Below are 55,373 nucleotides of genomic sequence, written 5' to 3'. Positions count from 1 at the left end.
GCCTGACCTTGTTCATCGCGATCACGGTCGTGGCCCTGGTCCTGGCGGCCGCCTCCGCCGTGTGGCTGTCGCTCACCATCAGCCGCGGCCTCAGCCGCGCCGGCTCGGCCGTGCGCAGCGTGGCCGAGGGCGACCTGACGAAAACCGCCGAGATCACCACTCAGGACGAGATCGGCGACCTGCTGGGTCACGTGAACACGATGATCGAGCGCCTGCGCAGCGTGGTCGGCGACGCGGTCTCGGCCTCGGAACAGGTGGCCGCCGGGAGCCAGGAACTGGCCTCCGCCGCCGATCAGGTGAGCCAGGGCGCCACCGAGCAGGCCGCCTCGGCCGAAGAGGCCTCGGCCTCGATGGAAGAGATGGCTTCGAACATCAAGCAGAACGCCGACAACGCCTCGCAGACCGAGCAGATCGCTCGTCAGTCAGCGAAGGATGCGGAAGCTTCCGGCGCTGCGGTGAACCGCGCGGTCGACGCGATGCAGACCATCGCCGAGAAGATCACCATCGTGCAGGAGATCGCCCGTCAGACCGACCTGCTGGCCCTGAACGCGGCGGTCGAGGCCGCCCGCGCCGGCGAGCACGGCAAGGGATTCGCGGTGGTCGCCTCGGAGGTCCGCAAGCTGGCCGAGCGCAGCCAGACCGCCGCCACCGAGATCGGCGCCGTGTCCGGCGAGACGGTCAAGGCGGCCCAGTCGGCCGGCGAGATGCTGAGCCGCCTGGTGCCCGACATCCGTCGCACGGCCGAACTGGTCACCGAGATCAGCGCGGCCTGCCGAGAGCAGGACATTGGCGCCAGCCAGATCAACGAGGCCATCCAGCAGCTCGACAAGGTCACTCAGATGAACTCGAGCGCCTCGGAACAGATGTCCTCGACGTCCGAGGAACTCGCCGCCCAGGCCGAGGAACTGCAGGCGTCGATCGCGTTCTTCCGCACGGGCGCCACCGCGAGTGCCCGCCCTGCGTCGGCGCAAGTCCGCCGGGCTCCGGCCAAGCTCGCATCGGCTCCGCGTCCCGCCGCGCGTCCGGTGGGCAAGGGCGTGAAGGCCCAGCAGGCCGCGGCCAAGGGCTTCGCCCTCGACCTCGCCCAGGGTGGTCCCGACGACCACGACGACGCCTTCCGCGAATACGCCTGACCTAACGAGGTCCGCGGCGGTCCGAACCCGCCGCGGGCGCCCCCTTTGCCGGGACCTGACGTCCCTGGAGTCCGACGATGCGTTTCACCATCAAGCTCAAGCTGGCCCTGGCCTTCGCCGCCATCATCGTCCTGATGATCGGCGCCACCACGTTCGGCATCATGAAGCTGGGCAAGATCAACGCGGACCAGACCGCCATGATCGCCGGCCCGGCCACCCGCCTGGAGAACGCCCAGTCGCTGAGTATCGCCCTGCTTCAGGTGGGGCGCGCCCAGAAGAACATGGCCTTGGCCAGCGACGCCAACGAACGCGCCAGCCAGAACCAGAAGGCCGACGTCTACAAGAAGCGGTTCGAGGATGTGCTCACCGCCTCGGAGGCCATCGCCTCGGCCGAAGGCAAGCCGAGGTGGACGGCGCTGCGCACCGACTGGGAAAAGTTCGTCGTGGTCGACGGTCAGATCCGCCAGCACATCGTGGGCGGCCGCATCGACGAGGCGACCCGCCTGATGCAGACGGACCTGCGCGTCGCCAACGACGGCGTCACCCAGAAGGCTGATGAGCTGGTGGAGCTGTCCAAGCAGCAGCTCGCCGCCGCCGACGCCCAGGGCAATGCCGACTATGTCCTGGCGCGCAACACCATGATCGGTCTGCTGGTGGTCTGCTTCCTGATCGCCGCCGGCGCGGCCGCGTGGCTGTCCATGACGATCAGCCAGGGCCTGAAGAAGATCTCCGACCTCACCGAGGCCGTGGCCATCGGCGACCTGCACCAGACCATCACGGTGACCACCAACGACGAGATCAAGGACCTCGTCGAGAACGTCAACCGCATGACGGCCAACCTGCGCGCAACCGCCGCCCTGGCCGACTCCGTCGCTGACGGCGATCTGACGGTCCAGCCCAAGCCGTTGTCGGACAAGGACACCCTGGGCCTGGCGTTGCAGCGCATGGTCGAACGGCTGCGCGGCGTGGTGGCCAACGCCCTTTCGGCGTCGGATCAGGTCTCGTCGGGCAGCCAGGAGCTGTCGGCCGCCGCCGAACAGGTGAGCCAGGGCGCGACCGAACAGGCCGCCTCGGTCGAGGAGGCCTCGGCCTCGATGGAGCAGATGGCGTCGAACATCCGCCAGAACGCCGACAACGCCTCGCAGACCGAGCAGATTGCCCGCCAGTCGGCCAAGGACGCGGAAGTCTCGGGTGCGGCGGTGAGCCGTGCGGTCGACGCGATGCAGACCATCGCCGAGAAGATCACCATCGTGCAGGAGATCGCCCGCCAGACCGACCTGCTCGCGCTGAACGCAGCCGTCGAGGCCGCCCGCGCCGGCGAGCACGGCAAGGGTTTCGCCGTGGTCGCCTCGGAAGTCCGCAAGCTGGCCGAACGCAGCCAGACCGCCGCCACCGAGATCGGCTCGGTGTCGTCGGAGACGGTCCGGGCCGCCCAGTCGGCCGGTGAGATGCTGACCAAGCTGGTGCCGGACATCCGCCGCACCTCGGAACTGGTGTCCGAGATCAGCGCGGCCTGCCGCGAGCAGGACATCGGCGCCAGCCAGGTGAATGAAGCGCTCCAGCAACTCGACAAGATCACCCAGGCCAACTCCAGCGCCTCCGAGCAGATGGCGTCCACCTCCGAGGAACTGGCCGCGCAGGCCGAGGAACTGCAGGTGTCGATCGCCTTCTTCCGCACCGACGCCACGGGCAGGACCGCCGCGCCGGCCGCCGTCGCGGTTCGTCCGGTCGCGCAACCCCGTCCAGCTCCGGCGCGCGCCCGCACCGCCGGCAAGGGCGTGAAGGCTCAGCAGGCCGCGGCCAAGGGCTTCGCCCTCGACCTCGCCCAGGGCGGTCCCGACGACCAGGACCAGGCCTTCCGGGAGTACGCCTGACATGGCTGCTGACGCGCAGTACGTCACCCTGGGCCTCGGCGCCGAGGTCTTCGCGGTCCCGGTCGAATACGTCCGCGAGATCCTCGACTACCGACAGCCTTTCGCGATCCCCGAGGGACCGGCCTATCTGCTGGGCCTGACCGACGTGCGCGGCCGCGGCACGGCGACCATCGACCTGCGGGCCAAGCTGGGCCTGCCGACGGTTCCGCCGGGCCCGAGCACCCGCATCCTCGTGCTGGACATCCCGCTGGACGGACGGGTGCTGTCGCTGGGCCTGGTCGCCGACCGGGTCATCGAGGTCGTCTCGGTGGCCGCCGACCAGATCGAGCCGGCGCCCGACATCGGCGTGCCCTGGCGCTCGGACTACATCGCCGGCGTCGTGCGCCGCGAAGCCGGCTTCGTGGTGCTGTTCGAGCTGGCCCGCCTGCTCACCAGCCAGGAAGCCGCCGCCCTGCCGGCCGTCGCCGAAGCGGCGGCCTGAGACCCCTTCTCCAGAACGGATGACCACCTTGTCGGCCGAGCTCGCCTACAATCTCGACGTCAACGACACGCTGAGCACGGCCGACTTCAAGCGGCTGTCCGAGTTCATTCATGGCTACAGCGGCATCAAGATGCCGCCGACCAAGAAGACCATGCTGGAAGGCCGGCTGCGTCGCCGCCTGCGCGAGCACCACATGGCCAGCTTCGGTGATTACTGCACCTACCTGTTCCAGGATGGCGGCATCGAGGCCGAGGCCATCCACCTGATCGACGTGGTCACCACCAACAAGACCGACTTCTTCCGTGAGCCCGCGCACTTCGATTTCCTGGTCAACAGGGCCCTGCCGGGGTTCGTGAAGGAGAAGCGTTCGCAGGTCCGGATCTGGAGCTCCGCCTGCTCGATCGGCGCCGAGCCCTATACGATCGCCATGCTGCTCGACGACTTCTGCCGCGAGCATCGTGGCCTCGACTACTCGATCCTGTGCACCGACCTCTGCACCCAAGTGCTGGCCGAGGCGCACATGGGCATCTTCGCCGCGTCGATGATCCAGCCGGTGCCGATCGCCATGCGCCAGCGCCACGTGCGCGTCGCCCGCGACAAGGCCAGCAACAAGGTCCGCATGGCGCCGCACCTGCGCTCCAAGATGTCGTTCGCGCGCCAGAACCTGATGGACGAGAAGTACGCGGCGCCCCGCGACCTCGACATGATCTTCTGCCGTAACCTGCTGATCTATTTCGACAAGCAGACCCAGGCCGCGGTGCTCAAGCGCCTCTGCTCGCACCTTCGCCCCGGCGGATACCTTTTCCTGGGGCACTCCGAGACCATCGTGGGCGTTGACCTGCCGGTGCGCACCGTCTCCGGCACCGTGTTCCAGAAGGTCTGACGCCATGGGGAGGAAGGTCCGCGTCCTCGTCGTCGACGACTCGGCCAGCGTCCGCCAGACCCTGACCGCCATCCTCGAGGAGGATCCGGACATCGAGGTGATCGGCGCCGCGTCCGACCCCTTCTCGGCCGCCCGTTACATCGCCAAGGAAATCCCCGACGTCATCACCCTCGACGTCGAGATGCCGCGCATGGACGGCATCACCTTCCTGCGCAAGCTGATGGCCCAGCACCCCGTGCCGGTCGTCATGTGCTCGTCGCTGACGGAGGAGGGGTCCGCCACCCTCATGCAGGCCCTGGAGGCCGGCGCGGTGGATGTGATCCTGAAGCCTAAGATCGGCGTCGCCGACCATCTCAACGAGTCCCGCGACCGCATCCGGGAAGCGGTGAAGGGCGCCGCCGAGGCTCGTCTCGGCAATCGCCCGCGCCCCCAGGCTTTCGCCCGCACGGTGGAGAAGAAGCTGACCGCCGACGCGATGCTTCCGCCCCCCAAACCCGGTTCGGGCGCCATGGCCCGGACGACCGAGACCGTGATCTGCATCGGCGCTTCCACGGGCGGCACCGAGTCCCTGCGCGAGGTGCTGCAGGCGCTGCCGTCCAACGCCCCCGGCATCGTCATCGTCCAGCACATGCCCGAGAAGTTCACCGCGGCCTTCGCGCGCCGGCTGAACGACCTGTGCGAGGTGGAGGTCAAGGAGGCGGCCGACGGCGACGCCGTCCTCCGTGGCCGGGTGCTCATCGCGCCCGGCAACCATCACACGCTGCTGGAGCGGTCCGGCGCGCGCTATCACGTCTCGGTCAAGAACGGTCCGCTGGTCTCGCGACATCGGCCTTCGGTGGACGTCCTCTTCCGATCGGCGGCCCGCTCGGCGGCGTCCAACGCCGTCGGCGTGATCATGACCGGCATGGGCGACGATGGGGCGCGTGGGCTCGACGAGATGAAGCAGGCCGGCGCCTACACCCTCGCCCAGGACGAGGCCACCTCGGTGGTGTTCGGCATGCCCAAGGAAGCCATCGCGCGCGGCGCGGCCATGAAGGTCCTGCCCCTCGGCCGCATCGCCGCCGAGATCCTGCGCCTGGGGGCCATGGCGTCGTAACGCCAGCGCGCCGCGACCGCTCTCAGGCGGGCGCGTAGACCGCGTGGACCTGGCGTTCGCGGGCCATGGTGTAGAGCTTGCCGATCTGGCCCATGACATCGGCGAGCGCCGCCGTTTCCGCCTCGTTCAGCGCGTCCGGCGCCGGGGTTGCGGCGGGGCGCAGGCCGTCGGCGGCGACGGTCAACACGCCGGTCACCTCGGCTTGGAAGTTCAGCCGCCCGGTGGCGCGCTGCAGGACCTGCACCACGGCGTCGCCCTGCGCCGCCATCTCGGCCAGCTCGGAGCCGACCTTGCTCTCGGCCTCGCGGATGGGCGCCGCGGCGGTTTCCAGGAGCGCGCCGACCGCGGCCGACCCGCCTCCGACCTCGGCGCCACCGCCGCCCTCGCCTTCGAATTGCGTGAGGATCGTCTCAGCCTGGCCGGCCGTCTCGCCCAGGACATCGGCGTACTGGCGCAGCTCGACGGCCACCACGCTCAGCGGCCGTCCGGCGTCGCCCAGGCGCACGCATTTCAGGTGCGCGTTCAGAGCCATCGAATGGATGCTGGCCTTGATGCCCCGGATCGCGTCGATCCGTTGGGCGAGACCCGCGGCGGTGGTTTCGGCCGATTGGCCGACATCGAGGGCGGCGGCCTCGGCGGCGCCCATCTCGCGGACCAGGGACATGGCCTCGCCCAGGCTGGCCTCGAGCCGGGCCAGGTCGCCTGTCTTGTCGCTACGCCCGCCCGAGCCGCGGGCCGCTTCGCGCAGCTGCAGCAGCTTGTAGGCGTCGCTCGCCACGCCGGTCAGGCTGTGGGCGATCTTCTCCACCTCGCGGTCGAAGCTCTCGACGGTGTCGTCGAGCTGGGCGGCCAGCATGGCGCGAACGATGTCGTCGGCCGCCGGGTTGGCCTGGCCCGCCGTTCGCCGGCGTTCCAGGATCTCGAGCCCGGTCTCCACATGCTCGACCCGCTGCCGCGCGGTGTCGCCGATCTGCAGGCCGCACAGCGCCATGCCCACCTTACCTTGCAGCCCGCGGGCGATCGCGCCCACCTCGGCGGCCACCGCGGCGACCCGCTTGTGATGCTCGGCCAGGATCACCGCGTCGGCGGCCAATTGGTTCGGCACCGCCGGCAGCACCTGGGCGCAGCGGCTGTCCAGCTCGTTCTCGTGCGCGAGCGCCGTCCCGACCAGGCCGCCGAGGGCGTCCAGGTCCCGCCCGAATTCGTCGAGCTGCGTGCGGCCCTCGCCGATGGCGGCGTAGATCTCCTCGACAAAATCCTCGAACTCGACGTAGGCGCCAGGCACGGTTCCGGCCGTCACCTTGATGTTGACGGCGAAGACCTTCAGGTAGCGCAGCGCCTGCTGCATGTCGGTGATATGGACGCCCAGCCGCCGGCTGGCGCCCGCCAGTGCGTGGCAGCGCTCGCGATGGCCGGCCCGCGATCCGGCCAGGCCGCTCAATTCGGCCGCCGCCGCGGACAGCTTGTCCGTCGCGTCGTCCACGGTCTCGGAACTGAATAGGCTCGCGAGCTGGTCCAGCGAGGCGACGAGGCCGCCCACCACCTCCACCGAGGTCTCCAGCGTCTTGCCGAGGTCGAGAAACTTGCCCTCGATCACACTGCGCGCGCCAGCCAGGCGCATGGCCAGGCCGGTGGCGTGGATCGCTGTCGAAGGGGTGGGAATCTCGGACTCGGCGAACTGGACGGCTGGGGACACGGCGACCGCTTCTTTCAATGCCGTCGAAGCCTACGGTTGCAGGTCGGAATCTTCGATGAACGTGCTTGGTTTACGAGGCTTGAACTGAGTGTTCGGGGAAGGAAAACACGCCGGATCTGGCGACTTTTATTGAGCGGTGTTACTCAAATTGAGCATTCGCGTGCGCCATGAGCTGTCGATGTGTGGCGAGACGCCGCAGGCTCAGGTCGCCGTGGGGCTGAGGCCGACCTCACTCCAGGATCGCCACGGCCCGGATCCAGCCCGCCGAGGCGCCCGCGATCTTTACGGGAAAGCAGGACAGCGTGAAGCCGCTGGGCGGCAGGGTCTCCAGGTTGGTCAGCTTCTCGATCTGGTAGTACTCGCGCAGCCGGCCGGCCTTGTGGCCCTCCCAGATGATCTTCGGGTCGTGCGTCTCGGCCCACTTTCGCGCCGTGTGCGAGAACGGCGCGTCCCAGGACCAGGCGTCGGTGCCGACAACCTTCACGCCGCGCTCGGTGAGATAGAGCGTCGCCTCTTCGCCCATGCCGCAACCCTTGTGGATATAGCCGGGATCGCCATAGGCCGCGCCCGCGGCCGTGTTCACCAGTACGATGTCCAGCGGCTTCAGCTGATGACCGATGCGCGCAAGTTCCGCCTCCACGTCGGCGGCCGTGGCGACATAGCCGTCGGCGAAGCGCCGGAAGTCCAGCTTGACGCCCGGCTGGAGGAAATACTCCAGCGGGCCCTCGTCGATGGTCGGCGCCGGACGGACACCCTCGGCGGCGTCCGTGGTCGAGTGGAAATGCCACGGCGCATCCATGTGGGTGCCGTTGTGCGTCGAGAGTTTCACCTGCTCCACGGCCCAGCCTTCGCCGTCCGGTAGATCCTCCGGCGTGAGACCCGGGAAGAACGAGGCGATCTGGCCCACCGTTTCCTTGTGCCGGGAGTAGGTCACCTGCGGGCGCATCACCCCGGGGTCCGAGACGATGTCGTTCGTAATCGGGATCGACAGGTCGATCAGCCGCCGCGCCATGGGCTTCCTCCGCGCCTCAGTTTGCCGCCGTCAGCTTATTTGGGTGGCGCCGGAGGGGAAGTCCTACCCTTCGTTGTGCGGTGCAGCACTTTTTCGTTAATGGACTAGGATCGAGAGGAACCCGAGGGGTGCGTCGTCGGTTGAGCGATGTGTCGGGTGGAGCACGGAGCTGGGCTGGCATGACCGTCATCGCGCCGATCGCGCGGGCGCCCGAAGCCCCGCGTGTGGAGGCTGGCCCTGTGCGTGCAGCGACCAGCAGACGAAAGCGCGCCTTCGACATCTGCGCGGCGGGCCTGGCGCTGCTCGCCTTCCTGCCGCTGCTGCTCGTCATTGGCGTCGCCATCTGGATGGAAAGCAAGGGTCCCATCCTCTTCCGCCAGCAACGCACCGGCCTGAACGGTAAGCCGTTCCGCATCTACAAGTTCCGCACCATGCTGGTGACCGAGGACGGCCCGCAGATCCGCCAGGCTGTGCGCGGCGACTCCCGCGTCACCCCGCTCGGCGGGCTGTTGCGCAAGCTGAGCCTGGACGAGGTGCCGCAACTCCTGAACGTGCTCAAGGGCGAGATGTCGATCGTCGGCCCGCGGCCGCACGCCTTGGCCCACGACATCGTCTGGGCCGGCCGCGTCCCCGGCTACACCGATCGCTTCCGCGCCCGGCCCGGCCTGACCGGCGCGGCCCAGGTCAACGGCTATCGCGGCGAGGTCGCCAACGACGAGGGTCTGTTCGCCCGCATCGACGCCGACAACGCCTACATCGACGGCTGGAGCTTCACCGGCGACCTCACGCTGGTGGCCCGCACGATCCCGCTGCTCTTCGGCGACGCCAAGGCGTTCTAGAACACCACCGTCGCGGCCGAGACCGCCAGGGCCAGCAGAGCCAGCGACGCCAGCATGAACACCGCCCACCGCAGCATGATCACATTGGTCGTGGCCTGCACCAGGCTATGGACCACGCGCAGGCCGACATAGCTCCAGGCCAGCAGCGCGTTCAGGCCTTCCCCATGACCCGTGACCGCCAGCGTCAGCGCGACGGCGTAGAACAGCGTCGGCTGCTCCATCAGGTGGTTGTAGTTGTCGGCCTTCCATCGAACCTGCGGCGGCAGGCGCGCCGAGAGTTCCGCCGTGGTCAGCGCGGGATCCAGCGCCACCTTCGCCTTCTGCATGGCCGGAATGCGCGTGGCGTAGAGCCAGGCCCACATCACCATGGACCACAGCACCAGCGTCACCACCGGCTGCAGGATCGGACTGCCCATCGTCGAATCTCCCCGTTCTCGTTCCCCCCTGGAGTGGAGCCGCCGCCCCGCGCCTCGTAAAGGACGGATAGCTTCACCATTCCTGCCATCCGCCTTTGAACCGGCCACCTGCGGCGAACTGGGCGTTGACCCGCGGCGCGGGCTCCCCCTTAAGACCCGCCGTGTCCCAGCCGTCCGCTCTCCCGCCCGCCAACAACGTCGCGCTCGGCATCGCCTTCCGCGTGGCGGCCATGGCCTGCATGGCTTGCCTCTCGGCGATCGTGAAATGGACGGGCTCGCGCGGGATCCCGGTCTTCGAGATCATCTTCTTCCGCAACCTGTTCGCCTTCGTGCCGCTCGGCCTCTACATCGCCCGCACCACCGGGTGGGAGGTGCTCAAGACGAGGCGACCCTTCGGGCATCTGGCCCGCGCCACCGTGGGCCTGTCGGGGATGGTCTGCGGCTTCTCGGCGGTCCAGCACCTGCCGTTGACCGAGGCCACGGCGCTGCAGTTCACCTCGCCGCTCTTCATGACGGCGCTCTCTGCGCTGCTGCTCTCCGAGAAGGTCGGCCGCCACCGGTGGGGCGCCGTCATCGTGGGCTTCCTCGGCGTGCTCATCATGGCCCGCCCGCTGCCCGGGCAGATGAACACGCTCGGCGTGACCTTGGGTATCCTCAGCGCCCTGGGCGCGGCGGGCGCCATGGTGGCCATCCGCCAGATCGCCGACACCGAGCGCGGCCCCACCATCGTCTTCTATTTCACGCTCGGCGGGGTCGTGCTGGGTCTGGCGGGCTCGGCCTTCCATTGGGTGACGCCCGATCCCGTAACCCTGGCCGTGCTGATCGTCGCCGGCCTTATCGGCGGGGTGGGGCAGCTCTTCCTCACCGAGGCGCTGCGCCAGGCGCCGATCGGGGTGATCGCTCCGTTCGACTACACCCAGCTCGTCTGGGCCGCCGGTCTCGGCCTGGTGATCTGGGGCGAGCTGCCGCATCCCCTGACCCTGGTCGGCGCGGTGATCGTCGCGGCGAGCGGCGTTTACATCCTGCACCGCGAGCTGCGCCGCTTCCGCGCCGCGTGATGCCGGAAGGCTGAATTGACACAACGGCGTTACAGGCGGACGCTTCCCGCCGACTGTCCAGGTTGCGGAGCGACCCCCATGCTCAAGACCTCCAACCTCCTCGCGCTCGCCGCCGGCGCGGGCCTCCTTGCTATCCCGGCCGCCTCCCACGCTGCGGTGACGGTTCTGGGCGGCGGCATGGCCCGCCAGTGCTCGGAGGCCGCCCTCGGGGGAGAGACCGACACCAAGTACGATGACCTCTGCACCATGGCGCTGGAGTCCGAGCTCCTGAGCCTGCGGGACAGGGCCGGCACCTTCGTGAACCGGGGCGTGCTGAAGCTGCGGCGCAAGGAGTTCGGCGCGGCCAAGTCGGACTTCAACCTCGCCATCCAGGCCAAGCCCGACCTGGGCGAAGCCTATGTGAACCGCGGCGCCGCCGCCGTCGGCGCGCGCCGCTACGCCGACGGCCTGAGCGATATCAACAAGGCGCTCGAACTCGGCGTCGAGGAGCCGGAGAAGGCCTACTACAACCGCGCGCTGGCGTTCGAGGGGCTGGACGACATGAAGTCGGCCTACTTCGACTACCGCAAGGCCATCGAGCTCAAGCCAGATTGGGAACAGCCGAAACAGGAATTGACGCGCTTCACGGTGGAACGCCGCTAGGGGTGGAGCCGTTGGACGCCCATATGGTGTCGCATGCGTAAGCTCATCGCCCTCGGCGGCCTTTTCCTCGCTGTCGCGGCGCCGGCCGCGGCGCAGCCCAGCCAATTCCAGATCGACGATCTGCGCGCCCAGCAGCAGGCGGCCGAGCGGCGATCCATCGACCAGGCGAACCAGCTCCAGGCCCTGGACGCGCGGCTGCGCGCCGACCAGGCCGTGGCGGACATGACGGCCCGCAACGCTGCCGCCCGCGTCCCGGTGCTGCCTTACGGCGATCCCACCCTGGGGCCCAAGGCCTCGGCTCCCGCTCCAACCTATCCTTCGGTGCCAGACAAGATGCTCTCCGAATCCAACAAGCGCGTCCAGGACGCCGCTCGGAACCGTCGCTGACATGCGCTGGCAAGGGGGAGAGGGCGGCGGCAATATCGAAGACCGGCGCGGCATGGGCGCGGTCGGTCTCGGCGGCATGGGCGTCGGGGGCGTCGTCCTGGCGCTCGTGGGCTATTTCGTCTTCGGGATCGACCCGTCGACGACCATGGGCGTCGTGAACGGCGTGTCGCCCCAGGCGCAGCAGCAGGAGGGCGTGCGGGGCACGCCCGCCGACCAAGCGGGCCGCTTCGTCGACGTAGTGTCGACCAACGTCGACCAGGTGTGGGAGGCCCGGATGCGCGGCTACCGCCCGCCCGACGCCATCGTGCTGTACGACCAGGCCACCGGCACCGGCTGTGGCATGGGCCAGTCCGCCATGGGGCCGTTCTATTGCCCGTCCGACCGCAAGGTCTATCTGGACCTCTCGTTCTGGCAGGAGCTGGAGACCAAATTCGGCGCCGGCGGCGAGGCGGCCCGCGCCTACGTCATCGCCCACGAGATCGGCCACCATGTCCAGAACCTGACCGGCGCCAGCGACGAGGCGCGTCGCATGGGGGCCAAGGGCGCTGAGAGCGGCTCGGTGCGGCTGGAACTCCAGGCCGACTGCTACGCCGGCGTCTGGGCTGCTCATGCCGCCGAGGTTTCCAACGGCCAGGTGTCGCTCGATCCGCGGGACATCGAGGACGGTTTGCGCGCCGCCGCGGCGGTCGGCGATGACACCCTGCAGAAGAAGGCCCAGGGCCGCGTCATGCCAGACGCCTTCACCCACGGGACGTCGGAGCAGCGGATGCGCTGGTTCCGCAAGGGCTCCCAGAGCGGCGACCCCGAGGCCTGCGACACCTTCGGGGCGAGCCGGCTCTAGCCGCGAAGCGGCAAGAAGATCGAACCACGAGAGACACGAAAAACACGAAATCTGGCGCCCGGAGGCCGTCGGGCCGGGTCATCGCGCTCCGCGCCCTTTCGTGTTTTTCGTGTCTTTCGTGGTTCCGTTACGCCACCCCGTGCGGCAACGGCTCCCAGCGCAGGCACACGGCGACGCTGCGGCGCGCCAGCAGGTCGCCCGGGTCGATCAGCTCCAGCTTCACGTCCTCGTCGTCCAGCACCAGCGGCACTTCGGTGCAGCCCGCGATCAGCACCTCGGCGCCCAGCTTGCGGAGCTCCTCGGCGTAGCCCTGCATCTCGCGCTTCACGTCGTCGCCCAGGTCGCCCGCCTTGATCCGGTAGAGGGTGACCATGAACGCCTCCTGCCGCTCGGGCGGGAGGCTGACCAGGCTCATGGCTCCGGCGGCCAGATATTCGCGATAGAGCTTCAGCGCGCCCTTGGTGCCCAGCACGCCGGCGCGCATGGCGCCCGCCTCGCTCGCGGCCTCGGCGGCCAGGCCGATCATGTCGATCAGCGGAAGGCCCGAGGCGCGCTGGATGAGGTCTGCGTGCGCGTGGGCCGTGTTGCACGGCATGGCCAGAACTTGCGCGCCCGCGCCGGCCAGGGCGCCGGCCATCTCGGCGAGCACGGCCCCGGCGCCCGAGCCCGGCGTGTTGCGGTCCGGCGCCTTCGGGTTGATGTCGGCGATGACCCGGATGTGGTCCTGGTCTTTCTCTGCCGGCGTATAGGCCTGCAGCCGCGCCAGGAACTCCACCGTCGCCGCCGGCCCCATCCCGCCTAGAACGCCCAGGATCAGCGGCTCGGCCGACATCAGAGTTTGCCTTCCAGTTCGCCCTGGTAGCCGAACAGGCCCTGGGCGCCGCCGGTGTGCAGGAACACCACCGTCTCGCCGTCGAACGCGCCCTTGGCCGAAAGCGCCAGCAGGCCCTTCATCGCCTTGCCGGTGTAGACCGGGTCCAGCAGGATCGCATCGGTCCGCGCGATGGTCTTCAGCGCGTCGATCACGGCGTCGTCCACCAGGCCATAGCCCGCGCCGACATAGTCGCAGTCGGCGACGACCATGTCGCGGGTCACCCGGTCCTCGTGGCCCAACAGGGCCGCGGTCTGGCGCGCCAGGTTGTAGACATTGGTCTCCTGCGCCTCCTTCGGCGCGCGCACGCCGATGCCCAGGACGGGGATATCGGCCCCCATCACGGCCAGGCCGGCGACCAGGCCGGCGTGCGTGCCGGCGCTGCCGGTGGCGGTGACGATGCGGTCGATCTCCAGGCCCATCTCGTTCGCCTGGGCGACCAGCTCGAACGCGCATTCCACGTAGCCGAGCGCCCCGATGCTGTTCGAGCCGCCGCCCGGGATCACATAGGGCCGGCCGCCGGCCTCGGCGACCTCGGCCGCCACCTCGGCCAGCTTCTGGTTCATGTCGGTGCCGCCCGGCACGGAGCGGATCTTCGCGCCCAACAGCTGGTCCAGCAGGACGTTGCCCGAGCGGGTGTAGTCGATCGCCTTCGAGCCGGTCCGCTCTTCCAAGATGATCTCGCACTTCATGCCGAACTTCGCCGCCGCGGCCGCGGTCTGGCGCACGTGGTTCGACTGGACGGCCCCCTGGGTCACCAGGGTGTCGGCGTCGTTGGCCAGGGCGTCGCCCAGCAGGTACTCGAGCTTGCGGGTCTTGTTGCCGCCACCGGCCAGCCCTGTGCAATCGTCGCGCTTGATCCACAGCGCCGGTCCGCCGCCGCCGGGACGCACGAGATGCTCGGTCAGGCCGGGCAGCGGCTCGAACGGCGTGGGCAGGTGGGCGAAGCGGACGGGGTTGAAGCGGGCGAGATGCATGCCCGCGTGTACCGCGCCATCAGGCGAAGTGGAAACCGGTTCGCCGCCCGGATGGCGCGGAAAGCAAAGAAAAGTGAGCGTCCGCCCGGCCGACGCTCGGGCACTTGATGTTACGGCTTCAACTTCCGCGGCAGGGCGGCGGCCTCCTGCGGCGTCAGCTTGACGATCGAGGCGATGTCGCAGTGCCCGCCGCGCGCGCGCAGCACGACATCCTTCGGGCCGCAGATCCGGCCGCCGGCCAGCGGCTCGACATTGATCGGATCCGACGAGATCGCGCCCCTCAGGCAGCCATTCTGCATGGTGAACCGGTAGAGGCCCTTGCTGCGCCGGCCGGCGTCCACCAACAGCGTGTTCTTGTCGACGACCGAGTGGTTCTGCATGTCGTCGGCCTGCAGGCACTGGCCGGCGGCCAGGCCGGCGCCCGGCGGGGGTGGAGGGCCCAAGGGCGAGGGCGTGGAGGCGGCGAGCGCGAAGGTTCCGACGGCGGCTGCGCCGAGGGCCATGGCGGCGGTCACGAGCTTCATATGCGGTCTCCTGAACGTTCCACGAGAGACATGCGGACGGCCTACGGCTTCAACTTCTTGGGCAGGGCGGCCACCTGCTCGGGGGTCATCTTCACGACGTAGTCCACGATGCAGTGCGTGGCGAAACCGCCCTTCGCGATCGAGATGTCCAGGTCCAGCGGCTTGCAGATGATCGGCGAACCCGGAGGACTGCGCGTGATGATCGGATCCGACGAGATCGAGCCGGCCAGGCAGCCCTTCACGCCGATCCGATAGACGTCGTTGCGGTTCACGGCGACCAGCAGGGTGTCCCGATCGCCGATCGTGTGGTTGCGGATGTCCTGGGAGCGGAAGCACTGGCCGGACGGCAGGCCGGTTCCGGCCTCGGGCGCCGGCGGCAGCGCCGGGTTCGGCGCGGGCTTGGCGATGGCCGCGGCGGCCCCGGCGGCGGCCAGGACAGCGGCGGCTGAGACGATGGCGATCTTCATCTGTGGTCCTCCGGACGTCCCCTTAATGATGATACGCGCGACCGCGGTTCACGTCTTCGCATTTGAAGCTGGCGGCCACCTGACAACGGGCTTACTTTGCGGAAATCCTCGGGGGGCCGCGCTGGAGCGGCTGAGAGGTGGGTGAGCCCACGACCCGTCGAACCTGATCCGGGTCATGCCGGCGAAGGGAAGGGCCATCCACCCCGACTGACGCCCGTGATCCGTCCGCCTACGGAGCCACATGCGATGAACAAGCCGACCGGCAAGCTGAACGCCGCCACGATCCCCACGGGCGAACGCCCGGGTTCGAAAAAGGTCTACCAGCCCGGTGTGCTATGGCCCGACATCCGCGTGCCGTTCCGCGAGGTGGCGGTTCACCCCAGCGCGAAGGAACCCGCGCTGACGCTCTACGATCCTTCCGGCCCCTATACCGACCCGGCTGTCGGTATCGACATCGAGAAGGGGCTCTCGAAGACGCGCGAGCCCTGGGTGGTGAGCCGCGGCGACGTCGAGATCGTCGAGACGCCGCGCGCGGTGAAGCCCGAGGACAACGGCTTCGCCCAGGGCGCGCACCTGGCGCCCGAGTTCACCGCGCCGCGCCGCGTCTACCGCGCCAAGCCCGGCGCCAACGTGACTCAGCTGGAATACGCCCGTCGGGGGGTGATCACCCCCGAAATGGAATACGTTTCGATCCGCGAGAACCAGCGCCGGCAACAAGGCGACGCCTTCATCCGCGACGGCGAGGATTTCGGCGCCGAGATCCCGGACATCTGCACGCCTGAGTTCGTGCGCGACGAGATCGCCCGCGGCCGGGCCATCATCCCGGCCAACATCAACCACACCGAGCTCGAGCCGATGATCATCGGCCGCAACTTCCTGGTGAAGATCAACGCCAACATCGGCAACTCGGCCGTGCTCAGCCACGTGTCCGACGAGGTCGACAAGATGGTCTGGTCGATCCGTTGCGGCGCCGACACGGTCATGGACCTCAGCACCGGCCGCAACATCCACAACATCCGCGACTGGATCGTGCGCAACAGCCCCGTGCCGATCGGCACGGTGCCGATCTACCAGGCGCTGGAGAAGGTCAACGGCGTGGCCGAGGACCTGACCTGGGAGGTGTTCCGCGACACCCTGATCGAGCAAGCCGAGCAGGGCGTGGACTATTTCACCATCCACGCCGGCGTTCGGCTGGCCTACGTCCCGCTCACCGCCAACCGCGTCACCGGCATCGTCAGCCGCGGCGGTTCGATCATGGCCAAGTGGTGCCTGGCGCACCACAAGGAGAACTTCCTCTACGAGCACTTCGAAGACATCTGCGAGATCATGAAGGCGTACGACGTCTCGTTCTCGCTGGGCGACGGCCTGCGTCCCGGCTCGATCGCCGACGCCAACGACGCGGCCCAGTTCGGCGAGCTGGAGACCCTGGGCGAGCTCACCCAGATCGCGTGGAAGCACAATGTCCAGGTGATGATCGAGGGCCCCGGCCACGTGCCGATGCACAAGATCAAGGCCAACATGGACAAGCAGCTCAAGACCTGCGGCGAAGCTCCCTTCTACACCTTGGGCCCGCTCACGACCGACGTGGCGCCCGGCTACGACCACATCACCTCGGCCATCGGCGCGGCCATGATCGGCTGGTTCGGCACGGCGATGCTCTGCTACGTCACGCCCAAGGAACACCTGGGCCTGCCGAACCGCGAGGACGTGAAGGTCGGCGTCATGACCTACAAGCTGGCGGCCCACGCGGCCGATCTGGCCAAGGGGCACCCGGGCGCGCGCCTGTGGGACGACGCGATCAGCCGGGCGCGGTTCGAGTTCCGCTGGGAGGACCAGTTCAACCTGGGCATCGATCCCGAGACGGCGCGCGAGTACCACGACGAGAGCCTGCCGAAGGAGGCGTTCAAGACCGCCCACTTCTGCTCGATGTGCGGCCCGAAGTTCTGCTCGATGAAGATCAGCCAGGACATCCGCGACGCGGCCAGGGGGCAGAACGACCTGGGACAGAACGACGTCGAGACCGGCATGGCCGAGATGTCGAAGAAGTTCCGCGAGACGGGTGGGGAGATTCTGGTCCCGGTCGCGCCGGCGGAATAGCGCCGCTAAGCCACGGCTTCCGCCCGCCGGCGCCGCAACGCGGTTCCGGCGGCGCCGAAGCCCAGGATCAGCAAGGCCCAGGTCGCGGGTTCCGGCACGACTGCGGCGTCGAAGACCCGCACGCTCGTGATCGTGGCCCTGATATCATAGGCTTGGTCGTAGCCGCGCCCTGCGTTCTGCACCTGCCGCAGGAAACTGGCCGTGCCGTAGGCGCCGCTCGCCTGCGGGCTCCAGGCCTGGGTCATGTCGAACGGAATCAGCGTCGGCGAGGTGAACGTCGCCGTGGCGGAGTGGTAGTCGTAGGCCGTTCCCCCGACCGGCGACGGGACGTACTGGCCGCCCACCGCGCTCATGTAGAGCGAGCCGAACGGCGCGCCGGGGCTGCTGACCCGTTCGGTGTTCCCGTAGGTAGTGGCGTCGTTCTTGTAGTCCTGGAAATCCTGCCGCCCGTTGATCTCGATGAGCGCCGAGAGGATCGGCGAGGCCGCGTCGTAGCCGGCGCGGATGTAGTCGAAATAGCCGCTGCAGCAGGGATTGTAGATCGACGTCGCGCCGAGGCTGGGATCGAAGGTGTAGGTGGCGGTGTAGGTCATCCCTACCAGGTTCGCCGACCCGAACGTCATGTCGGAGACCGACTGGGTGATCACCCCCCGGAACGTCGCGACCATCAGGGCGGCTTGGGCCGATCCGGCCGCACAGGAGAGCACGGCCACGGCGACGCCGCTGGCCAGAAGACGTTTGAGACGCATCACCGAAATCCCCTCAATGCGCCGCGTCACAACGCTCGCGGCGATGCGGAAAGACTGCGGCGTGGCTCGGGATGGGGCAGCCCCCGAACGGGGGTGATATTTCGCGGCGTTTTCACGCCTCAGGCGAAGTTCGGGCGAGCGCATCGCGCCTCAGGCGATTTCGCGGAGTCTAGAGCGGTCCCTTCAGCCCGCCGCGCGGAGGGTCGCAGGCGCCCGCCATCCAGCGCAGCATCTCGCCCAGCGCCTCTTCCCGGTCGTGCCCCGTCAGCTTCCCGGCCTTGTCGAGGTCGCGATAGATGCCGCGCGCCTCGTCCCAGGTCGCGCAGGCCCGGCCGTATTGGCCACCATTGTAGTAGACGCCGCCGACGCTCTTCAGCGTGGCGGCCATGCTCCGGCGGGGGCCCGGCGCGTTGTCCGACTGCGCCACGATCTGCCGGTGCGCGACCAGCACCTCATCGGCCATGGCATAGCTCTCACCGAAGCGCTTGAGGTCCGCGAGCACCATGGCGCGCACCTCACCCACGACCGCGAACAAGCCCGTGGCGCCGCGGTCGGCGGGGTCTCGCGCGCGCATCTGGCGGGTGATCGTCACCGCGCGGTCGACTGAGGCATAGGCGTCCGCATCGCGGTCCATCGCGCTCAGCACCGCCGCCCGATACCAGAGCGAGATCGCCAGCTTTCGCAGCACCTCGGGTGAGTCGGGCTCGCGCCGGGCCAGGGCCTCGTTGATCGCCACCGCTTCGGTCACGGCGGGAAGCGCCGAGGTGTCGTCCTTGAGTTCGTGATGCGCCTCGGCCCGCAGGCGCAGGATCGCCGAATGCGCCTTCATCACCCCGGTGTCGTTCTGCAGGCGCTGCGGCAGGCCGGAGATGAACGCCTCCGCGCGGCGGAAAGGCTCCAGGCTCCTGGCGTACTCGCCGTCCCAGCCCCACGAGTCGCCTTCGGCCTGGATCGCGGTCGCGTAGATGCGCGCGGCGTCCGGGTCCGTCCGTGCGAAGGGCTGCAGCAGCCGCTGCACCTCGATGGTCTGTTTTCGCGCCAGCGCGATCTCGCTGTTGTTGTAGAGATTCACGCCCGCCTGCTCGATCAGCAGGTCGGCCATGGCGCGGCGCACCTTCGGGTCTTCCGGCGCCTCGGCGTAGGCGCGGCGCAGCACGGTCTCGGCCTTGGCCAGCAGGGTGTTGGCGTCGGCGGCTTTGCCGAGCTGGCTCTGCTGGCCGCTGCCGGTCACCTGGGCCAGCCGCACATAGCCACGGCCGGCCTCGACTCGGACGTCCAGGGGCGCGTCCGGATCGGCGGTCAAGGCGTCGAGATATTGGAGCCCCGTCTTCGCCAGCACCTGCCGCGCCGCGGTGGCCCCCTGCACCTTGCTGACCTCGTTGTAGACGTCGAACAGCATGGTGGTGGCGATGTGGCGGGTCTGCTGGAACCGCGCCTCGGCCTCGGCGCGCGCCGCTTGCGCCTGGGCGTTGGCCACCAGCGTCACCACCAGGGCGGCCACCAGCAACACGCTGGCCGCCGCCGCGCCGCCCACCGCCAGCCGGTGCCGAGCCACGAACTTGCCGAAGACGTAGCGCCGCCCGCCCTGCATCGCCGCCACGGGGAACCCCGCCATGTGCGCCGCCACGTCGTCGCGCAGGGCCTCCACCGTGGAATAGCGGCGCTCGGGATCCTCGGCCGTCGCCCGCGCCACGATCGCTGCCAGCTCGGCGTCGGTCGGATCGCCTTCGGTCAGCCAGGCCAGGACCTGCCCCAAGGAATACACGTCGGACAGCGTCGTCGAGGGCGCGCCCAAGATGCGCTCGGGCGCGGCGAAGCCCGGTGTGTGCAGGCCGCCCTTTCCGCCCTCGGCCGCCTTCGTCGCACCGGCGCCGGTCGCCGGGGAGGAGATGCCGAAGTCGATCAGTTTCGGCTGGCCTGCGGCGTCCACCAGGATGTTGGCCAGGGTGATGTCGCCGTGGACCACCAGGTTCTGGTGCGCGAACGCCACCGCCGAGGCGGCCGCCAGGAACAGCTCGAGCCGCGCCCGGCGGACGGGCGATGCTTCCTCGCGCCAGGCCCCCAACGGCCGCCCCTCGACGAACTCCATGACGATGTAGGGCCAGCCCGCCTCGGTCTCGCCGCCATCGAACAGCCGCGCGATGTGCGGGTGCGCGAGCCGCGCCAAGGTCTGGCGCTCGCGGCGGAACCGCTCGATCAGAGCGGTCGACAGCGCCCCCGGTCGGATCACCTTGATCGCCACCGTATGCTCGAAATCGCCCGCCGCCCGCTCGCCGCGGTAGACCGCGCCCATCCCGCCCTGGCCGATCAGGCCGGTGATCCGATAGGCGCCGATCTGATCGGGCGGGGCGCCGGCATCGGCCTTCGAGGCCGCGCCGCCCGTGATGAAGGCTAGCGCCGCATCGTCCGCGCCGGCCAGGAGCGCCGCGGCGCGGGCGCGCACCTCGGCCGGCGCCTTTCGCCCCGCGATCCACTGCGCCCGCCGGTCCGCGGGCTGCGCCATCGCCTGCTCCAGCAGGTCCAGGGCGCGCGCCTCGATCGACCGGCTAGCCATGCTGCGGCTGCAGCGCCTCGTAGAGCCAGAGCCGCGCGGCCTGCCACCGCCGCTTCACCGTCGATTCCGAGAGCTCGAGCACCGTGGCGATGTCGGCGATCTCCATGCCGCCGAAATACCGCATCTCGACGATCTCGGCCCGCTCGCGATCGATCTGCGCCAACCGGTCCAGCGCGTCGTTGACCTCCTCGAGATCGGCGTTCGCGACATCCGGAATGTTGGTCCTCAGCTCCACCTTGAGGTGCTGGCGCTTGTCGCGATTCTTGGCGCGCACGTGCTCGACCAGCGCGCGGCGCATCATCACCGAAGTCAGGGCCATGAAGTGGGCGCGGTCCTGCCAGTCGATCCGGTCCAGCTGTATCAGCTTGAGGATGGTCTCGTGGACGAGGTCGCCGACCGAGAGCGACACGTTGCGTTCGCCGCGCAGCATCGCCGCCGCGCTCTGGGTCAGTTCGCCGTAGAGGATGTCGAACAGCCGGTCACGGGCCGACCGGTCGCCGCGCCGCCAGGCGGCCAGCAACGCGCGCACCTGGTCGTTGCCCGCCCGCTCCAACATGCCGGCGATTGTGAGAACGCGTTACGCCGCTGGCAAGCGTGCGCGCCCCTTGAGCGAAAAATTCAGGACGCGTGACCCGTGGCGGCCACTTCCGGCGCCTTAGCCAGGTGAGCGGGGCCCGTGTCGTCCCGCTCTGGTCGGGCGCCGTGGGGCTTGAGCGGACCGTGTCTCCGCGAGGGCCTGCGGCGCCCGATATCGCCTGGACGCTAGTCTTCGGCCTTCGCCGCGACGGTCTTCGGCGGCCACACCCGGACGGCGACCGCAACGGTCACCGAGCCCATGATCGCGGCGATGGAGCCCGTCCACTGGATCGCGTTCATCCCGATCGCGGCGTAGTGGCCGGTCATGGCGCCCGACAGGAACACGAGGCTGGCCGAGCTCCAGTCGATCAGATCCTTTTTCGTGATGTCGAACGTCATGGGGTACTCCGGGGAAGGCGGTCTTGGGTGCTGATCCAAGATCACCCGGGCTGGATGCCAAAACCTTACTTCCGAGGCGATGCGACAATGTTCCGCAGGGCGGCGCCTATTCGCTTCGCAGCGCCGGCGCCGGCCGCTTCGAAAGCGCCTGGAACGAGGCCAGCAGGCCGCCCGCGCCGGCCACCAGGGCCGCCCCCGCGAGCAGGGCTGCGACGCCGGCCCAGTCCACGCTCCACTTCGCCTCGAACACCTTGACCACCACGGGCCAGGCCGCCGCATAGCCGAGGGCGACGCCCGCCGCGCCGGCGATCAGGCCGACCAGCCCGTACTCGATGACATAGGCGCTGAGCACCTGGGCCCGGCTGGCGCCCAGCACCTTCAGCGTCGCCGCCTCGCGCGTCCGCTCCTGCGCCCGCGCCGCGATGGCGCCGGCCAGCACCAGGAGGGCGGCCATCAACGCCACGGCCGCCGCGCCGCGCACGGCCAGCGCAACCCGGTCGAACATGTCGGTGGCCGCCTCCAGCTGCTCGCGCACCGAGATGATGTTCACCTCTGGAAAGTCGCGGCCCAGCGCGCGGACGATCCGCTGCTCCTCGGCACGGCTGGCTTTCGCGATGGCCACGTGCCGCGGCGTGGCGCCCTCCAGGGCGTTGGGCGTCAGCACGATGGGGAAGCCGGCGCCGAAGCTGCCGAAGTCCACGCGGCGGATGGCGGCCACCTTGGCGTCGATCTCGGCGCCCAGCACCGAGAGTTTGATCGTGTCGCCGATCTTCAGCGCGCCGCCCTCGGCGGGGTCGCGCGACACCGCCACCAGGGGCGGTCCGGCGTAGTTCGCCGGCCACCATTTGCCCTGGAACACGCCGGAGTTCGGCGGCTCGGCGTCGAGGGTCGAGATGGTGACGTCGTTGTCGTAGGCCCAGCGCGCGCCGGGCGGAATCTTGTTGATATCCACCGGAACGCCACGCACCGCGAGGATGCGGCCGGTGAAGAACGGCGCGCGCAGGTAGGTGTCCTGGCCCGGCGTGCGGCCGTAGGCCCGCGCCACTTCCGCGTCGAACGCGGTTACCCGCTCGCCGGGGATTTCGGTGAAGACCAGGGCCGGCGCGGTCTGGGGCGCCACCACCGAGATCTGCCGCAGGAGGCTCGATTGGATGAGCACCACGGCCGCCAGCAGCGCCACGCCGAGGCCGATGGCGGGGGCCGCCGTCCGCGCCGCCGACCGGGGTCCCGCGAGGTTGGCCAGGGCGATCCGCACTGCCCCGCGCGCGCCGCCGCGCATTCGCCCTGCGAGCTTCGCGGCGCCCCAGCCGAACGCCCACAGCACGAAGAACGAGGCCGCGACACCGGCGATCATGATGCTGGCCGCCAGCGGCGTGGGCGCCGTCACGATGGCCAGGGCCGCGAGGCCGCCCGCCGCCAGGATCGCGCCGATGAGTTCCGGGCCGAACCGCAGGCGCCCCGTCAGGTCGCTGCGGAACAGGCTGGCCGGCGGCGTGGTGCGCGCCCGGGCCAGGGGGGCCAGCGAGAAGGCGGCCGCCGACAGCAAGCCGAACCCGGCCGCCTTCAGCAGTGGCAGGGGATAGATCGCGAACAGCGCCGGCACGGGCAGGTCCCGCGCGAAGATCGATCCCAGGACGAGCGGGGCCACCGCGCCGACCACCAGGCCGATCGCGATGCCGGCCAGCGCCAGAAGCCCGATCTGGGCGAGGTACATGTTGCGGATCAACCCGCTGTCGGCCCCCAGCGCCTTCAGGGTGGCGATGGCGGGCTTGCGGCCGTCCACATAGGCGCTGACCGCGCCGAACACGCCCAGGCCGCCCGCGACCAGCGAGGCCAGACCGATGAAGCCCAGGAAGTATTCCAGCTGGTCGATGATCCGGCTGACGCCCGGCGCCGCGTCGTTGCGGTCGCGGATGCGGAAGCGCCCCTTCATGCTGTCGCGCACCTCCGCCTTGGCCTGCGCCAGCGGCAGGTTCGGGCGCAGTGCGATCCGCACCGTCTCGCCGAACGGCAGGCCGGGTGTCAGGAACCCGCCCTGTTCCAGCGCGCCGGTTCGCGTCAGGACCCGCGGCCCCAGCGCGAAGCCCCGCGACAGCCGGTCGGGCTCTTCCTCCAGGATCGCCGTCGCCCTCATCGGGACATTGCCCGCCAGGAAGCGGTCGCCCAGTTTCAGGTTCAGGCGCTCCAGAAGCGCCTTCTCGACGGCCGCGCCCCACACGCCGTCCCTGGGCTCCAGGGCCTGAGTCAGCGAGGCGGCGCCCGTCAGGGTCACCTGGCCCGCCAGCGGATAGGCGCCGTCCACGCCGCGCAGCTCGATCAGCCGGCGCTCCCCGTTCGGGGCCTCGGCCATGGCCTGCGACGCGGTCGCGTAGGTGGTGCGTCCCAGCTTGTCGATCCAGCCGCGTTCGACGGGCGAGAACCGTCGCTGGCTGGCCGAGACCGCCAGGTCGCCGCCCAGGATCTCGCGCGCCTCGGTGGCCAGGCCGCGCCGGAACGCTTCCGCCGTCGAGCTTGCCGCCGCAATGGCGGCCACGCCCAGCGCCAGGCAGGCCAGGAAGATGCGGAAGCCCTTGACCCCGCTCCGGAGCTCGCGCGCCGCGAACCGCAGCCAGAGCGGCATCACGCGGTCTCGACCGGCCGGCCGTCGCGCAGGGTCACGACCCGCTGCGCCCGCGCCGCCAGTTCGGGATCGTGGGTCACCATCAGCAGCGCCGCGCCGGAATGCTCCACCAGCTCGAACAGCAGATCGGCGACGTGGTGGGCGTTGGTGGAGTCCAGGTTGCCCGTCGGCTCGTCGGCGAACAGCAGGGCAGGCGAGGGGGCCAGCGCCCGGGCCAGCGCCACGCGCTGCTGCTCGCCGCCGGAAAGCTGATGCGGATAGTGCCGCGCCCGGGCCGCCAACCCCACGCGGTCCAGCCAGGTCCGCGCCTGTTCCATCGCCCCCGGCCGCCGGGCGATCTCCAGCGGAGCCGCCACGTTCTCTTCCGCGGTCATGTTGGGCAGCAGGTGGAACGACTGGAACACTAGGCTCACGCGGCCCCGGCGAAGCTTCGCCCGGCCGTCCTCGTCCAGCCGCCCCAGGTCCTGGCCGAAGAGGCGAACGGTCCCGGCGCTTGGGCGTTCAAGCCCCGCCGCCACGGCGATCAGCGACGACTTGCCCGACCCCGATGGACCGATCAGCGCCACACGTTCGCCGCCGGACAGTGTCAGCGACAGGTTGTGCAGGATCTCCACCGGCCCTGCGGCGGACGGCAACGTCAGGCCCACGTCTTCCAGGACCAGCGGCGGCGTGTCGTTCAAGCAGATCCCCAACGGTTGAGCCTTCGGCGCTCTCCCTTACATAGGACGTTCATGGCCGCGCCAAGACCCACACGCCGCACGCTCCTCGCATTGCCGCTGATCGCCGCCGCGGGACCGGCGCTGGCGGCGCCCCCGCGGGTGGTGACCGTGCTCGGTGACTCGATCACCGCCGGCTATGGCCTGCCGGCCGCCAGCGCGCTCCCGGCCCAGCTGGCCCTGGCGCTCAAGGCCCTGGGGGTCGCCAATGTCGTGGTCCGTGCCGCGGGCGTCAGCGGCGACACCAGCGCCGGCGGCCTGGCCCGGGTCGACTTCAGCGTGAAGAAGGATACCGACGTGGCCGTCGTCGCCCTGGGCGCCAACGACCTGCTGCAGGGCCAGGACCCGAAGCGCACGCGCGCCAACCTCGACGGCATCATCCGCAAGCTGAAGGCCCGCCGGATCGGCGTGGTGCTGACCGGCGTCACGGCCCCGGTGGAGATCGGCGGCGGCTACGCCCGCGACTTCAACGCGGTCTTCCCGGCCCTGGCCCGCGCCCACGGGGTGCCGCTCTACGCCAACCTGCTGGACGGCGTCGCCCGCCGGCCCAACCTGAACCAGCCCGACGGCATCCACCCCAACGCCCGCGGCGCCCGGATCATTGCCGGCAAGCTCGCACCGGTGGTGGCGAAGGCCTTGGCGGCCCGCGCGTAAGCCGTGCCACACTCTCGGCAAAACGGGAGGAACGGCATGCTCAGTTGGCGCATCGGCGACGTGACCATCACGCGCATCGTGGAGATGGAAACCGCGGGCGGCACGCGCTTCCTGTTGCCGCAAGCGACCTACGAGGCGGTCCGCGAGATCCCCTGGCTCATGCCCCACTTCGCCGAGGAGAGCGGCAAGCTGAAGATGAGCATCCACGCGCTGGTCGTCGAGGCGCCCGGCCGCCGGATCATCGTCGACACCTGCATCGGCAACGACAAGCAGCGCGAGATGGGCCCCTGGAGCAACCTCCAGACCACCTTCCTCGCCGACCTTGAAGCCGCCGGCTTCGCACCGGACAGCATCGACACGGTCCTCTGCACGCACCTGCACGTGGACCACGTCGGCTGGAACACCATGCTGGTGGACGGCGCCTGGGTCCCGACCTTCCCGAAGGCCCGCTACCTGATCGGCCGCGCCGAGTATGAGCACTGGCGGGCGGAGGAAGAGGGGGTGGCGGACGTGTCGACGTCCTACTTCCACGACAGCGTTAAGCCCGTCTGGGACGCCGGCCTCGTCGATCTGGTCGAGACGGATCACCGGGTCTGCCCCGAGGTGTCGCTGGAGCCGACGTTGGGCCACACGCCCGGCCACGTCTCGATCCGAATCCGCTCGAAGGGAGAGGATGCGCTGATCACCGGCGACTTCACCCACCACCCGTGCCAGCTCGCCCATCCGGAATGGGCGGCCGAGGTGGATTTCGACAAGGCCGCGTCCACGGCCACCCGCCGGCGCATGTACGCCGAGCTGGCCGGATCGAAGACCCTGGTGATCGGCACCCACTTCGCCGCGCCCTGCGCCGGCCACGTCGCCGCCGACGGCGAGGCGTGGAAGCTGGAGGTCTAGCCGGGCGTCACGTTCCGGACGGTGCGGCTGAGGTCGTCGATGGTCACCGGCTTTCGCAGGATCACCGCGCCCTCGATCGCGTCCAGCGCCAGCGAGTCGGCATAGCCGCTGCAGAAGACGATCGGCAGGTGGGGGTGCCGCGCCCGCATGCGGTGGGCCACCTCGGCGCCCGTCATGCCCGGCATCGCGTAGTCGAGCACCACAGCGTCGGGCGGGCTCGCGTCCACCATGGCAAGGCCCGACGCGCCGTTGGCCGCGCCGCGCACCGAGAAGCCCTCGCTGTAGAGGCCGTCGCACAGGATCTGGCGGACCTGGTCGTCGTCGTCGATCACTACCACGCTCAGTCCTTTGGGAGGCCTCCGCTCGGGGGCTGCCGCCTTGGCCGGCGCCTCGGCCGCCGGCGGCTCGATGCGCGGCAGGATGATGCGCACCGTCGTGCCTTCGCCGGGCGCGCTGGCGATCTCGCAACCGCCGCCGCACTGCTTCGCGAACGCCGCCACCTGGGCCAGGCCGAGGCCGGATCCCTGATGGGTCTTGGTGGTGAAGAAGGGCTCGGTCGCCCGCGCCAGCACCTCGGGGGCCATCCCGACGCCCTCGTCGCGCACCTCCAGCGTCACCCGTTCGGCGTCGGCCCGCGTGCGCAGGGTGATCCGCCCGCCGCCTGGCATGGCGTCGCGGGCGTTCATCAGCAGGTTCAGAACCGCCAGTTCGAGCTGCGTCGCGTCGCTCCTCGCCCAGGCCTGCCTCGCGGCGAGCTCGGTCTCCAACCGGACCTCCGCCCCCAGCGCGTGACGCAGCAGTCCGTCGCTCGACGCCAGGGTCTGGTCCACGTCCACGGGGCGAAGCAGCAGGCGCTGCGTGCGCGAGAAGGCCAGCAGGTGGGCCACCACCTTGGCCCCGCGGTGCGCCGCCTCCAGCGCCGTGTCGACGAACCGGCGGTGAGCATCCTCCTCGCCGATCGACCGCTGCAGCAGCTCCAGATACCCGATGATCGGGGTCAGCAGATTGTTGAAGTCATGGGCGACGCCGCCGGTCAGCCGGCCGATGGCCTCGATCTTCTGGGCTTGCACCAGCGCCTGCTCGGCGCGCACGCGCTCGGCCGCCTGACGGTCCACCTCCTCCAGCGCTTGTTCCAGCTCCGCGGTCCGGGCCCGCAGCCCCTTCTCAAGCCGGGCGTTCTCGCGCTGCAGCTCGCGCACTGTCAGGGCCCGCGAGATGGCCGGCAGCAGGGTCGAGAGCTTCAGAGGTTTCAGTACATAGTCCAGCGCGCCGTCGCGCATGGCCTCGACCGCCGAGGCGATGCTGCCTTCGCCGGTCATGATCACCACCGCCAGGTCCGGGTCGCGGGCCTTGAGCGCATGCATCAGCGCGAGCCCGTCCATCCCCGGCATGACCAGGTCGCTCAGCAGCAGGTCGAAGGCCTCGGGCCTGAAGGCCGCCAGCGCCGAGGCCGGGTCCGAAAAGGCCGTCACCTCATAGCCCTGGCCGCCCAGGGTCGCCTCCAGCGCCTGCAGGTTGGCGGTCTCGTCGTCGACGATCAGCAGGCGCGGCGGTCCGCCCGTCGCAGCGTCACCGCTTTCGGCCCGACTCACTCCGCGGCCCTCCGCGCTGTGCGGGCGAGCGCCGCGCGGACCTCGCGCAGCTTCGGCGGCTTGGCCAACACGAGGTCGATGTTGGGGATCCCCTCGACGCCCGACAGCATGCCCTGGCCCCAGCCGGTCAGCAGGATCACCGGCGTCTCGGGAGACTCCGACTTGATGGCGGCGGCGACCTGCCGTCCGTTGATGTAGGGCATGCCGAGGTCGGTGATCACCGCGTCGAAGGGATGGCCGTCCTGGCCGGCCACGAAGGCGTCGATGCCCGCCTGGCCGTCGTTGGCCGGGGTGATGATATGGCCGTCGTTCCCCAGCGCGTCGCTCAGCGCCTTCAGCAGCACCGGGTCGTCGTCCACCAGCAGCAGCCGCATGCGCGGGGGCGTCTCCAGGTCGGCCAGGGCCCTGGTCTTCTCCCGCGTGGCCGCCGGGAAGATCAGCGAGAACGTCGTGCCCTCGCCGGGCGTCGACTGGATGTCCACCTCGGCCCCGTGCCGCTGCGCGACGCCGTAGACCATGGCCAGGCCCAGGCCGGTGCCGCGCTCGCCCTTGGTGGTGAAGAACGGCTCCATGCAGCGCCGGCGCGCCTCCGCGTCCATGCCCACGCCGGTGTCCACGACATCCACGCGCAGCCAGCCGGGCTGGTCCGCCAGCGTTGTGCGCACGGTCAGGGTTCCGCCGTCTGGCATGGCGTCGATGGCGTTGAACACGAGGTTGGTCAGCGCCTCGCGGATCTCGCTCTCCATGCCGATCACCAGCGGCAGGCTGTCGGCGAGGTCGGCCTTCGCCTCCACCACGGCCCCGCGCTCGGCTGTCATCACCGACCAGCGGACCCGCGTCAGGTCGAGAACCTGGGCGGCCAGTTCGTTGAGCTGCACCGGCCCGCCGGCCAGCTGGGGCTCGCGCTGGCGATAGAACTCGCGCATCCGCCCGATCGTGTGGCCCACGTCCTCGACCGCGCGGCGGATCACCTCCAGCTGACCCCGCGCCGAGGGGCTCAGGCCCTTCTCGGTTTCCAGCATCGCCTCGGTGTAGAGCGCGACCGGCGACAGGGCGTTGTTGATGTCATGGGCGATCCCGCTGGCCATCTGGCCCAGCGCCCGCAGCCGCTCCTGCTGCATCACCGCCTGCTGGGATTGGCGCAGGTCGTCGTATGCCCCCTGCAGCGCGCTGTAGAGCTGCGCCTGGTGGGCCGCCAGCGCCACGTGCTCGCTGAGCTGTCGCAGGAACTCGCAGTCCGCGCTCTCGAACCCATGTGGCTTGAAGCGGCCCGCGATGAAGCAGCCGAACGTCTTGCTCTCCACCCGGAGCGGCGCGGTGACCAGCGAGTGGATGCCCGCCAACGAAAGCTGGGCGTGCAGGGAATAGTCCATCCCCGAGATGTCGGGCTCGTAGACCAGGCGTCCGTCCATCGAGTGGCCGAGCCCGTTCTCGTCGGCCGGGAACGCCATCGGCTCGGGCGCCGCCAGCGACAGGCCGAGCTCGCGCGAGTTGGCGCCCACCGAGGTGACCCGCAGCACCCGTGTGCGGTCGTCGTATTCGCACAGGCAGGCGAAATCGACCGGCAGCTGCTGCTCGACGCTGCGCACGACCACCTGGAAGATGCTCTCCAGGTCCTGCCGGTCGCCGATCGCCCGGGTGATCTGGTGCAGCAGGCTCAGGCGCTCCAGCTGGGCGATCGCCTTGGCGTCGGCGCGTTCGCGCTCGACGCTCTCGCGCCGAAGGCGGGCGTTGGTCAGCGCCAGCTCCTCGGCCAGGGCGGCCTCCGTCGCGAACCGTTCGCGCATCTCTTCCGCCGTGGTCCGGATGACCCAGAGCAGCACCACCAGATAGCCGGTGATCTTGCCCAGGTGAGCGATCATCGACTGGCTGTCGGCGGGCGCGCGGGAATAGAGCATCACCAAGTGGCCCACGAGCATCGCCGCCGCCGCCCAGGCGACGGGTTCGGCCAGGCGATGACGGTGGCGCAGGCGCCACGCCCAGACGGCCGCCGCCGCCCACAGAACCGGGACGCCGATCAAGGTCGGCCGCGTGACGCCGAGCGCAGTGGGGGTCGCATAGGGGGGCAGGGCCTGGTAGGCGATGAACAGCGCCACCCCGGCGGCCGCGACCAGCCCCATGAAGGCCGCGATCTCGCCGCGCCCAAGCTGTAGGCGCAGCAGGGCGCCGCAGATCGCGAGCGGCAGCAGATAGGCCGCCGGCGACCAGGTGGCGGGGCGCAGCCGTTGGCGGGCCTCGGCGATCCCAGCCAGCGGTCCGCTCCAGTCGATGCTGACGATCACATGGACCAGTTCGAGCCCGAAGGTGAGGCCGAACCCGACGGACAGCCAGCGGACGAACGGGCTGTCCGTATGCTGAGCCATGTCCCACAGCAGCAGCGCCAGCATCCCGCCCAACACGGCGACGCTGGCGTCGAGAACCGTGTGCAGCTCGGCGTAGTCGGAATGGGCGACCGCCAGCAACACAGCGCCGATGGCGAACGCCACCAGCACGGCCAGGGACGCGCGCGGCAACCCGTTTGCGCCAGTCAACGCGGTCATATTCGACCCTCGACGCCCACAGACGACCTGACGTGGCTTATGTGTGAAACACAATCAGGCAGTGTGAAGGGACTCCTATCTCAACGGATAAGCTGTGCAAGCGCGTTAAGGTTGCGCCCGGCGGCCGCGCTTCAAGCGGCGCGAAAGCGCACCGGCATGGCCTTCGGACCCGAGATGAAGTTCGACGGCAGCCATTCGACCGGCGCCGCCAGCTCGAAATCCTTCATTCGGGTCAGCACCTCGCGCAACATGGCGTCGATCTCGATCCGGGCGATGTGCTGGCCCAGGCAGCCGTGCGGGCCGGTGCCGAACGCGATGTGCGGGTTGTCCGTCCGGCTCAGGTCCAGCACGTCCGGACGGTCGAAGACGGCGGGGTCCCGGTTGGCCGCGCCGAAGTACATGACCACCTTGTCGCCCGCACGGATCTGCTGGCCGCCCAGCTCGGCGTCGTGTTTGGCCGTGCGCCGCATGTAGATCACCGGACTGGTCCAGCGCAGCAGTTCCTCGCGCGCCGTCGGCAGCCGGCCCTCCACGTCGGCCATCAGCCAGGCATACTGGTCGGGATGCTCCATCAGCGCCAGCAGTCCGCCCGACAGCAGGTTCCGCGTGGTGTCCCCGCCCGCGTCCACCAGCAGCAGGAAGAACAGCAGGAACTCCATGTCCTCCAGCCTGCGGCCGTCCACCTCGCAAGCCAGCAGCTTCGACGCCAGGTCGTCGCCCGGCCGCGCCCGCTTCTCGGCGATCACCTTGCCGCCATACTCGAACATCTTCATCACCGCCTGGCCGCCGGCGCCGGGCGGCAGCGCCTCGGGCGCGGTGTGGATGATCTCGGTCAGCTTGTAGAGCTCGCGCCCGTCCTCCAGCGGCAGCCCCATCAGCTCGGCGATCACGAACGACGGCATCTCGCCGGCCACCTGGTCAACGACATCGCACTCGCCGCGCTCTATGACGGCGTCGACGATCTGCTTCGCCAGCTCCTGGATCCGCGCCTGCCGCAGCCGCGCCGAAGGCTCGGTGAACTCGGACCGGATGAGCTTGCGGAACGCCGTGTGTTCCGGCGGGTCCATCATCAGCATCATCTTGTACGGCCCGAACCCGCCGGCGTCGGCCAGCGGGTCGTTGATCATGATGGTGGGCTCGGACGAATAGGTCTGGAAATCGCGGTCCACGGCCCAGACGTCGGCGTGGCGGGTCACCGCCCAGAAGCCCCGGCCACCCGGTTCTTCGTGCCAGCGCACGGGCGCGTTCTCGCGCAGCCAGTCGAACTGCCGGTGGGGTTGCCCGCCGTCGAAGCTGGCCGGCGCCAGGAGGTCGATCTTCATGGCCCCTGTGTCCTCCGTCTCGTTTTGACCAAGAGGAGGCGCCCTTCCCGCGGGTCAGGCAAGGGCCGGCCGAGCTAGAACACGATGGTCCAGCTTTCGGTGGCCGAGTAGGAACTCGCCTTGGCGGAGCAGATCAACCCGGGTCGCTCGGCGCTCGCGCCGGGTCTCTTCAGCTCCCACTTGAGCTGCTTGCACCGCCAGCCGTTCACCGGCTCTTCGCCAACGACCGTGATCACCCCGGTGGACTTGGAGCCCTTCCAGCCCAGGGCTTCGCCCATCGCCAGGCTGCCCAGCTTCTTCTCCCAGGCGTTGTATGAGCCGTCGAGCCGGATGAAGTGCTGGGCCCAGGCGTCGTAGCTGTAGCCGCCCTCGCAGTCGTTGCAGCTCACCTTGCTGAACTCGAGGAAGGCCTTCTTCTGCGCCTCCAGTTCGGCCGAGAAGGTCAGGTTTCCCGGGTACTTGACGGCTCTGGAGCCCACGTTGTTCGGCCAGGGCGCCGGGCCAGAGGTCACGGACGCCTGCTCAGCGGCGGCGTATTGCGCGGGCTGCTCGCCGCCGGCCTCGGGGCTGTCGGCGGCCGGCGCGGCCTGTTCCCGGGACGGTTGGGCGGCGTTCTGGATGGCCGCGGCGGCGGCCTGTCGCGCCAGGCTCTTCAGAAAGCCGCTCTGGGCGGCCGCGGGGGTGGCGAGCGCCAGTGAAACAGCGGCGGCGATGATGGCGGGGGACTTCGACATGCACACTCCAGTCGGGCCGGCGGATCCGGCCTCGAGCTTCACTTCAGCGGCGGGTGTCTGGACCGGCGGGGGTCCCGCGCGCCAGCGGCTTGCGGCGAACGGCGTCCTGGCGTCGACCGGCACGAAGCCGCCGACGTTCGCCGAACGTATGTTTTCAGCGGACCGCGGCCTGCCTAAGGTGCCCGAGGATGGGGAGACGCGAATGAACGCCGTGGTCTGGATCGTCGTCGCCGTCGCGGTCGCCGGCCTCTACGTCTGGTACGCTGCCGTTGTGAAGCGTCGCAACCGGGTGGCCGAGGCCCTGAGCGGCATCGACGTCCAGCTTTCGCAGCGGCACGAGCTGATCCCCAACATCCTGGCCATCGCCAAGCGCTACCTGGCGCATGAGCAGGCCTTGCTGGCCGACATCGCGCGCTTGCGCACGACCGGGCAGGAACGGCTCGGCAGCACCGATCCCACCGCCATCGCCGAGAAGTTCGCCGCCGAGAACCAGCTTACCGCAGGCCTCGGCCGCCTGTTCGCCGTGGCCGAAGGCTACCCGGAGCTGAAGAGTGACGCCCTGATGGTCAAGGCCCAGGCGACCTACCAGGAGGTCGAGACCAACGTCGCGGCCGCCCGACGCTTTTACAATGCCTCGGTCACGGCCCTGCGCAACGCCTGCCAGATCTTCCCCGGCCAACTGGTCGCCGCCCTGGCGGGCGTGGGCCGGCTTCCGCCCTTCTTCGAAGCGCCCGCCGAGCACCGCGGCCCGGTGAACGCCGCCGATCACCTGTGACCCAACCGCCCGGCCGCGCCGGCGCCGCCACGGCGCTCTTCGGCGTCCTGGCCACCGCGCTGGTGGTCTGGATGGCGATCCTTTGGTCGGCCGTGCGCCAGGATCCCGGGATGAGCGGCTGGCTTACCGGCCTGTTCGGCGGTGGGCTCCTCGCGCTGTTCGTCGCCGGGGCAGGGGCCTGGGCGGTGATGCTGTTCGTGCTGCGCCCAGCCCGCCACATCGCCGAGCAGGAACAGGCCCTCTACGCCGCCGAGGACGAGCTTGGCCGCATCCTGGGCGAGCTCGAGGTCACGCGTCTCGAAACCCGCCGCCGCATCAATGTGGCCGCCGCCTTGCGCATCCCGGTCTGCCTTGTGGTCGCCGTGGGCCTCTGGATCGTGAGCCAGGCCACCGACGACCCGGCCGACGCCGGTGACCTCCTGGCCTTCCTCGCGATGGGCGTGGTCGGAGGCTACCTCTGGGCCTCCTGGTCGCTCGGTGAAGCCTATCGCCGGACCTTCAAGGAACGCGTGCTGCCCAAGCTGGCGGCCGGGTTCGGCCCGCTGGCCTGGCGGCCGGCGCAGCCGCCGATCGAGGAGTTCCGGCGTCACCGCATCTTCGGCGACTTCGACGCCCACGAGGCCGAGGACGAGATCTACGGCGAATATCGGGGCATGCCGCTGTCCATCGTCGAGCTCCGGCTGACCAAGCGGCGGGGCAAGAATACGGTCACCGTCTTCCGCGGCCTAACCGCCGCCGTCACCCTGCCGCGCGGCCTCTCGGGCGTGACGGTGGTCGTTCCGGATCGCGGCATGTTCGGCAACCTCTCGCGCTCGCTGCGGGGCGGTTCCTGCGAACAGGTCCGCCTGGAGGACCCGGTCTTCGAGAAGGCCTACGAGGTCTATGGCTCCGACCAGGTCTCGGCGCGGGCCCTGCTGACGCCGGCCTTCATGGAGCGCTTCATGGCCCTGGCCGGCTCGGCGCGGTTCGGCGCGCCGGTGGCGCTCGTTCAGGACAACCGCCTGCTGATGGCGCTCGAGACCCTGGGCGGGCGCAATCTGTTCGAACCGCCGAGCTACCGAAAGCCGGCCGCCGGCCGCGAAGCGCTGACCCGGATGCGCGACGATATTGAAACGGTGCTGCGCGCCGCCGACGCCGTCATCGACCTCGACCAGGCTGCCCGCCTTCAGCCGAGGGCCTGAGCCCCGGGGGCTGCGACATTTTGGGACTACCCAAAATGGGGCTACGGCGCTGGATTTTACCAAAAATTCCGATCTCCAGGCGAAGGAGATCGGGAAGTTCCCAAAACTGGGAATTCGTCAGAAGAGCCCAGAGCCTCCGCGCCGATGAGCCTCGCCGATCCGACCCTCGCGAACCTAGGCTCGCGCATCGACCTGCGGAAGGCGACGATCCTGCTCGTCGAACCCAACAACCAGGCGATGGACGTGCTGAGCCAGATCTTCCTGGGCTTCGGCGCCACCCACTGCCTGCGGGCCTCCTCGTTCGAGGAAGCCCAGCAGGTCGTCCATGCGAACGTCATCGACCTGATCGCCTGCGAGGCCACGCTGCAGGCAGACGAGCCCGATGGCTACGAGTTCGTGAGCTGGCTGCGCCGTTCGGGCCTGGATCCGAACGCGTTCGCGCCCGTGCTCCTGCTGTCGTCGCACACCAGTTCGCGCAACGTCGCCCGGGCCCGCGACTGCGGCGCGCACTTCATGGTCTCGAAGCCCCTGGCGCCGGCGACCCTGTTGCAGCGGATCCTCTGGATCGCGCAGCACAACCGCACCTTCGTGCAGTGCGACGCCTATACCGGTCCCGACCGCCGCTTCCAGAACCTCGGTCCGCCCAACGGCGTCGGCCGCCGCCACAACGACCTGCCCCTCGAGGTCGGAGAATCCTCCGGCCCCAACATGGACCAGGACGAAATCGACAACCTGCTTACTCCGAAGAAGGCCGCCCGATGAGCTCGGTCAGCTATATCCGCCGTCCCAACCGCCTGGGAAAACTGATCTCCACGCCCGGCGGCCGCAAGCTCGGCGAGGCGGTGGCGACCGCCCAGGCCAATATCGAGACCCTGCGTCCCGGGATGCTGCACGAGGTCGACGAGGCGCTGGAGCGCCTGCGCCAGACGGCTGCCCGAGGCGACGCCGCCGCCCGCACCGAGGTCTATAACTGCGCCACGGCGATCGTGAGCTTCGCGGGGCTTTGCGGTATGACCCGCCTGGGCGAGGTGGCCTACAACCTCTGCGAACTGTCGGACCGCTACATCGAGTCCGGCCGCTGGAACGACGCGGCCATCGGGGCCCACATCCAGACCATGAGCGTCCTGCGGATGGCCAACCTCGCCGAGGATTCGCCGGAAGCCGAGGCCGTGATGGAAGGCCTCAAGACCCTGGTGCGCAAGGCCGAGGAGAAGGCCGCCGCCGAGGCCGCCGCCCAGAAATGATCAGACGGCCCCGCTCCGGAGAGCGGGACCACCACGACGCTTCGGCAAAATACGCATGCCGGGCGCCCCTGCCCATGTAGGGCCGCGCGCCCGACAACAAGCGGGACCTTGCGTTCAGAGACCCTTGCTTGGGTTGATCAGGTACTTCTCGCCGGTCGTCTTCTTGTTGTAGGCGGCGATGATGTTCGGCTGCAGCGCCTCGGCCAGCGAGATCTCGGCCGTGTAGTGGCTGGCGAAGGTGGTCTTCAGCTCGTCCGCCACGCGCTGGCGCAGCCGCTGGGTCCCCTCGGCGCCCAGCTTCATCAGGAACGGGGTCAACAGCCAGCCGCCCAGGGCCCACGACAGGCCGTAGTTGCGCGCCAGTTCGGACGGCCGCGGGTCCAGCGAGCCGTAGATATAGACCTGCTTGAAGACGCTGGAGCCGTAGCGGCTGTAGGCGCCGCCGCGCGCATTGGCGGCCGCCTCCATGCCCGACAGGATCTGGCTGGCCAGCTTGCCGCCGCCGATGGCGTCGAAGGCGATGGTGGCGTTGGTGGCGATCAGCGCCTGGGTGAGCTCGTCCTGGAAGTTCGGCGAGGTGGAATCGACCACGTGCTTCGCGCCGATGTCCGTCAGGATCTTCGCCTGCTCGGCGCTGCGGACGATGTTCACCAGCTCGATGCCGTCCTTCAGGCAGATCTTGTTGAGCATCTGGCCCAGGTTCGAGGCGGCCGCCGTGTGAACCAGGGCCGTATGGCCCTCGGCGCGCATGGTCTCGGTCATGCCCAGGGCGGTCAGCGGGTTGACGAAGCACGAGGCGCCGTCCGCCGCGGTCGCGCCGGTGGGGAGGGGCAGCACGTCGCCGGCCTTCACGGTGCGGTACTGGGCGTACATGGCGCCGCCCAGCAGAGCGACCGTCTTGCCCACCAGCGCCTGCGCGGCCGGGTCCGAGCCGGCCGCGATCACCACGCCCGCGCCCTCGTTGCCCACCGGCATGGACTCGTCCAGTCGCGCCTTCATGGCCTTGAGGAACTGTTCGGGCACCTTCGCGGTGGTCTTGCCGCCCGCGCTCTGCAGGGTCGACAGGTCGGCCGGACCCAAGAGCAGACCGAGGTCGGACGGGTTCAGCGGCGAGGCCTCCACCCGCACGAGCACTTCGTCGCCCGTCGGAGGCGCGATCGCCACCTCGGCCAGGCTGAGCTCCAGCTCGCCGCTGCTCTTGATGATCGACCGCAGTTGCAGCCCGTTCGCCGGAATATCGGCCACTCTCGCCTCCCTTGGCTTTACGTTGTCAGGGGACGGACATGGCCGTTCGGCCGCGCTTCGCCAAGGGCTCAAATGCAAGAAAGGCGAACCTTTCGGCCAATCCTTAAAGCAAGAAAGGCGACCCTTTCGGCCAATCCTTAAAGCAAGAAAGGCGACCCTTTCGGGTCGCCTCTGCCGCTTCTTGTGATCCGCACGAGACCCGAAGATCCCGGAAGCGCCGCGGGGGCCCCACGCCCCAGCGACCGGTAGCCGGCCGCCGTTGCCGAGTGTCTTCCCCCTAAGTGACGCGCACGGCAAGCCCCGCGAACGGTCGCGCGGCATTTCGACCGCGCCTGTGGCAGACCCGACACGCCCCGAAATGGCCCCAATCCGGACCTGCGGAGGACACAGGCCGCCCGTTTATTGGATACGTCGGCTGGCCCGCTTCCGGTCCGGATCCTGAACAGCCCCCCCAGCCCCCCTGATCGGGCGCCTGGTCAGCCGACGACCCTCCCCACAATCAGTGTCGATGCGGTCAGCGGACCGCCATCACCTCGACCTCTGCGTCGCCCACGCTCGCCGTGTCGCCCACACCCTTGCCTAGCAGCGCCCGCGCCAGCGGAGCGACGTAGCTGATGCTGCCCTTGGCCGGATCGGCCTCGTCCTCGCCGACGATGCGGAAGGTCTGGCGGCGGCCGTCGTCGCGCTCGATCTCGACGGTGCGGCCGAACTGCACCGTGTCCGCCTCCGCATCTGGCTCGGTGAGTTGGGCCGTCCCACGCCGCGCCGACCAGTAGCGCAGGTCGCGCGTCGCCCGCGCCATGGCCGTGCGGTCGGCCGCCACGCCGCCCTCGGCCTGCGCCGCCGAGTAGGCCGCTCGCGCCGCCGCCAGCTCGGCCTCGATCGCCGCCAGGCCGCTGGCCGTCACCAGGTTGGGATGCGGCGAGATCGGCCGGTCCGGCAGGTCGGCCGCCTGGGCCTCGTAGTCTTCTTCTCGGGTGAATGCGACGGCCATCCGCGGAGCCTAGGCCGCGGGCCAGTTCATCGCCAGCATCCAGATCGCCATGCCGACCATCATCAGGTTTTCGGTTAGCGACACGAAGCCCAGCGGCACATTGCTGTCGCCGCCCACGCAGGCGCACTTCAGCTCGCGTTTGTCGATGTAGACGGCCTTGAAAACCGACACCGCGCCGACGCCGCCGATGAACAGCGCCAGCAGGATCGACACCCAGGGCAGGACGCCGGCGATCATCAGCACGCCCGCCGCCAGTTCCGCGAACGGATAGACGTACCCGTACGGAACCCATTTCCGCGCCAGCAGGTCGTAGTTCAGGAACATGGACGAGAAGGCCTCAACGTCGCGCAGCTTCTGCATGGCCAGCGCGCACATGCTGAAGGCGATGAACCACTGGACCGCGCGGCCGGTGAACGGACTGCCGAACGCCGCCAGGCTGGCCGCCAGCGCCATCAGCAGCGACACGGCGAAAAGGGCGATCACCGGCGTGTAGGTCGGGGCCTTCGGATCGCGGACCGGACGGCCGAAGAAGCGCCGCAGGTCGTCGTAGCCTCCGATGCGCTCGCCGCCGATGAAGGTCTGCGGCGTCGTCTTCACGCCGTGCTCGGCCTTGAAGGCGTCGGTCTCCGCGCGCGTCGTCAGCCAGCGGTCCTCCACCTCGTATCCCTTGGCTTTCAGCAGATGCCGCGACTTCAGCCCATAGGGGCAGACGTGTTCGGGCATCACCATGCGGTGGAGGATGGCCTTGCGGTTTCCGGCGGCGGTCATGGGCGGGCTCCGTCTTGTCCACGAGCGGACCCGCCCCATATGCGCTCCGTACCATGGTACGGAGTCAAGGCATGGAAGCGACGACCATCGCGGGCCTGGCGCGGCAGGGCGGCGTAGGCGTGGAGACCGTGCGGTTCTACCAGCGCCGGGGTCTGCTCCGAACGCCCCAGCGCCCGGAAGGCTCAGGGCTGGGCGGCGGCGTGCGCCGCTACGGCCCCGAGGATGTGCGCCGACTGCGCTTCATCCGCGCGGCTCAGGCGGCAGGCTTCACCCTGGACGAAATCGCGGAACTGCTCGAGCTGGATGCCGGCGAGGACCGCGCCCGGGCCCGCGCTCTCGCCGAGACGCGGATCGCCGCCCTCGACGCCCGGATCGCCGAATTGCAGGCGGCCCGCGCTTGCCTGGATCGGCTAGCCCGCGACTGCGGCGCCGCGGGGCCGGGGCCGTGTCCGATCATCGCGGCCTTCGAGCCCCATGCAAAAGGCCCCGGCGTCGCCGCCGGGGCCCGATGCAGTCTTGCGGTGCGAAAGGCCTAGGCGGCCGTCAGCACGCTCCGGCGCCGACGGAGCATGGCGCCCGCGCCGCCGAAGCCCATGATCATCAGGGCCCAGGTGCCGGGTTCCGGCACGGCGCCGCTGAAGGTGGCGCTGAAGCCCGTCGCGGTGAAGCCGTCGAGCGCATTGTCGCCGTTCTGGTCGCCGAACCCGGGGGTGACGCCCGAGAACGAGAACGACGCGCTGTCGTCGAAGATGCCGCTCAGGTCGGTGACGCCCGACGACAGTTCCAGCGTGCCGCCGTTCAGGACCGACATGAACGAGCCGGCGTCGTCCTTGCCCGTCAGCCACGCGCCCGAGAACACGCCGCCGAGCAGCAGGTCGCCGCCGCCGCCGGAGGCGGTGCGGAACTCGAACGTGCCGGTCAGGCCGGTCTGACGGAAGGTGCCGTCGCCTTCGCTCTGCAGGGCGTCGCCGCCGGCGAGGCCCGAGAAGGTCAGGTACGCGTCCTGGCCTGAGCCGTCCGCGAACAGGTCGTTGCGGAAGTTCAGCCAGACCAGCTGGTCGGCGACCGTCAGTTCGCCGGTGCCGGCCGTGGCGCCCGGCGTCCAGACGAACGCGTTGAGGGTCTCGTTGTTGTTCGCGCTGCCGATGTTGACGATGGACGCAGCGCTCGCGGCGCCGGCCAGAGAGAGCGAGAGCGCCGCGGCGGAAGCGGCGAGGGCGAAGGTGAGTCTCTTCATAAGGGTAGCCTCCCAAGTACTCAAAAATGCAACTTCACCGAGTTGCGCGGTCAGCGAGATCGCGGACCGGGTAACGCAGGTCGTCGGGGTGGATTAACCAATCCTCTCCACCGAGAACGGCGCAAGTGGATTCGTGTCATAAGCGAGTAGACTTGAGAGACATCTTAGACAAGCGTGACTATAAATCTTTTATAAGTCGGAATGTCGACTTTACCTAAGATTTGTAAGGCAGAGCTTTTTGTGAAGTCCGATCCATTCGGAATTCACCGATTTCTCTCAAGTAGCGCTGATCTGGGATTGGGTTCGCTCCTAACGGGGAGCTGGGGTGCGATATCCGATTCGCCAGACCGACAACAGGCTTATGATCCTGTATGGTAAAGCTTATGTCGCGCTTTGGGTGGCGAACCCCTAGGTCGTTACTAACATTTGAAGCCCCTTGTGCAGTTATTCTAGCAAGTCAGAACTCAGATCTGACGTGCAGCCCGGAGCGGAAACTGCAGGGCGGCCGGCTGGTTCCGGCAAACGTGAAAAAAGTGTGGCGGCGATGTGGCGGAGCGTGGGCATGAGCAAGCCCCCGATCCGCGGGGGACCGGGGGCTCCTTTGGGCCGCTCGCGACCGCGATCGGCAGATCCACTCAGGCGTCGCGTCCGCGGCGGCTCAAGGCCGGCGCTTACTTCGACGGGCTGGTGTCGGGCGTGTTCGCCGTGGTGGCGCCGCCGTCGGCGTTGCCGGCTTGCTGTTCGACGGCGTCGGCCTGAGCGTTCAGGGCCTTTTCTTGAGCCTCGTTCGGCGTCGCGGCGGCTTGGGCTTCCAGCGAGTCGGCCTTGGCTTCGGCGGCCTTGTCGGCCGGGCTGCTGCAGGCGGCCAGGCTAGCGGCGGCGACGCCGGCGAGGGCGAGGGTCATCAGGCGCATGGGTTCTCTCTCTCCGTTGGGGTCTTCCCCGGGCAGCTTGAGCGCACGGGCGGCGATTTGGTTGCGTCAGGCCCGCAACGGTGGCGCTTTTTCATGGTCGTCGCCTTGGAGAGTTGGGGCGCTCCGCAGCTCGGGGCCCCGCCGGGCGCCGTCGAGGTCGGTGCGCGCATCCTGCAGCGCCGGCGGGATTTTCCCGCTACCCTGGAAGTTCACGGAGGATTCCCATGGCCGGCCTGAAAGACAAGCGCGGCTTCATCGACAAGGACCGCCTCGATCTCTCGGAGCGCAAGGCGGTCGAATACTGGATGAAGCGCTGGGGCGTGACCCAGGACCAGATCGTCGCGGCGCATCGCAAGGTGGGCCGCCTGACCAAGGACATCGCCGCCGAGCTGGGCAAGAAGCGCTGACAGGCGCCGGGTGACGTCGTACCAACCGTCACCGCCTTCGATTCAGCCCGGATAGTCCATGCGCGTCCTGATCGCCTCGCTCGCCGCCCTCGCGCTGTCGGCCTGCGCCACCGTCCCGCCGCCCCCCGCCACGCCGATCGTCTACACCGGCACGCCGCAAGAGAAGTGGGAGCAGGGGCAGAAGGCCTACGAGGCTTGGTCCAAGGCCCGCCCGGGCTGGATCGTCACCGCCTCGGGTCTGCAGGCCCATCGGGTGAAGGCGGCGAAGAGCTCCGCGCCGCGCCCGGTCCCGACCGACACCGTGACCATCCACTACACCGGCCGCTTCATCGACGGCCGCGTCTTCGACAGCTCCAGGGAGCGCGGCGAGCCCGCCACCTTCCCGCTGCCCCGCCTTATCAAAGGCTGGCAGGAGGGCGTGCCGATGATGCGGGTGGGCGAGACCTGGGAGTTCGTGATCCCCGGCGACATCGCCTACGGCTCGCGCGTCCGCGACCCGATCCCGCCCAACAGCACGCTCCTGTTCGAGATCGAGCTGATCGGCATCGGCGAGCAATAGCGCCTAGAAGGCCGCGGTCATCGGGTCGGGGCCGATCCGGCCGCCCGCATTGTCCAGGCCCGCCAGCCTGGCCAGGTCGTCGGCATCGAGGTTGAAGTCGAAGACGTCGACGTTCTCGCGGATGCGCGAAGGCGTCACCGACTTCGGGATCACGATCAGGCCGTTGTCCAGGTGCCAGCGGATGACGACCTGCGCGGCCGACTTGCCATGCTTGGCGGCGATGGCGGTGACCAGCGGATCGGCCAGGAGCTGTCCCTGGCCCAACGGGCTCCAGGACTCGGTGGCGATTCCCATCCGCTGATGCGCCTCGCGCAGCGCCCGCTGCTGGAAGCGCGGATGCAGCTCGACCTGGTTCACCGCCGGGGTCACGCCCGTCTCGCCGATGATCCGTTCCAGGTGCTCGGGCTGGAAGTTCGACACGCCGATCGACTTGGCCCGCCCTTCCGCCTTCAGCCGCACCAGCGCCTTCCAGCTGTCCACGTAGAGGTCCCGTTGCGGCGACGGCCAGTGGATCAGGTAGAGGTCGATCGACGAAAGCCCCAGCCGGCCCAGGCTCTTGTCGAAGGCCTGCAAGGCGGCGTCGTAGCCCTGGTTCTCATTCCACAGCTTGGTGGTGACGAAGACCCCCTGCGCGGCCTCGCCGGCGGCCTTCAGGCCTTCGCCCACCCCGGCCTCGTTGCGGTAGACCGCGGCGGTGTCGACCGCGCGATACCCGGCCTCGATCGCCGTCTTCACCACCTCGGCCGCCTGCTCGGGCGGCGTCTGCCAGACCCCCAGTCCGAATTGGGGCATCTGCGCGCCGTCGTTCAGCGCCACGGTCGGCTGTGCGGTCATCTGTTGTCCTGTGTGTGTGTCGCCTGATTTGGGGCGCACTCGGCCGCGCGGCAACCCGGCGGGTCCACAAAGCAGCCGCGCCTCAGCTGCGACCCCCAGCGGTCACCTCGAACCCTTCGTAGCCCCTGGCCGCCACCTCGGCGCACTTCTCCACATAGACCGGGAAGCCGCCGATGTAGGGCATGAACACCCGGGGTTTCCCCGGCACGTTGGCGCCCAGGTACCAGGAGTTGGCCTGCGGATAGACGGTGACCTCCGCCACCTCGTTCACGTGCGCCACCCACGCGTCCTGCGCGGCCTCGGTCGCCTCGATGGCGCCGGCCTGCCTCTGGCCCATCCAGGCGATGCAGTCGCTGATCCACTCCACGTGCTGTTCGATGGAGACCGCCATGTTGGACAGCACCGAAGGGCTGCCCGGGCCGGTGACGATGAACAGGTTGGGGAAGCCGGCCACCATCAGCCCCAGATAGCTCTTCGGCCCCTCCGCCCAGGCGTCCTTCAGCGCCACGCCATCCTTTCCGCGGATGTCGATCTTCGACAGCGCGCCGGTCATGGCGTCGAAGCCGATGGCGTAGACGATGGCGTCGAAACCCTCCTCGCCCGCGCTGGTGCGGACGCCGACGGGCGTGATCGCCTCGATCGGCGTCTCGGTCAGGTCCACGAGGCTGACGTTCGGCCGGTTGAAGGTGGCGTAGTAGCCGGTGTCCACGCAGATCCGCTTCGACCCGATCGGGTAGGTCTTGGGGATCAGCTTTTCGGCGGTCGCCGGGTCCCGCACGATCCGGCGGATCTTGTCGGCGACGAACTGCACGGCCGTGTCGTTGGCCTCCTTCGAGAAGATCAGGTCGCCATAGGCGCCCAGTAGGCTGAAGCCGCCGCGGGCCCAGCGCTCCTCGAACGCCGCCGCCCGCTGCTCCGGCGGGGTCTCCAGGGCCAGGTCTTCACGCTGCTGCACCGCGCGGATCGCGAAGCCGGCCTCGCGTGCCTCCTTGCGGTACTGCGCGCGGTTCGCCGCCCAGTCGTCGGCGACGGCCGGGTCGGTCGGCCCGTTGTGCGCCGGCACGCTGAAGTTCGGCGTGCGCTGATAGACGGTGACGTGCGCCGCCTGGGCCGCGATCTGCGGGATCGCCTGGATCGCTGAGGAACCGGTGCCGATGACCGCGACCCGCTGGCCGCGGAAATCCACGCCGCCTTCCGGCCAACGGTGGGTGTGATAGCTCGCGCCCGCGAAGCTCTCCGCGCCCGGCATGTCGGGCTCCTTCGCCACCGACAGGCAGCCGGTGGCCATCACCACGTGCCGCGCCGAGACCCGTTCGCCGCGGTCGGTCGTCAAGGTCCAGCGCCGGGCCGCCTCGTCGTAGTGCGCCGCCGCGACCCGCGTCTCCAGCTGGATGTCCGGCCGCAGGCCGAAGCGGTCGGCCACGTGGTTGAGGTACCGCAGCAGTTCCGGCTGGGCGGCGTAGCGCTCGCTCCACGCCCATTCGGCGTCGAGCTCAGGCGAGAACGAGTAGCAGTATTCCTGGCTCTCGATGTCCACCCGCGCGCCCGGATAGCGGTTCCAGTACCAGGTGCCGCCCACGCTGGGGCCCGCCTCATACACGCGCGCCGAGACCCCCAGCGTCCGCAGCCGGTGCAGCATGTAGAGCCCGGAAAAACCTGCGCCCACGATCGCCACGTCCAACGACGGGCCGCCAACGCCACCGGCCATCACATTCCTCCCGCAGTCGTCTTCTTTTGCGAACGACGATAGCCGACTTCCGTCCGGTGAGGGCCAACGAAAAAGGGCGCGACCCTGCGGTCGCGCCCTCGTTCTTCCATCTAGCTTTCGCCTACTGCGTCGGCGGGGTCGCGCTGGTCGGCGCTTCCGTCGGCGGGGTCGGTTCCGGCGTCGCGGTGGGCGGCGTCTGCGGAATGGCGGCCGGCGCTGCGGTCGTAGGAGCCGGCGGCAAGGTCACCAGCGGCGGGTTCACCTGCGTCGGCGCCGTCGTGGTGTCCGCCGAGTACGGTTGAGGACCATCGGGAAGGGGCGCCGTCGTGCTGGCGTTCGCGCTGGCCTGGGCCGCGCTCGGAGCCGATTCCGCGGGCCGCGCGCGCGCCGTGTTGCGGGCGGTGCGCGTCGGAGCGGGGTTCGAAGCGCGGGTCGGCTCGGCGGCCGCGGGCGTCGCCGGCGGAGGAACCGCGGCGTTGGCGGCCATCTGACCGGGCGTTTCGGTCGTCGCCATCGGCGGATTGGCGAGCGGCGCGCTGGCGACTTCGCTGGTCGTCGAGCCCGGCGTCAGCTCGGGCACGCCGCCGTTGTCGCGGCTCATGTACCAACCCGTGGCGCCCAGGGCGCCCAGGGCCACCACGCCCGCGGCGATCGCGGCGGGGGCGACGCTGTTCGACTTCGCCGAGCGGGTGGTGCGCGTCGAACGGCTCATGCCGATCGGCGCCACCAGGCCGGCGTCGGTCTCCCTCTCGGCCGCCAGGGTCGAGTTGGTGACCGTCGAGCGGGGCGCGGCGGGGTTCATCGCGGCGTATTCCGTGCGCGGGTAGTCACGCACCGGAGTGCTGGCGATGGGCCGCTCCATCGGACGCTCGATCGGTGTGTCGAGCACCATCGGCTCCTCGTCGCGCTCGGCGGCGAAGCTCCGGGGTTCCGGCGCCACGGACGTCGGTGTCGCGGCGCTTGGCGCGCGGCCGCGGCCGAAGCCCTTCTTCTTGCGATTGCGTTCCCACACCGGCTGGGCGGCGAACATCACGCCTTCCTGGTCGGTGATCGGTTTGTCGGACTCACGTCCGTCGAAGTCCATCGACATTTTGTCCCTCCAAGGATGTGTCGAGGAGAACAAACGGCGTTACTCAGTTCAGGTTCCCGATCCGTCGCCTTCTGTTACAGAGGGCCATGTGGCTAAGCTTACGGATACATCGGGTTGTTGGACGAATTCTGTGCGCAATGCCGCCACGCCAACGTCACAATTGGGAGGCTGCGCCCTAAGGCGTGGTCGGGTCGGGCGGCTGAGCTGGCTTCTCTTCGATCCGATGTCATGGCGACGCTTGACCGCCATGACCGGCTCTCGCCAAGGTCGGGGCTGCGACTGGAGGTGCGGATGCGGTTGAATGCCAGGCTCAAGCGCGACTGGCGGTTCTGGAAAGGGCTGAGCAGGACCCTGAAGCGGGTCAAGACCATCGCCCGGGACTCCGACAACCTGATCTGCGACGACCTGCAGGCGGCCGTGGAGCTGCACCGCAATCGCACCGCCATGATCTTCGAGGGCCGCTCGGTGACCTATGGCGAACTCGACGCCATGGCCAATCGGTACGCCCACTGGGCCAAGAGCCTGAATCTGCGCCGCGGGCAGGTGGTGGCGCTCTTCATGCCCAACCGGCTGGAATATTTCGCCGTCTGGTACGGCCTGTCCAAGGTCGGCGTGGTCACCGCGCTCATCAACAACCAGCTCTACGGCCTGCCGCTGGCCCATTGCCTGAACATCGCCGGCGCGAACCACGTCATCGTCGACCACGAGACCTCGCCGGTCTTCGAACAGGCGCGACCGCTGCTCGAACGCCCGATGCAGCAGTGGATCCTCGGACATGCCCACGGCGACCAGCGCGACCTGGGGCAGGCTCTGAAGAGCTGCAGCCAGCTTCCCCCCGACCGTTCGGTGCGCGAGGACATGACCGCGGCCGACACGGCGCTGCTGATCTACACCTCCGGCACCACCGGGATGCCCAAGGCGGCGCGCATCACCCACATGCGCGCCCAGCTCTACATGCGCGGCTTCGCGGGCTCGACCGGCGCCACGGCCAGCGACCGCATCTACGTCACCCTGCCGCTCTACCACGCCACCGGCGGGCTCTGCGCCCTGGGCGCGGCGCTGCTTAACGGGGGCTCTGTCGTGCTGCGCCGCAAGTTCTCGGCCAGCCACTTCTGGCCCGAGATCGTCGAGCAGGGCTGCACCATGTTCGTCTACATCGGCGAGCTCTGCCGCTACCTGGTCAACCACGACCCGGACGAGGACGAGACCCGGCACAAGATCCGCATGGCCTTCGGCAACGGGCTGCGCCCCGACATCTGGCCGACGATGAAGACCCGGTTCCGGATCCCCGAGATCCTGGAGTTCTACGGCTCCACCGAGGGCAATGTGTCGATGTTCAACTTCGACGGCCGGGAAGGGGCGATCGGGCGCATCCCGAAATGGCTGCGCAAGCGCTTCAACGCCCGGCTCGTCCAGTACGACGTCGAGACCGAGGAGGTGGTGCGTGGCCCGGACGGCCTCTGCATCGAGTGTGGCCCCGGCCAGGTCGGCCAGTGCGTCGGCATGATCAGCGGCGGGGACGCCCGCTCCGAGTACACGGGCTACCTCGACAAGGCGGCGTCCGAGAAGAAGATCATCCAGAACGTCTTCGAGCGTGGCGACGCCTGGTTCGCCACCGGCGACCTGATGAAGCAGGACGTGGACGGCTACTTCTATTTCGTCGACCGGATCGGCGACACCTTCCGCTGGAAGGGCGAGAACGTGTCCACCAACGAAGTCGCCGAGCGGCTCCAGGCCTTCCCGGGCGTCGAGCAGGCCAACGTCTACGGGGTCGAGGTCGAGGGGACCGACGGCCGCGCGGGGATGGCGGCCCTGGTGCTGGATGGCGCCTTCGACGCCAAGGCGTTCGGCGACTACGTCGCCCGCGAACTCCCGCCGTACGCCCAGCCGCTGTTCATCCGGATTCTGCCCCACCTGGAGACCACCGGCACCTTCAAGACCCGGAAGATCGACCTTGTCGCCGACGGCTACGACCCGGCGAAGATTAAGGGCCCGCTCTTCTTCCACGACGCCAAGAAGGGCTATGTGAAGATCACCAAGACCGTGTGGGACAAGCTCTCGACGGGCGCGGTGAAGGTCTAGGGCGCGGGGAGGCTTCAGGCCGGGCTAGGTGAGCGGACGGAATCCGGCGGCGCCCGCCGCCAATCCTTCAATGTTCAATCAATATTGAAGCTATGACCTGTCGTCCTGCGCCGACCGGCGCAGGGGCAGGCGGATGCGGCAGACCAGACCGTCGGAGGCGAAGTTGAGCCGCGCCTCGCCGGCCAGCTGCCCGGCCAGGCTCCGTTCGATCAGGCGGGAGCCGAAGCCCTGGCGCGTCGGCGGCGTCACGCGCGGCCCCCCCGATTCTCGCCAGCGGAGCCGCAGCTCTCCCCCGACCACGCGCCAACGCACCGTCACGCAGCCGGCCTCCGCCTTCAGCGCCCCGTACTTCGCCGCGTTGGTCGCCAGCTCGTGCACCACTAGCCCCAGCGCGAGGGTCTCCGCCGGCGTCAGCTCCACGTCGCGGCCCTGCAGCCGGTACTTCCCGGGCGCGTAGGGCTCCAGCTCGGCGAGGAGCACGTCGCGCAGCGCCGCGCCCTTCCAGCTCGTCGCCGTCAGCAGGTCATGGGTCGTCGACAGGGCCAGCAGCCGCGGCTCGAACGCCTCGCGGAACGCCGCCAGGCTATCCACCGAGCGCACCGTCGTGCGGGCGATGGCCTGGACCGTGGCCAGCGTATTCTTCACGCGGTGGTTCAGTTCATCGACCAGCAGCTTCTGCTGCCGCTCGGCCAGCACGCGGTCGGTGACGTCGCTGCCCTCGACGAACACCCCGCTCACCTCGCCGCTGGGGGCCTGGATCGGCTGGTAGATGAAGTCGACGAAGCGTTCTTCCAGCGCCGCGTCCGGAGCCCGTTGCAGCCGTACGCTCAGCGCTTCGCCGATGTACGGCTCCCGCCGCTCGCGCACGCCGTGCAGCAGTTCGACGAAGCCCTGGCCGACCACCTCAGGCAGCGCATCCTCCAGGGTGCGTCCGATCACGTGGCGGTGGCCGATCAGCTGCTGGTAGGCGTGGTTCACCAGGGCGAAGCGCAGCTCGGGTCCGGCGAGCACGGCCATGAAGCCCGGCGCCTGCATGAACAGGTCGCGCAGCCCCTGCGTTTCGCGCATCAGGCTCACATTGGCCGCCTCGGCCTCGCGCGCCCGCTGCAGCACGTCCTTCTCGCCCGGCGCCGGCGCCAGCCCGCCGCCCGGCCCGAACGCCATGGCCTTCAGCTGCTGCAGCTCGGTCACGTCCACCGTGTTCTGCACGATGTAGGCGACCCGTCCGTCGGGTCCGAACAGCGGCACGTGCGCGGCCGACCAGTAGCGCATCTCGAACCCGCCGCCACGGCTGGCCGGCCGCTCGATGGGGTAGGGGATCAGCGGCAGGGAATCCGGCTCGCCCGTGGCCAGGACCCGTTCCAGCGAGGCCCGCAGCCGCCGGCCGCTCTCGCCCGTGTCGGGAAAGGCGTCGAACAGGTAGACGCCCAGCAGGTCTTCGCGCCGCCGCTCCAGCACCTCGCAGTAGGCGGCGTTGACCTCCACATAGACGAGGTCGCGGTCGAGGATCATGTACGGGCTGGGCAGCACCGCGAACAGCGCGGCGAAGTCGGGCCCGGCAGCCGCCGTCCCTGACCCTCCCGTACGCTCGTCCGCCGACACGCTCATTCAGCCCGTTCCCCCCGATGGCCCGTAACGCATTACGGCCAAGCCTGTTCCGGTGTCTATCCGCCGCCCCTGCCGGAGCCGTCGGACTCGCCTATATTCACGCCATGCTCGTGACCCCGCCGTCGTCCACAAATGAGGCTTCGCCGCTGAAAGGCGCGGCGTTGATCAAGGACGAGGTCACACGGTTGCCCGACCGGCCGGGCGTCTACCGCATGATCGGCGAAGACGGCGAAGTTCTCTATGTGGGCAAAGCGCGCAGCCTGAAGAAGCGCGTCGTCCAATATGCCCAGGGCCGTTTCCACACCCAGCGTATCGCCCACATGGTCGACGCCACCCGGTCGATGGAGTTCGTCACCACCCGCACCGAGACCGACGCCCTGCTGCTCGAGATCAACCTGATCAAGCAGCTGAAGCCGCGCTTCAACGTCCTGCTGCGCGACGACAAGAGTTTCCCCGAGATCGTCATCCGCCGCGAGCATCCGGCCGCCCAGCTGCGCAAGCACCGCGGCGCCCACACCATCAAGGGCGACTACTTCGGCCCCTTCGCCAGCGCCTATTCGGTCAACAAGACGCTCAACACCCTGCAGAAGGCGTTCCTCCTGCGCTCGTGCTCCGACAGCGTCTACGAGAGCCGCACGCGGCCCTGCATGCTGCACCAGATCAAGCGCTGCGCCGCCCCCTGCACCGGCCTGATCTCCATCGACGACTATGCCGGCCTGGTCGAGCAGGCCGAGGCCTTCCTGCGCGGCAAGTCGCGGGCGGTGATGAGCAAGATGGCGTCCGAGATGCAGGCCGCGTCCGACGACATGGAGTTCGAGCGCGCCGCGCGCCTGCGCGACCGCATCCGGGCGCTGGCCTCGGTGGCCCAGGAGACCCAGATCAATCCCGAGACCCTGGAGGAGGCCGACGTCTTCGCCCTCCACGCCGAGGGCGGCCAGGCCTGCGTCCAGGTCTTCTTTTTCCGCGCCGGCCAGAACTGGGGCAACCGCGCCTACTTCCCGCGGGTCGACAAGTCCGACGAGGACGCCGACGTCATGGGCGCCTTCCTGGGCCAGTTCTATGACGACAAGCCGATCCCCAAGCTGATCCTGGTCAACGTCGAGCCCGCCGAGCGCGAGCTGCTCTCCGAGGCGTTCCAGCAGAAGTCCGGCCGCCGGGTCGAGATCGGCCGGCCCCAGCGCGGCGAGAAGAAGCAGCTCGTCGAGCATGCCTACACCAACGCCCGCGAGGCGCTAGGCCGGAAGATGTCGGAAAGCTCGGCCCAGACCAAGCTGCTGGCCGGCGTCTGCGAGGCCTTCGGCCTGGAAGCCATGCCCGAGCGGATCGAGGTCTACGACAACAGCCACATCATGGGCACGAACGCCGTCGGCGGCATGATCGTCGCCGGTCCCGAAGGCTTCCAGAAGAGCCAGTATCGCAAGTTCAACATCCGCTCGACCGACATCACCCCCGGCGACGACTTCGGGATGATGAAGGAGGTCCTGCGCCGCCGCTTCGGCCGGCTGGTCAAGGAAGAGGAGGAGGGCGCCGCCGACGTCGTCCGCCCCGACCTCGTCCTCATCGACGGCGGCATGGGCCAGGTGGGCGCGGTGATGGAGATCATGGCTGACCTCGGCGTCGACGACATCCCAGTGGTCGGCGTCGCCAAGGGCCCCGACCGCGACGCCGGGCTGGAGCGCTTCTACATCCCCGGCAAGCCCTACTTCATGCTCGAGCCCAAGAGCCCGGTCCTCTACTACCTCCAGCGCCTGCGCGACGAGGCCCACCGCTTCGCCATCGGCACCCACCGCACCAAGCGGGCCATGGACCTGAAGAAGAACCCCCTGGACGAGATCGACGGCGTCGGCCCCGGCCGCAAGCGCGCGCTGCTCCACGCCTTCGGCTCGGCCCGCGGCGTCAGCCGGGCCAGCGTCGAGGACCTCGCCAAGGTCGAAGGCGTCAGCCAGCCCCTGGCCGAGCGCATCTACGGCTTCTTCCGCAAGTAGGGGCGTCGGTGAACGCAAGCCGCCGGCGGCTGGCCTCGGCGGCCCGGGCCTCCCGCCGCGCGGGGCGTAGAGCGGGTTTCGAGCCGTTGCGGACCTTGGCGCCGTGGTCGGCTTGCGGAGTGGTCGCGCCAGGAGCGGAAGTTAGCCTCCGCGCAGAAAACGGACCTTCGCCGGTGTTCCTCTACAAGCCGCTCGGCTTGTCGAACGCCTTAAGTTCGAAGGTCGACGTCGTGAGGCTGACGAAATTCACTGCATCTGGATAGTCCAACATACAGACATTCCGGCCATCCGGTAGCGTACGCCTACTGAAAGTCGGGACATAGCTGATCGTTACGCGCCTCGCGGAGATCGTATTCTCCGTCTGCGTCGCAGCAAGTGGGAAGGAACGGCCAATTCCGGGATCAACTGTCACTTCCTGCGTCGGGAAAGTGCCCGTGATATCCGGTTGTTGCTCGTTGACGATGCTAAAGCGAGTTTGCGGGAGCGACGAGGGGTTGTTGCAACCAGACACTTGATTGAAGCTATCTAGGCGCGTGATCTTGTACGGCGCGGCGACGGCCTCGAAGCCGCCACCTGTGTTTACGAACGATGCCTTTGTCTCCGTCGTCGTTGCCCTCCCAATCTCCATGACTCGGTAGGCGATGTAGAGATTGCCGCCATCAAGCTTCAAAACTGAGGTGTTGCCTGACCCGGCGGAGAGAACCGCTTTGATACCCTTCGCCTCTGCGGCTGCCCTGAGCGTGGCGTTCGTGCCCGAGGTGGCGTTGATTTCAATCGTACTGGCTTTGACTGCGGCGTAAAGAAGCCGTTGCCCGGACGAAAGTCCCGCGACCTTCGCTACGTCGCGAACCCGATCAACTTTGAGGCCCGTGTATTTGACGTCGAGCGTTTTGGCTCGGTCCGCGGACAGCCCGAGGTAAGAACCCAGTGCTGCTGTCACGTTTTGCTTGAGCTTCTTGCCCATGACGGCGGACGACAAGCTCTCGCTATTTTCGATGTTGTCGGCGCTGGTGGCGGACCCGTTCGGTCCGGTGCTTTGAAGCCACTTAGCACCGATGGGAAGGGTGCTCCGCGGCAAGCTCATGGCGGTGAAACCATCAAGCGGCGAACCTTGCGCTAGCGCAAGGCTTGGTACCGACGAAGCCAACAGAATCGCGATTACCGCACGAAGCATCCCGAACTCGCTCAGCCTTGAATTGTGCCTGCCTAATTATCGCTTCGGCGCTTCAATTGCCAAGCTCGTTAGGCCTGCGAGCCCCGAACTCGCCCGCAGCGTCCATCGATCGAGCTGGATGACGAGTGGGCGCCACGAGACGCTGAGTAAGATGCGCTAGGGGAAGCAACCACCATGGTAGCCGCACGGTCTTTTATGCTGCGGCGAGCCCTCCCTGGCGTCTGCGCTGCGCCATGAGGGGAAGTTGGCTCCCTTCCAGGTTCGAGACCCTCGCGGGGGATTAGGTATCGTGTCCCCGAGACCCGGCGATGACCCACCGCTCGTGGGTGCGCGCAGTGCCGGCGCCCTAGAGTCGCACGCACACCCGAACTCCGTCGCGCGTTTGGCGAAAGGGGCGTTCTCGGCTATACTGCAGGCCAGTCCTGAAGCGCCAGGACACCCACTCCTCTTCGGAGGGATCACTGCCAACTGGAGTCACTTAGCCGTTCACAGCTTGATGCATGGCGCCGCTCACACCGTCCTGGAAACTATCTTCGACAGAGCGAAAGGAGCCATCATGAAAACAGCCTCGAACCTTAAGCCCCTCCTGCGTGGCGCTTCGAAATTGATCGGGAAGCTTATGCTTTCCACCGCAATCTCGGCAGTGACAGCCATCTGACGGCCCCGGCGCGACGCCGGGGCCGTTTTTTCGTTCGGGCCGACCTCACCATCCAGCTCAGCACCCTAGAGCCTCAGCCAATCCATACCGCCGCCAGGCGCAGCCTGCTCATAGCGTTGGGGCCGCGATGCGCCAGGAACGGAAATTGAGACCGGAGCGGAAACCGGACATTCAACCGCTCACTCGGACTACGCCCGCTCTCAACCGTTGCGGATGTTGATAGGGTGCGCCCCACCGGAGGTCTCGAGACCACGATGCTTGATGCCTTTGGCGACGAGTCTGCGAGCGGCGACTTCGTCTCATACGCGCTCACCTGCATCCCGGCCGGTGCCGCGGCACAGCTCGGTGACGAGATCGAGCGTCTGAAAGCCCGCCACAGCTTGGACAAACTCCATTGCCGCATCCTGTTCAGCGGCGATCAGCGAGCTAAGAAGGGGTTGGCTCATCTGACCACGCCTGCGGTGATCGACATCTACGAAGACCTAGCGGATGTCCTACTCACTGCGGCGGACCTGAGGATCGTCACTGCCCGCGGTCGCTTGTCCGACTTTCCGAACCCGCAACCTGCGGACGGCGACTTCCCACGCGTGGTCTTCGACAGCAAGACCATGGGGATCTTCTGCGCGAACTGCGCGATCATCCCAATGTTGCGAGACTATCGCGGCGGCGGCGAAATCCGCATCTGGCCAGACGATGACCCCACGAAGGCCGAATGGCTCGGAAAGCGGATGAGGGCCTCGTCGGCGGTCGGCGGCTACTACAACGTGCCGGGTGTGAACATCGACGACCGCGTAGACTCAAAGCCTCTCAGCGAAATCCCTAAGGACGCCCGCAGAGCCCTCTTTGAGGTCGCCGACCTCGCCGCGTGGCTGTCCAACCGCCTGATGACTGGCAAGAGCTCGAACCTGTACGGAAGACTCGTTGCCTTGCATCGTCGTCTGGCGATCATGGAGGTCAGAGTCTGTCGATGGAATGATGGCGGCTTGAGCTGCAACGTGCCGGACGTTTGGCCGGATCGCCTCAGCCCGGGAAGTACTGAACCTTAAGGACATCGAAGACGAACTTGAGGAACGCGCCCGCAGCGACTAGCGCAGTCGCATAGACGACCGGGTGACGTTCGTGCCAGCCCTTTCTCGGTGCCATTTCGACACCTCGGATCGTGTAGTTGATCCGTTGGTCTAGCCGTTTTTCGATCTCGGCGAGTTCACGATCCAGAAGAGCATTTCGGTTGTCCTTGAAGGCGTGTGGCGTTCGCCCCAGCGTGCCGCAGTGGGCGACGTATCGCGCAACGGCATTCCTGTAGCACCGTCGCAGATCCGGCTTGCTTGCGCCGGGCATGTTCACCGCAGCCACATAGCGTTCCTCAAGCGCCTCGACGAGCCGCCACCCCTCGCGTTCAAACTCAGCCGTGTAGAGGAAGGCGACACGGTCGTTGCCACCATTGGGGTCCATCAGCATCGCCGTGGAGGCTGTGTGAGTTGCTGCTATCGATATGGCTCGGCAGCTTTGATCGATCTCGTAGTCGCAGTCTTTCTTGAAGTTCGCGACCGACATCACCCCTCCTGAGCGCCCTAGCGAATAGTCCTCATCAACTCGAGCGAGGCATCATAGCTTAGGCGAGATCCAGGCCCGTCTTCTCCTTGATGACGTTGGTGATTAGCGCCTTGGCCATCCCCCAAATGAACTCAATGCTGGCGGTGCCTGCAGAGGCTGCGCCAGCTTTGGCCTTGCGCCAAATTTCTGGATCGCGAACCGTCTCTAGAAATTCGTGACCTTTCCAAGTCAGGTCAAATGGCAGGACCGAGATGAGCCGATCTGAGGTGGTGCTCGTGGTGGGCTCGCCGCTTATGAAGCCCGCCTGATAGATAAGATTGAGGTGATATTGAATGTCAGAATCCGAACTTACCTCCATCGGAAAGGCATTTGCCGTAATGGACGCCGGACTATCCCTCCCCTCAAGGAAAAGCAGGATATCCCTTACAAGGTCCATGTCGCGTTTCATTGGTCCCTCCCGTTCAGCGTGGAGACGGCGCGCCGCTGCTCGCCGCGCTGGGTGGTGTCGTCAGTTGCGCAGGGGCACGTTGGTGATGACGACGCGTGCGGGCGCATCGGGGACGCCAAGGCGCGATAGTTCCGCGACGAATGCTTGGGCTATTGCGTAGGCGTCGCGCGAGGGCCCGACGAGAACGCGATCGAGGAGCGCCGGGATGGTGACGTGACCCCCTGAAACTCAGCCAGGAATAGCTAGAGTCCGCCCGACCAAAGG

The 55,373-nt window shown here is 68.8% G+C and carries 51 protein-coding genes, 1 pseudogene and 1 riboswitch (1 of these 53 running past the window's edge); of the genes and pseudogenes, 23 read left to right on the top strand and 29 right to left on the bottom strand.

Going from position 1 to position 55,373, the window contains the following annotated elements; translation table 11 throughout:
• The 5 genes from ACODSY_RS21710 to ACODSY_RS21690 form a co-directional block, all read left to right on the top strand.
• A protein-coding gene (locus ACODSY_RS21710; protein WP_488953976.1) for a methyl-accepting chemotaxis protein crosses the window boundary here: on the top strand, window positions 1-1,133 show its 3' portion. Its footprint begins 550 nt before the window's first position; only the last 1,133 of its 1,683 coding nucleotides appear in the window; its start codon lies beyond the left edge, outside the window; the stop codon is at window positions 1,131-1,133.
• Between the two features lie 77 nt (window positions 1,134-1,210).
• Window positions 1,211-3,007, top strand: coding sequence for a methyl-accepting chemotaxis protein (locus tag ACODSY_RS21705; RefSeq protein WP_488953975.1), 1,797 nt, complete (start codon window positions 1,211-1,213; stop codon window positions 3,005-3,007).
• Between the two features lies 1 nt (window position 3,008).
• A complete protein-coding gene (locus ACODSY_RS21700) occupies window positions 3,009-3,488 on the top strand; it encodes a chemotaxis protein CheW (protein ID WP_488953974.1) in 480 nt (159 codons plus the stop codon).
• A 19-nt stretch (window positions 3,489-3,507) separates the two neighbouring features.
• Window positions 3,508-4,371, top strand: coding sequence for a CheR family methyltransferase (locus tag ACODSY_RS21695; RefSeq protein ID WP_488953973.1), 864 nt, complete (start codon window positions 3,508-3,510; stop codon window positions 4,369-4,371).
• A gap of 4 nt (window positions 4,372-4,375) precedes the next feature.
• On the top strand, window positions 4,376-5,467 hold the full coding sequence (locus tag ACODSY_RS21690; RefSeq protein ID WP_488953972.1) for a protein-glutamate methylesterase/protein-glutamine glutaminase: 1,092 nt from the start codon (window positions 4,376-4,378) through the stop codon (window positions 5,465-5,467).
• Between the two features lie 22 nt (window positions 5,468-5,489).
• On the opposite strand, the gene ACODSY_RS21685 is transcribed toward ACODSY_RS21690, so the two are convergent.
• Both ACODSY_RS21685 and ACODSY_RS21680 read right to left on the bottom strand, forming a co-directional pair.
• Entirely contained in the window at window positions 5,490-7,163 is a 1,674-nt protein-coding gene (locus ACODSY_RS21685) for a hypothetical protein (RefSeq protein WP_488953971.1), read from the bottom strand.
• A gap of 229 nt (window positions 7,164-7,392) precedes the next feature.
• The gene (locus ACODSY_RS21680) at window positions 7,393-8,175 is read right to left on the bottom strand and encodes a cyclase family protein (RefSeq protein ID WP_488953970.1); all 783 of its coding nucleotides are present in this window, start codon (window positions 8,173-8,175) and stop codon (window positions 7,393-7,395) included.
• Window positions 8,176-8,354: 179 nt separating this feature from the next.
• Between ACODSY_RS21680 and ACODSY_RS21675 the strand changes: the two genes are divergently transcribed.
• Entirely contained in the window at window positions 8,355-9,014 is a 660-nt protein-coding gene (locus ACODSY_RS21675) for a sugar transferase (RefSeq protein ID WP_488953969.1), read from the top strand.
• Here the strand turns inward: ACODSY_RS21675 and ACODSY_RS21670 are convergent.
• Entirely contained in the window at window positions 9,011-9,430 is a 420-nt protein-coding gene (locus ACODSY_RS21670) for an MAPEG family protein (RefSeq protein ID WP_488953968.1), read from the bottom strand. The two genes, ACODSY_RS21675 and ACODSY_RS21670, sit on opposite strands and share 4 nt — an antisense overlap.
• A 161-nt stretch (window positions 9,431-9,591) precedes the next feature.
• Between ACODSY_RS21670 and ACODSY_RS21665 the strand changes: the two genes are divergently transcribed.
• The 4 genes from ACODSY_RS21665 to ypfJ all read left to right on the top strand — a co-directional run bounded on the left by ACODSY_RS21665 (window position 9,592) and on the right by ypfJ (window position 12,358).
• Complete coding sequence (locus tag ACODSY_RS21665) at window positions 9,592-10,488, top strand: DMT family transporter (RefSeq protein WP_488953967.1); 897 nt, start codon at window positions 9,592-9,594, stop codon at window positions 10,486-10,488.
• A 78-nt stretch (window positions 10,489-10,566) separates the two neighbouring features.
• On the top strand, window positions 10,567-11,130 hold the full coding sequence (locus tag ACODSY_RS21660) for a tetratricopeptide repeat protein (protein ID WP_488953966.1): 564 nt from the start codon (window positions 10,567-10,569) through the stop codon (window positions 11,128-11,130).
• A 33-nt stretch (window positions 11,131-11,163) separates the two neighbouring features.
• Entirely contained in the window at window positions 11,164-11,517 is a 354-nt protein-coding gene (locus ACODSY_RS21655; RefSeq protein ID WP_488953965.1) for a hypothetical protein, read from the top strand.
• Between the two features lies 1 nt (window position 11,518).
• Window positions 11,519-12,358 (top strand): KPN_02809 family neutral zinc metallopeptidase, encoded by an 840-nt coding sequence (gene ypfJ, locus ACODSY_RS21650; RefSeq protein ID WP_488953964.1) that lies wholly within the window; start codon window positions 11,519-11,521, stop codon window positions 12,356-12,358.
• 127 nt (window positions 12,359-12,485) lie between these two features.
• Here ypfJ and cuyB read toward each other — a convergent pair whose 3' ends face one another.
• The 4 genes from cuyB to ACODSY_RS21630 form a co-directional block, all read right to left on the bottom strand.
• Window positions 12,486-13,190 carry a cysteate racemase gene (gene cuyB, locus ACODSY_RS21645; protein ID WP_488953963.1) on the bottom strand — a complete coding sequence of 235 codons (705 nt, stop codon included), beginning with the start codon at window positions 13,188-13,190 and terminating at the stop codon, window positions 12,486-12,488.
• The gene (cuyA, locus tag ACODSY_RS21640) at window positions 13,190-14,206 is read right to left on the bottom strand and encodes a D-cysteate sulfo-lyase (RefSeq protein ID WP_488953962.1); all 1,017 of its coding nucleotides are present in this window, start codon (window positions 14,204-14,206) and stop codon (window positions 13,190-13,192) included. Before cuyA ends, cuyB begins: the two co-directional genes overlap by 1 nt.
• A 110-nt stretch (window positions 14,207-14,316) precedes the next feature.
• Window positions 14,317-14,730, bottom strand: a complete 414-nt coding sequence (locus ACODSY_RS21635) for a hypothetical protein (protein WP_488953961.1) — start codon at window positions 14,728-14,730, stop codon at window positions 14,317-14,319.
• A gap of 41 nt (window positions 14,731-14,771) precedes the next feature.
• Window positions 14,772-15,197: a hypothetical protein gene (locus ACODSY_RS21630; RefSeq protein WP_488953960.1), complete on the bottom strand. Its 426-nt coding sequence runs from the start codon at window positions 15,195-15,197 to the stop codon at window positions 14,772-14,774.
• 99 nt (window positions 15,198-15,296) lie between these two features.
• Window positions 15,297-15,404: riboswitch (TPP riboswitch) on the top strand.
• Window positions 15,405-15,443: 39 nt separating this feature from the next.
• Between ACODSY_RS21630 and thiC the strand changes: the two genes are divergently transcribed.
• Window positions 15,444-17,294 carry a phosphomethylpyrimidine synthase ThiC gene (thiC, locus tag ACODSY_RS21625; protein ID WP_488953959.1) on the top strand — a complete coding sequence of 617 codons (1,851 nt, stop codon included), beginning with the start codon at window positions 15,444-15,446 and terminating at the stop codon, window positions 17,292-17,294.
• Window positions 17,295-17,299: 5 nt separating this feature from the next.
• Here thiC and ACODSY_RS21620 read toward each other — a convergent pair whose 3' ends face one another.
• The 6 genes from ACODSY_RS21620 to ACODSY_RS21595 form a co-directional block, all read right to left on the bottom strand.
• Window positions 17,300-18,043, bottom strand: a complete 744-nt coding sequence (locus ACODSY_RS21620) for a PEPxxWA-CTERM sorting domain-containing protein (RefSeq protein ID WP_488953958.1) — start codon at window positions 18,041-18,043, stop codon at window positions 17,300-17,302.
• 169 nt (window positions 18,044-18,212) lie between these two features.
• Window positions 18,213-20,597: a serine/threonine-protein kinase gene (locus ACODSY_RS21615; RefSeq protein WP_488953957.1), complete on the bottom strand. Its 2,385-nt coding sequence runs from the start codon at window positions 20,595-20,597 to the stop codon at window positions 18,213-18,215.
• Window positions 20,590-21,153: an ECF-type sigma factor gene (locus ACODSY_RS21610; protein WP_488953956.1), complete on the bottom strand. Its 564-nt coding sequence runs from the start codon at window positions 21,151-21,153 to the stop codon at window positions 20,590-20,592. The genes ACODSY_RS21615 and ACODSY_RS21610 overlap by 8 nt, the downstream gene beginning before the upstream one ends.
• Before the next feature lie 206 nt (window positions 21,154-21,359).
• Window positions 21,360-21,572 carry a hypothetical protein gene (locus ACODSY_RS21605; RefSeq protein WP_488953955.1) on the bottom strand — a complete coding sequence of 71 codons (213 nt, stop codon included), beginning with the start codon at window positions 21,570-21,572 and terminating at the stop codon, window positions 21,360-21,362.
• Window positions 21,573-21,678: 106 nt separating this feature from the next.
• A complete protein-coding gene (locus tag ACODSY_RS21600; protein WP_488953954.1) occupies window positions 21,679-24,192 on the bottom strand; it encodes an ABC transporter permease in 2,514 nt (837 codons plus the stop codon).
• A complete protein-coding gene (locus ACODSY_RS21595; RefSeq protein ID WP_488953953.1) occupies window positions 24,192-24,872 on the bottom strand; it encodes an ABC transporter ATP-binding protein in 681 nt (226 codons plus the stop codon). Before ACODSY_RS21595 ends, ACODSY_RS21600 begins: the two co-directional genes overlap by 1 nt.
• Before the next feature lie 51 nt (window positions 24,873-24,923).
• Here ACODSY_RS21595 and ACODSY_RS21590 point away from each other — a divergent pair, with 51 nt between their 5' ends.
• On the top strand, window positions 24,924-25,562 hold the full coding sequence (locus tag ACODSY_RS21590; RefSeq protein WP_488953952.1) for an arylesterase: 639 nt from the start codon (window positions 24,924-24,926) through the stop codon (window positions 25,560-25,562).
• A 36-nt stretch (window positions 25,563-25,598) separates the two neighbouring features.
• Entirely contained in the window at window positions 25,599-26,456 is an 858-nt protein-coding gene (locus tag ACODSY_RS21585; protein ID WP_488953951.1) for an MBL fold metallo-hydrolase, read from the top strand.
• On the opposite strand, the gene ACODSY_RS21580 is transcribed toward ACODSY_RS21585, so the two are convergent.
• The 4 genes from ACODSY_RS21580 to ACODSY_RS21565 form a co-directional block, all read right to left on the bottom strand.
• Window positions 26,453-28,048 carry a response regulator gene (locus tag ACODSY_RS21580; RefSeq protein WP_488953950.1) on the bottom strand — a complete coding sequence of 532 codons (1,596 nt, stop codon included), beginning with the start codon at window positions 28,046-28,048 and terminating at the stop codon, window positions 26,453-26,455. The genes ACODSY_RS21585 and ACODSY_RS21580 overlap by 4 nt on opposite strands.
• On the bottom strand, window positions 28,045-30,588 hold the full coding sequence (locus ACODSY_RS21575) for an ATP-binding protein (RefSeq protein WP_488953949.1): 2,544 nt from the start codon (window positions 30,586-30,588) through the stop codon (window positions 28,045-28,047). The genes ACODSY_RS21580 and ACODSY_RS21575 overlap by 4 nt, the downstream gene beginning before the upstream one ends.
• A 131-nt stretch (window positions 30,589-30,719) precedes the next feature.
• Window positions 30,720-31,910: a cytochrome P450 gene (locus ACODSY_RS21570; RefSeq protein WP_488953948.1), complete on the bottom strand. Its 1,191-nt coding sequence runs from the start codon at window positions 31,908-31,910 to the stop codon at window positions 30,720-30,722.
• A gap of 74 nt (window positions 31,911-31,984) precedes the next feature.
• On the bottom strand, window positions 31,985-32,644 hold the full coding sequence (locus tag ACODSY_RS21565) for a hypothetical protein (RefSeq protein WP_488953947.1): 660 nt from the start codon (window positions 32,642-32,644) through the stop codon (window positions 31,985-31,987).
• Between the two features lie 202 nt (window positions 32,645-32,846).
• Between ACODSY_RS21565 and ACODSY_RS21560 the strand changes: the two genes are divergently transcribed.
• The 4 genes from ACODSY_RS21560 (at window position 32,847) to ACODSY_RS21545 (ending at window position 35,844) form a co-directional block, all read left to right on the top strand.
• The gene (locus ACODSY_RS21560) at window positions 32,847-33,419 is read left to right on the top strand and encodes a LemA family protein (RefSeq protein WP_488953946.1); all 573 of its coding nucleotides are present in this window, start codon (window positions 32,847-32,849) and stop codon (window positions 33,417-33,419) included.
• Window positions 33,416-34,600: a DUF3137 domain-containing protein gene (locus ACODSY_RS21555; protein ID WP_488953945.1), complete on the top strand. Its 1,185-nt coding sequence runs from the start codon at window positions 33,416-33,418 to the stop codon at window positions 34,598-34,600. The genes ACODSY_RS21560 and ACODSY_RS21555 overlap by 4 nt, the downstream gene beginning before the upstream one ends.
• A gap of 144 nt (window positions 34,601-34,744) precedes the next feature.
• Entirely contained in the window at window positions 34,745-35,362 is a 618-nt protein-coding gene (locus ACODSY_RS21550; protein ID WP_488953944.1) for a response regulator, read from the top strand.
• On the top strand, window positions 35,359-35,844 hold the full coding sequence (locus tag ACODSY_RS21545; RefSeq protein WP_488953943.1) for a hypothetical protein: 486 nt from the start codon (window positions 35,359-35,361) through the stop codon (window positions 35,842-35,844). Before ACODSY_RS21550 ends, ACODSY_RS21545 begins: the two co-directional genes overlap by 4 nt.
• A 114-nt stretch (window positions 35,845-35,958) precedes the next feature.
• On the opposite strand, the gene ACODSY_RS21540 is transcribed toward ACODSY_RS21545, so the two are convergent.
• From ACODSY_RS21540 to ACODSY_RS21530, 3 genes are all read right to left on the bottom strand, one after another.
• A complete protein-coding gene (locus ACODSY_RS21540) occupies window positions 35,959-37,089 on the bottom strand; it encodes a zinc-binding dehydrogenase (protein ID WP_488953942.1) in 1,131 nt (376 codons plus the stop codon).
• Window positions 37,090-37,603: 514 nt separating this feature from the next.
• The gene (greA, locus tag ACODSY_RS21535; protein ID WP_488953941.1) at window positions 37,604-38,083 is read right to left on the bottom strand and encodes a transcription elongation factor GreA; all 480 of its coding nucleotides are present in this window, start codon (window positions 38,081-38,083) and stop codon (window positions 37,604-37,606) included.
• Between the two features lie 9 nt (window positions 38,084-38,092).
• A complete protein-coding gene (locus tag ACODSY_RS21530; protein WP_488953940.1) occupies window positions 38,093-38,851 on the bottom strand; it encodes a MauE/DoxX family redox-associated membrane protein in 759 nt (252 codons plus the stop codon).
• 71 nt (window positions 38,852-38,922) lie between these two features.
• Here ACODSY_RS21530 and ACODSY_RS21525 point away from each other — a divergent pair, with 71 nt between their 5' ends.
• Window positions 38,923-39,387: a MerR family transcriptional regulator gene (locus ACODSY_RS21525; RefSeq protein ID WP_488953939.1), complete on the top strand. Its 465-nt coding sequence runs from the start codon at window positions 38,923-38,925 to the stop codon at window positions 39,385-39,387.
• On the opposite strand, the pseudogene ACODSY_RS21520 reads toward ACODSY_RS21525, so the two are convergent.
• Window positions 39,384-39,482: pseudogene (locus tag ACODSY_RS21520) on the bottom strand (PEPxxWA-CTERM sorting domain-containing protein); the annotation flags it as partial. The gene ACODSY_RS21525 and the pseudogene ACODSY_RS21520 overlap by 4 nt on opposite strands.
• 1,277 nt (window positions 39,483-40,759) lie before the next feature.
• Window positions 40,760-41,002: a hypothetical protein gene (locus tag ACODSY_RS21515; RefSeq protein ID WP_488953938.1), complete on the bottom strand. Its 243-nt coding sequence runs from the start codon at window positions 41,000-41,002 to the stop codon at window positions 40,760-40,762.
• Window positions 41,003-41,226: 224 nt separating this feature from the next.
• Between ACODSY_RS21515 and ACODSY_RS21510 the strand changes: the two genes are divergently transcribed.
• Window positions 41,227-41,409, top strand: coding sequence for a DUF3606 domain-containing protein (locus ACODSY_RS21510; protein ID WP_293467807.1), 183 nt, complete (start codon window positions 41,227-41,229; stop codon window positions 41,407-41,409).
• A gap of 58 nt (window positions 41,410-41,467) precedes the next feature.
• Window positions 41,468-41,968, top strand: coding sequence for an FKBP-type peptidyl-prolyl cis-trans isomerase (locus ACODSY_RS21505; RefSeq protein ID WP_488953937.1), 501 nt, complete (start codon window positions 41,468-41,470; stop codon window positions 41,966-41,968).
• 3 nt (window positions 41,969-41,971) lie between these two features.
• On the opposite strand, the gene ACODSY_RS21500 is transcribed toward ACODSY_RS21505, so the two are convergent.
• From ACODSY_RS21500 to ACODSY_RS21490, 3 genes are all read right to left on the bottom strand, one after another.
• Window positions 41,972-42,802: an aldo/keto reductase gene (locus tag ACODSY_RS21500; protein WP_488953936.1), complete on the bottom strand. Its 831-nt coding sequence runs from the start codon at window positions 42,800-42,802 to the stop codon at window positions 41,972-41,974.
• An 82-nt stretch (window positions 42,803-42,884) separates the two neighbouring features.
• Entirely contained in the window at window positions 42,885-44,510 is a 1,626-nt protein-coding gene (locus ACODSY_RS21495) for a flavin-containing monooxygenase (protein ID WP_488953935.1), read from the bottom strand.
• 121 nt (window positions 44,511-44,631) lie between these two features.
• Window positions 44,632-45,600: a hypothetical protein gene (locus ACODSY_RS21490; RefSeq protein ID WP_488953934.1), complete on the bottom strand. Its 969-nt coding sequence runs from the start codon at window positions 45,598-45,600 to the stop codon at window positions 44,632-44,634.
• Between the two features lie 291 nt (window positions 45,601-45,891).
• Between ACODSY_RS21490 and ACODSY_RS21485 the strand changes: the two genes are divergently transcribed.
• Window positions 45,892-47,682 (top strand): long-chain-acyl-CoA synthetase, encoded by a 1,791-nt coding sequence (locus tag ACODSY_RS21485; RefSeq protein WP_488954072.1) that lies wholly within the window; start codon window positions 45,892-45,894, stop codon window positions 47,680-47,682.
• 90 nt (window positions 47,683-47,772) lie between these two features.
• Here ACODSY_RS21485 and ACODSY_RS21480 read toward each other — a convergent pair whose 3' ends face one another.
• On the bottom strand, window positions 47,773-49,290 hold the full coding sequence (locus tag ACODSY_RS21480) for a sensor histidine kinase (protein ID WP_488953933.1): 1,518 nt from the start codon (window positions 49,288-49,290) through the stop codon (window positions 47,773-47,775).
• Window positions 49,291-49,394: 104 nt separating this feature from the next.
• Here ACODSY_RS21480 and uvrC point away from each other — a divergent pair, with 104 nt between their 5' ends.
• Entirely contained in the window at window positions 49,395-51,275 is a 1,881-nt protein-coding gene (gene uvrC, locus ACODSY_RS21475) for an excinuclease ABC subunit UvrC (RefSeq protein WP_488953932.1), read from the top strand.
• Between the two features lie 181 nt (window positions 51,276-51,456).
• Here the strand turns inward: uvrC and ACODSY_RS21470 are convergent, their stop codons facing one another.
• Entirely contained in the window at window positions 51,457-52,449 is a 993-nt protein-coding gene (locus tag ACODSY_RS21470; protein WP_488953931.1) for a hypothetical protein, read from the bottom strand.
• Window positions 52,450-53,361: 912 nt separating this feature from the next.
• Here ACODSY_RS21470 and ACODSY_RS21465 point away from each other — a divergent pair.
• Window positions 53,362-54,153, top strand: coding sequence for a hypothetical protein (locus ACODSY_RS21465; protein WP_488953930.1), 792 nt, complete (start codon window positions 53,362-53,364; stop codon window positions 54,151-54,153).
• Here ACODSY_RS21465 and ACODSY_RS21460 read toward each other — a convergent pair.
• Window positions 54,128-54,661, bottom strand: a complete 534-nt coding sequence (locus tag ACODSY_RS21460) for a hypothetical protein (protein ID WP_488953929.1) — start codon at window positions 54,659-54,661, stop codon at window positions 54,128-54,130. The two genes, ACODSY_RS21465 and ACODSY_RS21460, sit on opposite strands and share 26 nt — an antisense overlap.
• Window positions 54,662-54,719: 58 nt before the next feature.
• Window positions 54,720-55,109 carry a DUF2513 domain-containing protein gene (locus tag ACODSY_RS21455; protein ID WP_488953928.1) on the bottom strand — a complete coding sequence of 130 codons (390 nt, stop codon included), beginning with the start codon at window positions 55,107-55,109 and terminating at the stop codon, window positions 54,720-54,722.
• Window positions 55,110-55,373 lie beyond the last annotated feature (264 nt).

This window comes from Phenylobacterium sp. FG114, assembly GCF_057809855.1.
This window is presented reverse-complemented; position numbering and strand designations above follow the sequence as displayed.

Bases quoted from the DNA above. Each gene is read 5' to 3' on its own strand.
- ACODSY_RS21705 (WP_488953975.1), top strand. From the start codon at position 1,211: ATGCGTTTCACCATCAAGCTCAAGCTGGCCCTGGCCTTCGCCGCCATC.
- ACODSY_RS21700 (WP_488953974.1), top strand. From the start codon at position 3,009: ATGGCTGCTGACGCGCAGTACGTCACCCTGGGCCTCGGCGCCGAGGTC.
- ACODSY_RS21695 (WP_488953973.1), top strand. From the start codon at position 3,508: ATGACCACCTTGTCGGCCGAGCTCGCCTACAATCTCGACGTCAACGAC.
- ACODSY_RS21690 (WP_488953972.1), top strand. From the start codon at position 4,376: ATGGGGAGGAAGGTCCGCGTCCTCGTCGTCGACGACTCGGCCAGCGTC.
- ACODSY_RS21680 (WP_488953970.1), bottom strand. From the start codon at position 8,175: ATGGCGCGGCGGCTGATCGACCTGTCGATCCCGATTACGAACGACATC.
- ACODSY_RS21675 (WP_488953969.1), top strand. From the start codon at position 8,355: ATGACCGTCATCGCGCCGATCGCGCGGGCGCCCGAAGCCCCGCGTGTG.
- ACODSY_RS21670 (WP_488953968.1), bottom strand. From the start codon at position 9,430: ATGGGCAGTCCGATCCTGCAGCCGGTGGTGACGCTGGTGCTGTGGTCC.
- ACODSY_RS21660 (WP_488953966.1), top strand. From the start codon at position 10,567: ATGCTCAAGACCTCCAACCTCCTCGCGCTCGCCGCCGGCGCGGGCCTC.
- ACODSY_RS21655 (WP_488953965.1), top strand. From the start codon at position 11,164: ATGCGTAAGCTCATCGCCCTCGGCGGCCTTTTCCTCGCTGTCGCGGCG.
- ypfJ (WP_488953964.1), top strand. From the start codon at position 11,519: ATGCGCTGGCAAGGGGGAGAGGGCGGCGGCAATATCGAAGACCGGCGC.
- cuyB (WP_488953963.1), bottom strand. From the start codon at position 13,190: ATGTCGGCCGAGCCGCTGATCCTGGGCGTTCTAGGCGGGATGGGGCCG.
- cuyA (WP_488953962.1), bottom strand. From the start codon at position 14,206: ATGCATCTCGCCCGCTTCAACCCCGTCCGCTTCGCCCACCTGCCCACG.
- ACODSY_RS21635 (WP_488953961.1), bottom strand. From the start codon at position 14,730: ATGAAGCTCGTGACCGCCGCCATGGCCCTCGGCGCAGCCGCCGTCGGA.
- ACODSY_RS21630 (WP_488953960.1), bottom strand. From the start codon at position 15,197: ATGAAGATCGCCATCGTCTCAGCCGCCGCTGTCCTGGCCGCCGCCGGG.
- thiC (WP_488953959.1), top strand. From the start codon at position 15,444: ATGAACAAGCCGACCGGCAAGCTGAACGCCGCCACGATCCCCACGGGC.
- ACODSY_RS21620 (WP_488953958.1), bottom strand. From the start codon at position 18,043: ATGCGTCTCAAACGTCTTCTGGCCAGCGGCGTCGCCGTGGCCGTGCTC.
- ACODSY_RS21615 (WP_488953957.1), bottom strand. From the start codon at position 20,597: ATGGCTAGCCGGTCGATCGAGGCGCGCGCCCTGGACCTGCTGGAGCAG.
- ACODSY_RS21610 (WP_488953956.1), bottom strand. From the start codon at position 21,153: ATGTTGGAGCGGGCGGGCAACGACCAGGTGCGCGCGTTGCTGGCCGCC.
- ACODSY_RS21605 (WP_488953955.1), bottom strand. From the start codon at position 21,572: ATGACGTTCGACATCACGAAAAAGGATCTGATCGACTGGAGCTCGGCC.
- ACODSY_RS21600 (WP_488953954.1), bottom strand. From the start codon at position 24,192: ATGCCGCTCTGGCTGCGGTTCGCGGCGCGCGAGCTCCGGAGCGGGGTC.
- ACODSY_RS21590 (WP_488953952.1), top strand. From the start codon at position 24,924: ATGGCCGCGCCAAGACCCACACGCCGCACGCTCCTCGCATTGCCGCTG.
- ACODSY_RS21585 (WP_488953951.1), top strand. From the start codon at position 25,599: ATGCTCAGTTGGCGCATCGGCGACGTGACCATCACGCGCATCGTGGAG.
- ACODSY_RS21575 (WP_488953949.1), bottom strand. From the start codon at position 30,588: ATGACCGCGTTGACTGGCGCAAACGGGTTGCCGCGCGCGTCCCTGGCC.
- ACODSY_RS21570 (WP_488953948.1), bottom strand. From the start codon at position 31,910: ATGAAGATCGACCTCCTGGCGCCGGCCAGCTTCGACGGCGGGCAACCC.
- ACODSY_RS21565 (WP_488953947.1), bottom strand. From the start codon at position 32,644: ATGTCGAAGTCCCCCGCCATCATCGCCGCCGCTGTTTCACTGGCGCTC.
- ACODSY_RS21560 (WP_488953946.1), top strand. From the start codon at position 32,847: ATGAACGCCGTGGTCTGGATCGTCGTCGCCGTCGCGGTCGCCGGCCTC.
- ACODSY_RS21550 (WP_488953944.1), top strand. From the start codon at position 34,745: ATGAGCCTCGCCGATCCGACCCTCGCGAACCTAGGCTCGCGCATCGAC.
- ACODSY_RS21545 (WP_488953943.1), top strand. From the start codon at position 35,359: ATGAGCTCGGTCAGCTATATCCGCCGTCCCAACCGCCTGGGAAAACTG.
- greA (WP_488953941.1), bottom strand. From the start codon at position 38,083: ATGGCCGTCGCATTCACCCGAGAAGAAGACTACGAGGCCCAGGCGGCC.
- ACODSY_RS21530 (WP_488953940.1), bottom strand. From the start codon at position 38,851: ATGACCGCCGCCGGAAACCGCAAGGCCATCCTCCACCGCATGGTGATG.
- ACODSY_RS21525 (WP_488953939.1), top strand. From the start codon at position 38,923: ATGGAAGCGACGACCATCGCGGGCCTGGCGCGGCAGGGCGGCGTAGGC.
- ACODSY_RS21515 (WP_488953938.1), bottom strand. From the start codon at position 41,002: ATGCGCCTGATGACCCTCGCCCTCGCCGGCGTCGCCGCCGCTAGCCTG.
- ACODSY_RS21510 (WP_293467807.1), top strand. From the start codon at position 41,227: ATGGCCGGCCTGAAAGACAAGCGCGGCTTCATCGACAAGGACCGCCTC.
- ACODSY_RS21505 (WP_488953937.1), top strand. From the start codon at position 41,468: ATGCGCGTCCTGATCGCCTCGCTCGCCGCCCTCGCGCTGTCGGCCTGC.
- ACODSY_RS21500 (WP_488953936.1), bottom strand. From the start codon at position 42,802: ATGACCGCACAGCCGACCGTGGCGCTGAACGACGGCGCGCAGATGCCC.
- ACODSY_RS21495 (WP_488953935.1), bottom strand. From the start codon at position 44,510: ATGGCCGGTGGCGTTGGCGGCCCGTCGTTGGACGTGGCGATCGTGGGC.
- ACODSY_RS21490 (WP_488953934.1), bottom strand. From the start codon at position 45,600: ATGTCGATGGACTTCGACGGACGTGAGTCCGACAAACCGATCACCGAC.
- ACODSY_RS21485 (WP_488954072.1), top strand. From the start codon at position 45,892: ATGCGGTTGAATGCCAGGCTCAAGCGCGACTGGCGGTTCTGGAAAGGG.
- ACODSY_RS21480 (WP_488953933.1), bottom strand. From the start codon at position 49,290: ATGAGCGTGTCGGCGGACGAGCGTACGGGAGGGTCAGGGACGGCGGCT.
- uvrC (WP_488953932.1), top strand. From the start codon at position 49,395: ATGCTCGTGACCCCGCCGTCGTCCACAAATGAGGCTTCGCCGCTGAAA.
- ACODSY_RS21470 (WP_488953931.1), bottom strand. From the start codon at position 52,449: ATGCTTCGTGCGGTAATCGCGATTCTGTTGGCTTCGTCGGTACCAAGC.
- ACODSY_RS21465 (WP_488953930.1), top strand. From the start codon at position 53,362: ATGCTTGATGCCTTTGGCGACGAGTCTGCGAGCGGCGACTTCGTCTCA.
- ACODSY_RS21460 (WP_488953929.1), bottom strand. From the start codon at position 54,661: ATGTCGGTCGCGAACTTCAAGAAAGACTGCGACTACGAGATCGATCAA.
- ACODSY_RS21455 (WP_488953928.1), bottom strand. From the start codon at position 55,109: ATGAAACGCGACATGGACCTTGTAAGGGATATCCTGCTTTTCCTTGAG.